A 46,222-nucleotide genomic window follows, 5' to 3' on the forward strand; every position below is an offset into this window, starting at 1 on the left:
CGAAAGCGTATACGTAGAATGACGTAGTAGATGGGGCGAAATGTGCAGTTTTGCGTTGCGCTGCACCTTAAGCCTTGCGGCGTTCCATGTTACGAACTGATGACAAGGGGAACGAAGGGGCCGATCACGGGTATGGCAGCGCGGCAACGCATTATTCCGGTCAGGCGCGAGTACAATCGCTGGGTCGCCAACCAGACGCTGGAAGACTATGCGCTTCGCTTTACCGCCAAGAGCGCGCGGCAATTCTCCTCGCAGCGTATCTCGCAGACCGCAATCGGCGCTATCTCCTTCCTAGCGCTGGAAGCGATCGGCGGCGCCATCACGCTCTCCTACGGCACCACCAACGCCTTCTACGCCATCATCGTCGCCTCGATCGCCATGCTCGCCATCGGCTTGCCGATCAGCCGCTACGCGATCCGCCATGGCGTCGATATCGACCTTCTGACCCGCGGCGCCAGCTTCGGCTATATCGGCTCGACCATCACCTCGCTGATCTACGCCAGCTTCACCTTCATGCTGTTTGCCATCGAGGCGTCGATCATGTCCGGCGCGCTGGAGCTGACGCTCGGCATACCGCTCTGGATCGGCTATATCATCAGCGCCGTCATGGTGATCCCGCTCGTCACCCACGGCGTCCGCCTCATCAGCCGTTTCCAGCTCCTGACGCAGCCCTTCTGGATCGTCCTCAACATCCTGCCCTTCCTCTTCATCGCCGTGATGGACTGGGAGAAGTTCGATCTCTGGCGCGCTTTCTCAGGCATCCGCCATGCCTCCGGCCCTCCGGGCACCATCGCCCCCTTCGATCTCGTCGAGTTTGGCGCAGCGTCCGCCGTCATCCTGGCGCTGATGTCGCAGATCGGCGAGCAGGCCGACTTCCTGCGCTTTCTACCTCCGGAAAAACAGACGAAATGGCGCCACCGCCTCGCCGTCTTCCTCGCCGGTCCCGGCTGGGTGATCATCGGCGCACCGAAGCTGCTCGCCGGTTCCTTCCTCGTCGTGCTCACCTTCGCGTCAGGCGTCCCCGCCGACCGCGCCGCCGATCCGGCGCAGATGTATCTGACCGCATTCGGCTACATGATCCCCTGGCACAATGCCGCCCTGCTCCTGATGGCCGCCTTCGTCATGGTCTCGCAGCTGAAGATCAACGTGATGAACGCCTATGCCGGGTCGCTGGCCTGGTCGAACTTCTTCTCCCGCCTCACCCATAGCCACCCCGGCCGCGTCATCTGGCTGGTATTCAACGTGGCGATCGCGCTGCTCCTGATGGAGCTCGGCATCTATAGGCTGCTTGAGGAAACGCTCGGCATCTTCTCGATCATCGCCATGGCCTGGCTCTGCACCATCTCGGCCGATCTCTTCATCAACAAGCCGCTCGGCCTTGCCCCTCCCGGCATCGAGTTCAAGCGCGCCCATCTCTACGACATCAACCCCGTGGGCCTCGGCGCCATGACGCTGTCGGCGACCATCGCGCTCATCGCCCACTTCGGCGTCTTCGGCGACATCGCCGCCTCGCTCGCCCCCTATATCACCCTGATCGTCGCCCTCATCGCCTCGCCCGCGATCGCATGGGCCACGAAGGGCAAGTTCTACCTCGCCCGCAAGCCGCGCCAGAGCTGGAAGAACCTCACCAACATCACCTGCTCGGTCTGCGAACACCCTTTCGAGCCGGAGGACATGGCCTGGTGTCCGGCCTATGCGGCGCCGATCTGCTCGCTCTGCTGTTCGCTCGACAGCCGCTGCCACGACATGTGCAAGCCCAATGCGCACCTGAACGCGCAGGTCGGCTATGTCGCCAGGGCCGTCCTGCCCGAGACCATCGTGCAGAAGCTCACCACCCGCCTCGGCCGCTACGGCATCGCCGTCGTGCTGGCGCTGACGGCCGTCGGCGCCATCCTGGCGATGATCGCGCATCAGGTTTCCTCGGCATCGCCAGCCACCGCCGAGGTCGTCAACGGCACGATCCTCATCGTCTTCTTCGTCTTCGCCGTCATCGCCGGCGTCGTCTGCTGGTTCTATGTGCTGGCCCATGACAGCCGCGTCGTGGCGGAAGAGGAATCCTCGCGCCAGAATACTTTGCTCCTCAAGGAAATCGCCGCCCACAAGAAGACCGACGCCGCCCTGCAGGCCGCCAAGGAAACCGCCGAGGCCGCGAACCGCGCGAAGAGCCGCTATGTCGTCGGCCTCAGCCACGAACTGCGCACACCGCTCAACGCCGTGCTCGGCTATGCCCAGATCCTCGAGCGCGACGAAACCATCCCGACGCCGCGCCAGTCCTCGATCAAGGTCATCCGCCGCTCGGCCGAGCATCTCTCCGGTCTGATCGATGGCCTCTTGGATATCTCGAAGATCGAGGCCGGCCGCCTGCAGGTCTATTCCAACGAGATCAACATCCAGGATTTCCTCGACCAGATCGTCGACATGTTCCGGCCGCAGGCGCTGGCCAAGGGATTGACCTTCCAGCACCAGCGCGCGCCTGCCCTACCCCAGTTCGTCCGCACCGACGAGAAACGCCTGCGCCAGATCCTGGTCAACCTCTTGTCCAATGCCATCAAGTTCACCGACGAGGGCACCGTCACCTTCGACGTCGGCTACCGCAGCCAGGTCGCCACCTTCACAGTAACGGACACCGGCCGCGGCATCGCCGAGAAGGATCTCAGCCGCATCTACGAGCCGTTCCAGCGCGGCGAGGCCGACAGCATCCGTCCCATGCCCGGCCTCGGCCTTGGCCTGACCATCACCCAGCTGCTCACCAACACGCTCGGCGGCGAAATCGCGGTATCAAGCGAGAAGGACAAGGGTTCGACCTTCAGGGTCCGCCTCATGCTCTCTGCCGTGCTGCGCGAGATGACCGTCCCGCCGCAGGAAAAGAAGATCGTCAGCTACGACGGCCCGCGCCGCACCATCGTCGTGGTCGACGACAACGAGGACCACCGCGAGATGATGCGCGAGATCCTCGTACCGCTCGATTTCGTGGTGCTGACGGCGGCTAGCGGCACCGATTGCCTGACGCTGATCGAGGGCATCCAGCCCGATCTCTTCCTTGTCGACATCCTGATGCCGGGGATGAACGGCTGGCAGCTCGTATCGAGGCTGCGCGAGGCCGGCCAGACCGCGCCGATCGTCATGCTGTCGGCCAACATCGGCGACGCCGCCGCCCATGGCGACAGCGACGACAGCCACAATGACGCGATCGGCAAGCCGGTCGACATCCGCCGCCTGCGCGACAAACTCGCGCTGCACCTCGGCCTGAAATGGCTCTACGCCGAAGCGGCTCCCGCGACGCCCAAGAAGACCGAGCAGATCCTGCAAAGCCCGGGCGATGCGCATGTGCAGGAACTGCTGCGTCTCGGCGAGATCGGCTATATCAGGGGCATCGAAGCCAAGCTCGCCGACCTTGCCAAGGTGGAGGCAAATCAGCCATTTACCGAGGAACTTCGATCCTATGTCGCCGCCTTCGATCTCAACGGCTTCATGACCTTCCTGAAGCGCTTCGACGAAAAGGTGGAACACATTGGCTGAACTCCCGCGCGACATCGTTCTCCTGGTCGACGACTCGCCTGAGGCGCTCGGCTTTCTCACCGACGCGCTGGAGCAATCCGGCTTCTCCGTGCTGATCGCCACTTCGGGCTCCGCCGCACTCAACATCGTCGAGCGCATCACCCCCGACCTGATCCTGCTCGACGCCGTCATGCCGACGATGGACGGCTTCGAGACCTGCCGACGGCTGAAGGCGAACCCGGCAATCAGCCAGATCCCGGTTATCTTCATGACCGGCCTGACCGAGACCGAACACGTTGTCCACGCGCTCGGCTCGGGCGGCGTCGACTATCTCACCAAGCCGATCAACATCGACGAACTCCGCGCCCGCATCGGCGTGCACCTGAGAAACGCCCGCTCCGCCCAGAGCGCCCGCGTGGCGCTCGACGCCGCCGGCCGTCATCTTCTGGCGGTCAAGGGCGATGGCAACGTCCACTGGTCCACCCCGCAGGCCACCCGCCTCGTCAACGCCGCCATGGGCAGCGACGACGGCATGGACACGGTGATCGCGACCATCGCCGCATGGATGGAAAACCGTGCCACGGCGACCCGCGACGCGACCATCCCGGTCGCCCATGGCGGCCAGGATGTCCTGCAACTCGCCTTCCTTGGCACCATCGGCCCGGACGAATATCTCTTCCGCCTAACCGCCAGCCAGCGCGCTGACGACCAGGTTCTGCGCCAGCGCTTCGCTCTGACGCATCGCGAATCCGAAGTGCTGCTGTGGATCGCGAAGGGCAAGGCCAACCGCGACATCGGCGAAATCCTCGGCCTGTCGGCGCGCACGGTGAACAAGCACCTGGAACAGATTTACGTGAAGCTCGGCGTCGAAAACCGCGCCTCCGCCGCCGTCAAGGCGGCGCATGTGCTGCACGAGACCTGAGCCAGTCAACAGGATTTCTTAAAGCCTGTTCGCTTAAAGCTGAGAAAACCCGAAAGGGATCGCGGCTGCAACGGATTGGTGGCGGGTCATGAAGGAACGGCTTTACTATGTGGATCGACTGCGGATTTCCGCTTTCGCGATCCTGATCCTCTACCATTCATCGGCGGCGTTCTTCACCGACATGGGCTGGCTGATCCATAGCGAGCGTACCAGCCCGGCACTGTCGCTGATCATGGAATTTCCCCGCGCCTGGCGGCTGGCGCTGCTGTTCTTCGTCTCCGGCATGGGTGCGGCCTTCTCCTTCCGCTCGGATTCCAGCCTCGCCTTCCTGCGCAAGCGCACCATCCGCCTGCTCGTGCCCCTCCTCTTCGCCATGGCCGTACTGGTCGTACCGCAGGTCTGGTACGAGCGGATGTACGAGAACGGCTATGACGGCTCGCTGCTGACATTCTGGCTGACGCGCTATTTCACCGAGGGGCGCTATCCCACCGGCAACTTCACCTGGGCCCATATGTGGTTCGTCGCCTATCTGCTTGTGATGTCGGTGATCTGCTACCCGATCTTTCTCTATCTCAGCCGGCCGGGCAACCCGATCATGGCCTGGTTCGAGCGCGTCGCGAAGACTGGAATGATCTACCTGTTCTTTCTGCTGCCGCTGCTGCTCAATCTCGCCTTGACGCCCTTCTATCCCAAGGAAACCAATGCGCTCTACAATGACGGCGCATGGTTCGCGGTCTGGTCAAGCTGGTTCGGCCTCGGCTTCCTCGTCGCCCGCAACCACCGAAGCCTGATCGAGCCGATCATCGCCAAGCGCTATCTGAGCGCCGCCATCGCCCTTGCGGTTACCGTGCTGCTCTACCTCTTCGCCTGGCTGGTGCCGGCCGAAGAGGCGTTCGGCAGCTACGCCAATGAAACGCCGCTCTTCAAGGCCGCGATCTTCCTGCTCGCCTGGTCGATGATCCTGACGCTGATCGGCTTCGCCGGCCGCCACTTCAACCAGCCGGACCCGCGCGTGGTGACTGTCAACCGACTGGTCTTCCCGCTCTACATCATCCACCAGACGGTGATCGTCGGCGCGCTCTATTACGTTCTGCCGCTCGGGCTGGAAGCAATGCCGAGCTTTATCATCGTCGCCGCCGCGACCTTCGTCCTCTCCGTGCTGTTCGCCGTCGCCGTGGACCGCATCCCTGGGCGCGCTCGGCTTCTCTTCGGTCTCGAGGCAAGGCCGCGCGGCGCATCGGACGAGCGCAAAGTCGTCGGCGCGCAACGATAGACGGGATCAGGCCACACGGTCCGGCGGCTCGCGCCCCTCGAAGAATGCGGTGATGTTGTCCACCACCTTCATGCCCATCGCGTTGCGCGTCTCTTCCGTCGCGCTTCCGAGATGCGGCAGCAGAACCACATTCTCCAATCCACTCAGCGCCTCCGGCACCTGCGGTTCGGCCTCGTAGACATCGAGGCCGGCTCCGCGGATCACGCCATCCGCGAGCGCGGAAATCAGCGCTGCCTCGTCCACCACGTCGCCCCGCGCGGTGTTGATCAGATAGGCGCCCGGCTTCATGGCCGCGAAACGGGAGGCGTTCATCAGATGCCGGTTCTCCGCCCCACCAGGGCAATGCAGCGACACGAAATCAGCAACCGCAAGCACCTCTTCGACGGTCGCGAGCTGCCGCGCGCCATATCGCGCCGCTTCCGCCGGATCGACCGTCGAGCGGTTGAAGAACACCACATCCATGCCGAAACCGAAATGGCAACGTTGCGCGAAGGCCTTGCCGATCCGCCCGAAGCCGATGATGCCGACCGTCTTTCCCGTGACCTTGGTGCCGATCATATGCGTCGGGCACCAGCCCTTCCATTCGCCCGCCCGCACCTGCCGCTCGCCCTCCCCGCCACGGCGCGCGACCGAAAGCAGGAGCAGCATGGCGATATCGGCGGTGCAATCGGTGAGCACGCCGGGCGTGTTGGTCACCGCGATGCCCTTGGCCTTCGCCGCCGCGATGTCGATGTGATTGTAGCCGACCCCGAAATTGCCGAGGACCTTGGCGCGAATATCGCCTTCGAAAACCGAAGCGGGAAGCTTGTCCGACACCGTCGGCAGCACGGCGTCGTGGGTGCCCAACGCCTCGGCGATCGCGTCTGGCAGCATCGGCAAATCGTCAGTGTTGAAGGTCGCTTCGAAGCGCTCGGCCAGCACCGCCTCGACGGCGGACGGCCAGCGGCGCGTGAGCAGGATCTTGGGGCGAGACATGGCCTATCCGTATCGTCTGCGGCTGCGCGTCGATCGGCGGCAACCTGTTGAATTCGCGGGCGATCCTAACCGGATCGTCCTCGATCGCAAGGCCGGCTATCCACCATATGGTTCACTGCCGCCCAAAACGAAAGAAGCCCGGTGCGAGACCGGGCTTCCAAAGTGAGAACGAAAGTTCTTACTTCGCGTCCTGCGGGAAGTAGGAGAACTTGCCGTCCGGGCCCTTCTTCCATTCGTACATGACGTAGCCAGGGATCTTCGGGTCGCCCTTTTCGTCGAACGAGATGTCGCCGAGAACGGTCTTGAACGGACCCTTTTCCTTCATCGCGGTGGCAACGGCTTCAGCGTCGGTCGAAGCGGCTGCCTTGGCAGCTTCAGCGATCGTCTGCATGGCAGCGTAGGAGTACAGCGTGTAAGCTTCCGGGTTGAAGCCGGCAGCCTTGAACTTCTCGACGAGCGCCTTGTTGTCGGGGTTCAGCGTTGCGTCCGGGCCGAACGTGTTCAGCGTACCGGCGACTGCGTCACCAGCGATCGATGCCAGTTCGTTCGAAACGATACCGTCACCCGATACGAGCGTTGCCTTCAGGCCTTGGTCGGCTGCCTGGCGGATGATCAGACCGGCTTCGGTATGGAGACCGCCCCAGTAGATGATCGAAACGCCGGCTTCCTTCATCTTGGCGATGAGGGCCGAGAAGTCCTTGTCGCCGACGTTGATGCCTTCGTACATGACTTCGGTGAGGCCAGCGGCATTCATGGCCTTCTTGGTTTCGTCAGCGAGGCCCTGGCCGTACGGGGTCTTGTCGTGAACGACGGCGACCTTGGCGTCCTTGAAGTGGTCGGCAAGATACTTGCCGGCGATGCCGCCCTGCTGGTCGTCGCGACCGCAAGTACGGAACGTGTTCCAGAGACCACGCTCGGTGAACTGCGGGTTGGTCGCAGCCGGCGTGATTTCGAGGATGCCGTTTTCAGCGTAAACTTCGGAAGCCGGGATCGAAACGCCCGAGTTGAAGTGGCCGATGACGAACTTTACGCCGTCAGCAGCGAACTTGTTGGCAACCGAAATACCCTGCTTCGGGTCGGACACGTCGTCGCCGAGGACGATCTTGATCTGCTCGCCGTTGATGCCGCCAGCAGCGTTGATGTCAGCAGCTGCCTGTTCGGCACCCTTCTGAAGCTGAGCACCGAAAGCTGCGTTCGGGCCGGTCAGCGGACCGGCAACGGCTACCGTGATGTCGGCCCATGCGTTGCCGCTGAAGGCGACCATCGCCGTCAGAGCCACTGCCGACAGAAGAGACTTCTTCATTATGTTACTCCCAGTTTTTTAGCGGGTTCCGTTCCATTACCCAGCGCATCACCCACTTTACTGCGCCGGGAAACCTGTTCCACTCGGAGAGGTAATTTGTCCCTAGATTCAACCGACTGTCAATGTTTTGCCTTCCAGGAGAAGGGCGACGTCTTTTCGTAGAGCCAGTAGTAATTGTTGACCATCTGATTGGTCCGGCGATAGCGGTATCCCGCCGTCGCGAAGATCAAAAGAAGGACGAAGTCGATGGCGTAATAGAACACGCTGATCACGGGGCCGTCGAACAGCGCATGATGCAGGAATTGCATCGCGGCCGCCAGAAGCACGGTGTAGCCGATGACTATAGGATAGTCGCTCCAGCCGTCGGCCGCGGCCTTGCCCGAACGCCATGCCGTCCAGAAGCCGATCAAAACAACGAGCAGTCGAATGACGCTGCGAACGCCGGTATCGCCTTCAAAGAAAAGTCCCTGCATATCAAAGTCTCCCCTTCGTCATGCTCAATGCCGTCCGCCTTCGAGATAGGCGGCGCGAACTTCAGGATTGGCCAGCAGTTCCTGGCCGGAGCCCGACATCGTCACCTTGCCGTTGACCATGACATAGGCCCGGTCGGACAGCTTCAGCGCCGCGAATGCGTTCTGCTCGACGAGGAACACGGTCAGCCCCTCATCCTTGTTCAGCTTCTTGATCGCCTCGAAGATGCCCTTGACGATCAGCGGCGCGAGGCCGAGCGACGGCTCGTCGAGGAGCAGCAGTTTTGGGCGCGCCATCAGCGCGCGGCCGATCGACAGCATCTGCTGCTCGCCGCCCGAAAGCGTGCCGCCGCGCTGCGTCTGGCGCTCCTTCAGGCGCGGGAACATCGTGAAAATCTTCTCGACGTCTTCCTTGAAGTATTTCAGGTTGTCGAGGCCGGCGCCCATCTGCAGGTTTTCCATCACGCTCATGCGCGGGAAAATGCGGCGTCCCTCAGGCGACTGCGCGATGCGCAGGCGGGCGATTTCGTGGGTGGGCATCCTGGTGATGTCGCGGCCTTCGAAGACGACGGAGCCGCTGCGCGCCTGCGGGCTGCCGCAAATCGTCATCATCAGCGTCGACTTGCCGGCGCCGTTGGCGCCGATCAGGCTGACGATTTCGCCCTGGTTGACCTCGACGTCGATGCCGGCGAGTGCACGGATGTTGCCGTAATAGGTTTCGACACCCTGGACCTTGAGAAGTGGCTGACCGGTCATCAGTGCGTACCTCCTTCGAGGTTCTCGACGTCTGCGATCACTTGTTCCACTTCCTCGTCCTCGACACCGAGATAGGCCGCGATGACCTTCGGATCGTTCTTCACATGGTCTGGCGTGCCGTCGGAAATCTTCTGGCCGTATTCGAGCACGACGACATGGTCGGAGATCTCCATGACCACGGACATGTCGTGTTCGATCAGGAGCAGCGACGTGCCCTCGTCTCGGATCCCACGCAGAAGCGCGTTCAGCGTCAGCGATTCCTTCGGGTTGAGACCGGCGGCGGGTTCGTCCAGGCAGAGCAGTTCCGGTCCCGTGCACATGGCGCGCGCGATTTCCAGGCGGCGCTGCGCGCCGTATGGCAGGTCGCCGGCGGGATCGTCGGCGCGATCGATCAGATCGGCCTTCTCCAGCCAGTAGCGGGCGACCTCGATCGCATTCTTCGCTTCCGCGCTGTAGCGGCCGATCCCGAGCAGGCCGAGAATGGTGTAGCCCGATGCCAGCATCAGCTTGTTGTGCTGCGCGACCAGAAGGTTTTCGAGAACCGTCAGGCCGGAGAACAATCGGATGTTCTGGAAGGTACGGGCAACCTTGGCTTCGCGGGTAATCCGGAAGTCGGGGAGACGCTCGAGTAGGTATTCCTTGCCGCTCTTCTGCTGCAGGGTGATCATGCCCATCGTCGGCTTGTAGAAACCGGTGATGCAGTTGAAGACGGTGGTCTTGCCTGCGCCGTTCGGTCCGATCAGCGCGGTAATGTCGCCGCGCTTGGCTTCGAACGAGAAGTCGTTGATCGCCATCAGGCCGCCGAACTTCATCGACAGATGCTCGACCTTGAGCAGGGTATCGCTGGACATGTTGGTTTCCTGAGGGCTCATCAGCCGTGGCCCTCCTTGGTGAAGCTTCCCGATACCGATTTCCGTTCCTTGAGGAAGGCGGTCGGTTCACGCGATCCGACGAAGCCGCGTGGCTTGATGAGCATGACGACGACCATGGCCAGACCGAAGAGCAGCATGCGGTAGAGTTCCGGCGTGAAATCCGGCCCGAAGATGAGCTTCAGAAACTCCATTTCGCGCAGCATTTCCGTGCCGCCGATCATGACGATCGCCGCTATCGCAATGCCGGTCAGCGAGCCCATGCCGCCGAGAACGACGATGGCGAGGATGACGGCTGATTCCAGGAACACGAAGGATTCAGGAGAAACGAAGCCCTGGCGGGCGGCGAAGAAGGAGCCGGCGAAGCCGCCGAACATCGCACCCGTGGCGAAAGCCGTGAGCTTCGTCGTTACCGTGTTGATACCTAGCGAGCGGCAGGCGATTTCGTCTTCGCGAAGCGCTTCCCATGCACGGCCGATCGGCATACGGCGCAGGCGGATGGTGACGTAAGCCGTCAGCAGGCAGAGCGCCAGGATCAGATAGAAGAGGAAGATCTTGTAGTAGGCCGACGAGATCGGCAGGTGGAACAGCTTGGCGAAGCCATGCGGGCTGGCATCGAAGGGAATACCGAACAGCGTCGCCTTCGGAATGCTGGAGATGCCGAACGTACCGCGGGTCAGATCCGTCCAGTTGATGATGACGAGGCGGATGATTTCACCGAAGGCCAGCGTCACGATCGCCAGATAGTCGCCGCGCAGACGCAGGACCGGAAAGCCAAGGATGATGCCCCAGAGGCCAGCGAGAATGCCCGACAGCGGCAAAAGAACCCAAAACGACAGGCCGAAATAGCTGGAGAGCAGCGCGTAGGAATAGGCGCCGACCGCGTAGAAGGCAACATAACCGAGATCGAGCAGACCGGCGAGACCGACGACGATGTTCAAGCCCCAGGCCAGCATCACGTAGATCAGGATCTGGATGCCGAAGTTATCGACCCACTTCAACGAGCCCTGCGCGCCGACCAATGCCACGATGACGACAGGATAGAGCAGCAGCGCCAGCAGCGCGATCTTCAGGAAGTGTGCGTGGAAAAAGCCCTTCTTCTCGGAAATGTCGAGTTCGCCGCTGCGCGCCTTGGCGAGCTTGCGGGCGTCGAGATGCGGACGCAGGAAAACCACGATCGCGAACCGGCCGACCGCCGCAATCGCGACGAAGATCGCCAGCAGACCCCAGCGCTGAACGACGACGAGTTCGTTGCTGATGTTCTGCTGCGTGCCGAGACCGACATAGAGAACGAACATGCCGAACGAGATGACGGCTGCGAAAATAGCTTCTTTAATACCCTTCTGGACAAGTCCGGATGCGGGCTTGCCAGGGGCGTTTTCAACATTTGCCATGACGTTAAACCTTCTCGACTTCCGGCCGGCCCAGGATACCTGTCGGCTTGAAGATCAGCACGAAAGCGAGGATGGCGAAGGTCGCCACATCCTTGTAGGCGATAGTGAAATAGGCCGACCACAGGCTTTCGATCAGGCCGATCATCAGACCGCCGAGAACAGCACCCGGAAGCGAGCCGATACCGCCGAGAACGGCGGCCGTGAACGCCTTCACACCAGGCACGAAGCCGTCGTTGAAGTTCACAACACCGTAATACATCAGGTACATCGTGCCGGCGACGGCGGCGAGTGCGGCACCCATGATGAAGGTCACCGAGATCGTCTGGTCGACGTTGACCCCGAGCAGCGCCGCCATCTTGCGGTCCTGCTCGGTGGCGCGCTGCGCGCGGCCAAGCGCCGTATGATTGACGAGATACCAGAAGACGGTCAGCAGCACGGCCGTGATGATGATGATCACGATCTGCTTCAGCGAGATGGTGATACCGCCGATATTATAGACGCTGCTGATCAGCGGCGGGATCGGCTTATTGCGCGGACCCTGCGTGACCTGAATGAAGTTCGACAGCGTGATCGACATGCCGATCGCGGTGATCAGCGGCGCCAAGCGGAACGAACCGCGCAGCGGGCGATACGCCACGCGCTCGATGGTCCAGTTCCACAAACTCGTCATCAGCATCGCGATAAGCAGCATCACCAGCAGCAGGACGGCGACTGGAAGACCGGCGAATATGGATGTGAGGACGAGAAAGACGATAAGGGCGGCGAAGCCACCGATCATGAAAATATCGCCATGGGCGAAATTAATCATGCCGATGATGCCGTAAACCATCGTATAGCCGATAGCCACGAGGCCATAGATGGATCCAAGAGTCAGCCCATTGATGAGCTGCTGGACAAAATATTCCATATGTCTTTCCCCTGGACACAGAACCCGAAAAGGCCTGCATCTCTTGTTATTCGAGCTCTTTGCGAGCCCCTTGATTAAGATTTCATACTGTTTTCAAGGCAAAAGGGAAGCGCAAAATCACGGCACTCCAAAGTTCTTTGCCCATTCGGTTAAAATGACTGTTTATCGGTCACAAAGTCGAATTTTTTAGCGCTGAAGGCTCAAAAAAGCTGATTTCAACTATAACATGCGCGACCTGAGGGTAAACTGAATGATGCGTGAAAGCTGAGAGATTCCGTCTTTGGCGTTTCCAAACACGCTTTGTCCCGATTATATATCTTCAAGACGGACCGGATTTAATTCACCACTCACAAGGAATGCAATGCTCGAGACATTTGAGGCCGCCGCGCTGGAAGCCGGCAAGGCAATCATGGAGGTCTATCGCAACGGCTGTCAGTCCTCTCAAAAGGCCGACAACAGTCCGGTGACGATCGCCGACGAGCAGGCCGAGCGAATTATTCTTGCGCATCTCCAGCGTGATTTTCCCGATATTCCCATCATTGCCGAGGAATCCTTTGCGGCCGGCACCATTCCAAGCATCGAAGCCACGTTTTTCCTTGTCGATCCGCTCGACGGCACGCGCGAATTCATCGACAGGCGCCGGGAGTTCACCGTGAATATCGCGTTGATCGAAAATGGCTGCCCCACTGTCGGTATCGTTTTTGCTCCGGCTCTCGGCATCGCCTTTTCCGGCGAGAAAGGAAAGGCCGAGAAACTGATCGTCGACGAAGCCTTTCAGGTAACACAGAGGATCGCGGTCGGTGTTCGACCGCAGCCGGCACGGCGCACGGCTCTGGCCAGCCGTTCGCACAACAGCCCGCAGACAGAGAGTTTCCTTGTAGATAACGCAATTTCCGACTGCACCAATATCGGTTCGTCGCTGAAGTTCTGCCTGCTCGCCGAGGGGCTCGCGGATGTCTATCCGCGCTTTAGTCGCACCATGGAGTGGGACACGGCAGCCGGCGATGCCGTGTTGCGCGCTGCGGGCGGCTCGACCGTGACTCTGGACGGACTGCCGCTGGCATACGGCAAGCGAAATCAGGAGCACGACACCGATTTCGCCAATCCGCACTTTATCTCCTGGGGCGGCGAGACAGCGGCTCCCGAGCGGGCATGATAATTCCGAAATAGAAAGCAAAATCAGCAACAGTCGGGATTCTCCATCCCCGCGCTCCTGAACGTGCTTAGGCTCTTCGCCAGCAGAAACGCCGGCGATCGCCCGGCCATGAAGGGAGCCAACATGTCCGATCAGACCGCCAACCTCGCCCTCCCCTACATATTGCCGTCGCAGGCGCAGAAGCATGTCACCCATAACGAGGGGCTGCAGCGCCTGGACGCCCTCGTCCAGCTTGTCATCGCCGCGGAACATACGGCACCTCCCGAGGCACCAGACGAAGGGCAATGCTTTCTGATCAAGGAGGGAGCTTCGGGGGATTGGGCCGGAATGACCGGACGCCTCGCCTTTCGCCAGGACGGCAGCTGGATCTATCTGCAGCCAAGGAGGGGCTGGCAAGCCCTCTTCCTGGAACTGGAACAGATAAGGTGCTTCGACGGCAATGCTTGGCGCGCCGTCTCGTTGACCATGGACGGTTCGATCGCGATGCTGGGCATCAACACCACGCCGGATGAAGTTAACCGTCTCGCAGCGGCATCGGACGCAAGCCTCTTCAGCCACGCCGGCAACGGCCACCAGATGAAGATCAACAAGGCTGCGGCCTCCGATACCGGCTCGCTGCTCTTTCAGACCGCATGGTCGGGTCGCGCCGAAATGGGCCTCGCCGGTAACGACGAATTCGCGGTCAAGGTCAGCGCCGATGGTGATACGTGGATGACAGCGCTCGCCATATCGCAACACGGTGTGGTCGAGACGCCGGCGCGGCCAGTGATCCGCACTTCGTTGGCGGCCGCAACATTGTCTCCCGCGGCAGGAACGCGGACCGGTTTCGACGAACTTCACCTGCAGCAGGGCAATGGTTTCGAGCTTGGGGCCGCCGTGCCATCAGGCAGCGGCCATCGCCTCACCGCGAAGCAAAGCGGTCTTTATCTTGTCACGCTGAACACGCGGGTGATCTCGTCGTCCGGTCATGCTGCGGCGATCGAGATCAACGGGACGACGCCTTTGGCATCGATCGAAGCCGCGGCCTCTACCTTTCCCTCGCGGCAATCGGTCTGCGCAGTCATCTCGCTTGTTGAGGGCGATTGGCTCGCCCTGCTCCATTCCGGTGCCGCGCAGTATGAATTCGGTGCAGGGAAAACCGAACTCACATTTGTCATGCTCTGACTTTTGGAGTTGGCGACCGATCAGATCAACCGATAGCGCAAAGCACGAGCCACGGCCTGCATACGGTTCACGGAATCGAGCTTGCGCATCGCGCTTTTGAGGTAACCGACAACAGTGTGCGAGGACAGTTCGAGAATGATCGCGATCTCTTCGCTGCTCTTGCCCGCGGCAGACCAGCGCAGGCATTCCACCTCGCGGCCGCTTAAATTCTCTGCAGGCTGCTCGACGGGATTGTTATGGCCGAACGTTTCCAGGAATTCGATTGCCCGGACGATCTGCGCCGACGCCTCTTCACGCGACGGCAATTTCCGTTCACCGGAGAAAGCAAAAATATACTGGCGGCGATCGGCGTCATGCAACGTGAAGGCGAGCGTGCTCTTCAGCCCATTGAGGCGCATGAACTCCGTCACCTTGGCTCCACGCCGGCTTGCCGACGTGCCCTCGAACGGGACACCGTCGCAGAACACAGGCATGATGGTGCTTTTCAGTTTGGTAACCATACCGGAACAATAAAACACGTCTGCCTGCTCATAAAAGGCGAGCAGTTTTCCTGGCCAGTTGCTGGCCAGGCGGTTCGCCAAGAATCCGGTGCGATCTCCACGCGGGAAGGACGATAGCAAATAATAGTCGAAACCGATCGACCGAGCCATTTCGCCAAGATATTCATCAGCATCATTCGCGAACGCGCTGTCTCCGGACGCCGCGAACGAAAGTATATTCTCGTCCGCCCCTTTTCGGGCAGATCCTGTCGATCTCGGCATTTTACTGTCCCTCGCGATAGCTCCGCGCTTCGCACCGTTTGCCGGCGAATTCCGGCTTACAGAGCAAAGCCGCACCGCGACGATGCGTGGTGACGGGTCCGACAACTTTGCACCTGCCAGACGGAGCCCGGACGAAACCCTCTCGCCCGCACCCTATTTTGGTGCGCTTATAAATTGAAAAAAAACTTATGAATATAATACATAACGCATGGCTCCCATGCGCCTGCCTCAAATTTACGCTGCGTGAGGCAACAATGCAGCCACACGGTGCAGGCGAAGCAGCAGAGTTAAACTTCTTATCAAAGTGTTACTATGAGCTTAGGCAATTTTTAAATGTGACAAGCTAGAGTGGCTGCCGTGGTCTTGAGTTGTGTAGAGAGTCCAATGACCGAAATGATACGTCCCCGAGTAAAATATGTCATCGGCCCCGATGGCAGCCCGCTGACGATTGCGGATTTGCCGCCGCCCAATACGCGGCGTTGGGTTATCCGCCGTAAAGCAGAGGTTGTCGCGGCCGTCCGCGGTGGCTTGTTGAGCTTGGAAGAAGCTTGCGAACGTTACACGCTGACCGTCGAGGAATTCCTCTCCTGGCAGTCGTCGATCAACAGCCATGGTCTCGCGGGCCTGCGCACGACGCGCATCCAGCAGTATCGCCATTAAAGGCAATTGCCGAATTCTTTGATTTCGGGCCGTCCGCATCTCCCCAAAGGGTATGCCGACGGCCCGAAACTGTCATGACGGGCGCCCGAGCCACTCGGATGCCGCAAGATGCCGATCGCTGGTTTCCATCCACCATAGACCACTCCGGATGCAGACCGTTTTGTGAAAAGCACGCGTTGAACTGCCGGCAGCGCCGGCAGTCAGACCACCCGGATACCCCTACCCCGCTTTCTTTATTGAACAGTGCGTGTTCGCCGACACTCTTGGCGCAGCGATCCTAGCGTGCGACTTTCCGCTTCTATTGTTGCGAATGGAGATCGGCTATGGACATCACCAATCAAGAAACTGCTTCGGGCGGCCGCTATGTTGCCGAACTCGAAGGCCACGAGGCGGAAATGACCTATTCCCGCACCTCCCCGAAACTGGTTATCATCGATCACACCGGCGTGCCGGACGCGTTGCGCGGCAAGGGCGTTGGGCAGGCTCTTGCACTTCATGCCGTGGAAGAGGCCCGCAAGGGCGGCTGGAAAATCTTTCCGCTCTGCCCGTTCTTCAAGGCCCAATCGCAACGCCATGAGGAGTGGCGCGACGTCATCAACGGCTGAGGCCGAAAAATTGCATGCCAAAAGCCATGTATGACGGACATCAGTCCATCATACATGGCTTCTCTAAAGGCGTCCCCCAGGCGCCTAGGCAGGCGCCCGCCTATCACTTCAGGCGCGCGCCCGAATTGCGCCGTCGCGCTCTTCCAGCGCGGCCGCACGTGCGTATTCCGCCTGCATCTCTTCGAGCGCCTGTTCCAGCGCTTCCTCCTGCATCCTCAGTTCCTTGATGGAAACCTGAAGATTATCCGCGCGCTGGCGAGCTGCCTTTGCGAAAGTCGGATAGGCGAAGTGATTCGGATCGGAAATCCCGGACTTCTTTTCCTCGACGACGATCTGGCTCTCCAGATCCTTCGTCATCCGGTCAAATTCAGACATCATCATCTGCAACTGCTGCAGCTGACGACGTTTTTCGTTCACCTGAAACTCCTTCAGGCGAACTAGGCTCTCACGCGACTTCATACGCATTACTCCAGTGATGCGAGATCCCGGCTCTACTCGTAACCGCCCCTTGCAAGCCGCTTTGACACGACCCACCCAAAAAAATTCCGGCGGCGTTAACAAAAACCTACCGCTGGTAACCTTTCGTTTACGGGCATCGTTAATGATAGTCCCGATGATTTAAGGGTCGGTAAACACAACTACGCGATTTCCGATACCGTTTCATTGGTGAGTCGAATGAATCGCTTACCAGCCGTTCTTAATGTAAAAGTTAAGGATCAGGCTTTGCGGATTCTTGTTGGAAAACAGCGGAATGGACAAAATATTTAATAAATTCTCTCCCTCTTGCCAGGGTGGATTAGAATTTGTTAACCATTCCGTGGCAGCTTCCAAATCACGCAGTGACATATTCGGTATCGCGTAGGGGGCCAGACCACCTTTCGGCGGCGGTAAAGGGGATAAGAATGCGGGTACTACTCATCGAAGACGACAGCGCGACAGCGCAGAGCATCGAATTGATGCTCAAGTCAGAAAGTTTCAACGTCTACACCACCGATCTGGGTGAAGAAGGCGTCGATCTCGGCAAGCTGTATGATTATGATATCATCCTGCTTGATCTCAACCTTCCCGACATGTCCGGATATGAAGTGCTCCGCACTCTCCGCCTGTCCAAGGTTAAAACACCGATCCTCATCCTCTCCGGCATGGCCGGCATCGAGGACAAGGTTCGCGGTCTCGGCTTCGGCGCCGACGACTACATGACAAAGCCGTTCCACAAGGACGAACTGGTTGCTCGCATCCATGCGATCGTCCGTCGTTCCAAGGGTCACGCCCAGTCCGTCATCATGACCGGCGAACTGATCGTCAACCTCGACGCCAAGACCGTCGAAGTCGGTGGCCAGCGCGTTCACCTGACGGGCAAGGAATACCAGATGCTGGAGCTGCTTTCGCTCCGCAAGGGCACCACGCTCACCAAGGAAATGTTCCTGAACCACCTTTACGGCGGCATGGACGAGCCGGAACTCAAGATCATCGACGTCTTCATCTGCAAACTCCGCAAGAAGCTTGCAAATGCTGCCGGTGGCGCGAACTACATCGAGACCGTATGGGGCCGCGGCTACGTGCTACGCGAACCAGATGGTGCCGAATACGCCGAAACTGCCTGATTTCAGGCCGCCCCCTTTACAGAGGCAGTCAAAATCCCGCCCAAAAGGCGGGATTTTTTCGTCGCGCGATATCGACAAACGGAAAAGCCGCCCAAAAGGAGCGGCTTCCATACGCGATGATTTGAAAAGACTTACGCGGCGATGGCGCGGTTGCCGAACACGGCCGTCAGGATCTTGCGGTCGAACGGCTTCAGCAGGAAGTCGGTCGCCCCTGCCCGCTTGCCCATCATCAGCTTCTTGAGATCCGCCTCGACGACGCAATAGTAGATCTTGACTTCCTTGCCGCCCTCCATGGCGCGGATGGCGACAATCAGCTCGATGGCGCCATCCATCGCCGAATCGACGATCAGGTAATCCGGCAGCTCGGTCTGGCAGCGGGTGAGCGCTTCGCTGGCATTGGAGGCTTCACTGACCAGGAAATCGAGTTCGGAGAGAATTCGCTTTCCGACTTTGCGAACGACGTCCGACGAGTCAGTGATCATAAACCTCTGCATGGCTGCTCCTTGGCCCAGCTTCTCTTCGGCGGGCGTATTATCCCTCGAAGATAAAAACATTAGGCTAAGGAATCATTACCTCGATTGCCGGAATCGAGCCGGCAACAATGCTTATTCCGCGACAATCTCGGCGGTGAAGATCAACTCTTCCGGCGTCACTTCATGCCCGAGCTTCATCCCGCATTCGTCCGCCAGCAGCACGGTGTAGTAAGGCTGGATCGAATGAGCATCGATCGCCTCTTCCACTTCGCGCGTGGAAATCTCCACGTACTTCGGTGGCATGCGCATCATCTTGCCCTTGGCGACGATCTTGAACTTCGCCTCAAGCTCCGGGTTTTCCAACGAAATTTCGAGAACGCCGCCGCGCGGGATCGAGGAGTATGCGACCAGGAACATATTCAGAAGCAGCTTCACGCGGTTCTTCGCAATGATGGCGCGCGGACCGGTCCAGACGACTTCCGTCTTCTTCTCGGCAGCCGCGAAATCCTTGGCCGCGCGCTCGGCTTCGCCGGTGTCGATCGACGCACCCACGGAGCCGGAGGCACCGAATGCGAGACGCGCGAACTTGAGGCGCACGGAGGCGTTCAGCGCACTTGTTCGAATAAGATCCATGGCGTCGGCATCGGCCCCGCCTTCATCAAGAAGTTCAAGACCATTATTAATGGCACCGACAGGCGAAATGACATCGTGGCAAACGCGGCTGCAAAGAAGCGCGGCGAGATCCGGGCCGGTCAGTATAAGATTTGGGTTCTTCGACATCATTGTCTCCAGGGCGGCAGGTTCATTCCGCCATATAGCTTTATTAAAATTGCGCGAAGTTTGCGACCGTACTCGGGCGCCATAATGACACCATATTTGGTAAACCGATTGTTAAGACCATGTGCGCAAAATGATGGAAACGCCGGAAACGGCTCATCGTACCGACCATGATGAACGGATGACAACCATGCGCCCCCATTTCCTCGGAAGATTGAATGCCTTCTGCCGGCTGCTCGTTGCGCTGACGCTTTCGCCTGTGCTCCTTGCCCCCGTGCAGGCGTCTGCCCAGCAGAACAACAATGGCCAGTATTCGATGCAGGAGATCATCGATACCGGCAACTCCTTCTTCGGCTCGACCAGTGGCGGCCTCGCCAAGGTCGTTGAAACCGCCTTTCAGAAGTATGGTTTGCCGAACGGCTACATCCTCGGCCAGGAAGGCTCTGGCGCCTTCATTGCCGGCCTGACCTATGGCGAAGGGCAGATGAACACCAAGAACGCCGGCGAACATCCGCTCTACTGGCAGGGTCCATCGCTCGGCATCGACTACGGCGGCCAGGGCACGCGCGTGATGATGCTGGTTTACGACCTGCCCTCGACCGACGCGATCTACGCCCGCTTCGGCGGCGTCAGCGGGCAGGCCTTCGTCATCGCCGGCTTTGGCATGACGCTTCTGAAGAACAACAACGTGCTGGTTGTGCCGATCCGCACCGGCGTCGGCGCCCGCCTCGGCCTCAATGTCGGCTACCTGAAGATCACCCCCAACCCGACCTGGAACCCCTTCTAATCGGCGAAATCTTCGACAGGGTGGCGGCGAACTTTGGTCACCGTCACCAATCGGCCACTTGCCCTGGGCGTCCGGTCCGCTTAATCATTGAACCTGACGCAAATCAACTTCTGGAAGCCGTGGCTACGCTGTGATCCAATATGCTCTACTGTTCGGATTGGGCTTCCTGACCGCGGCGTTTCTGGTCTTCCTGATATCGCCCGCCGTTCACCGCCGCATTGTCTGGTACACCGAAAACCGCATGCGAGCCACCATGCCGCTGAGCCCCCAGGAGGTTCGCGCGCAAAAGGACATGGTCCGCGCCCTCTACGCCGCCGAAAACGCCCGCACCACGCAAGATCTCGCCCGCGAGCGCGAAAAGTCGCTTTCGCTGCAGCTGAAGCATGATTCGATCGCGCTCGATGCCGGCCGCTTCGCCTCCGAGATCAGCGCCCTCCAGGGCCAGATCAGCGACATGAGCGTAGAGGCCGCCGAGCTCCGCTCGAGCCTGCGCAAAGACGAGAACTACATCAGCCAGCTGAAGACGAACCTGCATGTGTCGGAGCAGTCGAACGCATCCAAGGATGCCGAGTTGGAAGCGCAACGGGGGCGGCTGAACAAGCTTGCCGAACAGACCGACACGCTGAAGATCGATCTTGCCGCCCGCGTCACCGAGATCGAGAGCCTGAATTTCAAGTCGAACGCCGTCCGCGACGAGCGCGACAATCTCCGCCAGGACGTGGACCTCCTGCAGAAGCGTGCCCGCGAGGCCGAGCAGAAGCTCTCGCAGCAGGAACACATGGTCATCCGTCTCGAAGACAAGGCGGCGCGCGACACCGCATCGCTTGCCGACAAGGACACGCTGCTCGGCCGCAGCAAGCAGGAAATCACCAAGCTCAAGGAGCAGGTCAAGGCGGCCAATGCCGACCTGCGCAAGGCCAACCGCGCGCTTCGCAGCGCCGGCCTTCCACCGCTGTCCGATGAAACAGCCGCAGAGGAACTGGCAAACGCCGACACCATGCCGACCGAACTCGATACCGCGGCCGTTGCCGCCCGCCTGAGTGACGAAGTGCGCAAGCGTAGCGCCGTGGTGTCAGAACAGCTTCTGAAAGCCAAGTCCGACAGCTCCGGCGATGGCGCCATGCGCGAGGAGATCGCCGGGATTGCCGCCAGCATGGTGGCGTTGACCGCCATCAACGAAGGCCCGACCTCGCCGATCCGCGACCTGCTTCCCGAGACATCGGAAGAGAAGGAAGGCGAGCGGATCAATCTCGCGCAGCGCGCCGCGACGATCCTCTCCGAACCGGGCTGATCAGATCAGCCTGGCCGCCGACGACATCTGGAAGAGTGCGATCCCTGTCGCGGTCGCGACGTTGAGGCTGTCCAGCCCCTCGGATTGCGGAATGCGCGCGCTGCGGAAGCGCGACAGCACCGCTTCCGGCAATCCCTCGCCTTCCGTTCCCACCACGAGCGCCATGCGATAAGAAGGCGGTATTGCGCGGATATCGGTTTCGCCGCGCGGCGACAGCGTCCAGATGGCGAAATCCTGCTCCGCCAGCCGCGTCAGAATATCGAGCGCCGCCCCGCTCCGCTGGTAGGGCACGCTCAGCACCGAACCGACGGAAACGCGCATGGCCTTGCGGTACAGCGGATCGCAGGAGGTCTCGTCGAGCAGGATCGCATCGGCCTTGAACGCCGCCGCGTTGCGGAACATCGATCCCGCATTGTCGTGATTGGAGATGCCGCAGCCGACGAGCACCAGCGACTTGACCGGCAGGCGATCGATGAGGTCGCCGCTACCCGCGGAACGCCGCCCAAGCGCCAGCACGCCGCGATGCAGATGAAAGCCGACGATCTGGTCCAGCACCGCCGCTTCCGCGACATAGACAGGCACGTCGGCAGGCAAGCGCTCGAGGATATCGGAGACACCCTCGACACGGTTCTTCAACAGGAGCACCTTTTCGGCCGAAAAGCCCGTATCGCCATGGCTTGCCTCGGCAAGCATGCGAAGCACCACGGTGCCTTCCGCGATGAACCTGTTTTCCCTGCCCGTCAGATCGCGCTCGCGGATATTCCGAAACTCCGCGATCTCAGGATCATCGGCGCTTTCGATCGCGATCAGCCGGGCGGACATCGGCTCAGCCGCCGTTGATGGTGACGTCGGCGACGATCCGTCCGGAACGGATATCGACGACCAGCGACTTCATCACGCCCTCGGCCGTCGCGCCGAAATACATGATCTGGCCACCAGAAAGGGACGATGACTGGATGACGAAGCCCGGCGGCAGCGTGGCGGTCACGGAAACGGGCGCATCGGAGGGAACACCGGCCGAGGTTACGGCAACGGGTTCCTTGGCCGGAGCGCGCATCGTCTTGTAGACAACGGCACCGAAGACCGCCATAAGGCTCACGAACATGATGGCACCCGAGACGATCTGCAGGCGGATCATCTTGCGTCGGACACTTTCCATCGCCGGATCGAGGGGCTTTTCTTCCTGATCGTCTTCTGGCGGCAAATTCGTCATATGTGGCGTTCCAATCTATAAAATACTTCGGAGAAGAAGCGTCTTGAGCGACCCCTTTAAACAAGCATCCGGCAATATGAAAGTCCTGACCGCGGATGAGAATGCCGAAGGCCGCCTCGACGCCTGGATGACGGCGCAGTTGGGCGAGGAATTTTCCCGCAGCCGCGTGAAGGTTCTGATCAAGGAAGGCAACGTCTCCTCCAAGGGCAAGGTCGTCGCCGACCCGCAGAAGAAGGTGCGCCCGGGCGACATCTTCGAGATCAACCTGCCGGAGCCGGAAGATCCGACGCCCAAGGGCGAGGACATCCCGCTCGACATCCTCTACGAGGACGACGACCTGATCGTCATTTCCAAGCCCTCGGGCCTTGTCGTGCATCCGGCCGCCGGCAACTGGACCGGCACGCTGGTCAATGCGCTGATCCATCACTGCGGCGAGAGCCTCTCAGGCATCGGCGGCGTTCGCCGTCCCGGCATCGTTCACCGCCTCGACAAGGATACAACGGGTGTCATGGTCGTCGCCAAGAACGATGTCGCCCACCGCCACCTCTCGCAGCAGTTCGCCGACCACGGCCGCACCACACCGCTCGAGCGCGCCTACCAGGCGATCGTCTGGGGCCATCCCCGCTCGTTGAAAGGCATGATCGACGCCCCGCTCGGCCGCGACACCGGCGACCGCACCCGCCGCGCCGTCAAGCGCCCGGGCACCGCCGACGCCGACGAGGCGATCACCCACTACGAGGTTCTCGAGCGCTTCTGCGAGAAGCCGGACGCGACGAGCCTCGCATCCTTGGTCGAGTGCCATCTCGAGACCGGCCGCACGCACCAGATCCGCGTCCACATGGCCCATATCGGTCACCCCCTGCTCGGCGATACCGTCTACGGCGCCGGCTTCAAGACCAAGGCCAACCTGCTGCCCGAGGTCGCCAAGAAGGCTGTCAACGGCTTCGGCCGCCAGGCGTTGCATGCCTACATGCTGCAGTTCGAGCATCCCCGCACCGGCGAGGTCATGCGCTTCGAAGTGCCGCTGCCCGACGATCTGATCGCGCTTATTGAGGCACTGCGGACGGTCGACGTGTAACGCCTTCGTGAAGGCGGCAGCGGTCTTGAACCGCTGTCTCGCCATACTTATCTGTACATTGACCTAATGCGGGCTTGGATAAAGCCGCATGTCCCGGTCCGCCTCTAAGAGCGCAGGGACGCGTTCGAACGGGGATCGGAATTCAGATAGGAGGGTGCAATAAATGGCCCGAAATAATTTGCCATCCATTACCGCTGGTGAAGGCGGTCTCAACCGTTACCTCGATGAGATCCGCAAATTCCCGATGCTGGAGCCCCAGCAGGAATACATGCTTGCAAAGCGCTATGCCGAACATGGCGATCGCGAAGCCGCCCACAAGCTGGTCACGAGCCACCTGCGTCTTGTCGCGAAGATCGCGATGGGCTACCGCGGTTATGGCCTGCCGATCGGCGAAGTCGTGTCCGAGGGCAATGTCGGCCTCATGCAGGCCGTGAAGAAGTTCGACCCGGAACGTGGCTTCCGCCTGGCAACCTATGCCATGTGGTGGATCAAGGCCTCCATCCAGGAATACATCCTGCGTTCGTGGTCGCTCGTGAAGATGGGTACGACCGCCAATCAGAAGCGCCTGTTCTTCAACCTGCGCCGCCTGAAGGGCCGCATCCAGGCCATCGACGAAGGCGATCTGAAGCCCGAGCACGTGACCGAAATCGCGACGAAGCTGAAGGTGTCCGAGGAGGAGGTCATCTCGATGAATCGCCGCCTCTCCGGCGACGCTTCACTGAACGCCCCCATCAAGGCATCGGAAGGCGATTCCGGACAGTGGCAGGATTGGCTCGTGGATGACCACGACAGCCAGGAAGATGTACTGATCGAGCAGGACGAACTCGACACCCGTCGCCGCATGCTGGCGAAGGCGATGAGCGTTCTGAACGACCGCGAACGCCGTATCTTCGAGGCACGTCGCCTCGCCGAGGATCCGGTTACCCTCGAGGATCTCTCCTCGGAGTTCGACATCAGCCGTGAGCGCGTGCGCCAGATCGAAGTCCGCGCTTTCGAAAAGGTCCAGGACGCTGTCCGCAAGGATGCGCTCGATCGCGCAAAGGCGGTGCGGATGGTCGACGCGACCGCGTAACGGCCCTCAACATTCCAGAATAATAAAAGGCGGGTCCATCGGACCCGCCTTTTTCATTGTCATGAATGACTTCACCGTCTTACTGGCTCGTCGATACGTCGCCGAGCGCTGCCCAGTCCTTGATCGCGGTGGCGAACGCCTCGGTGCCCGTCGCTCCCTTCTGCATCGTCAGCAGCGCGCGGCGGCCGTTGCGGTAGGTGACAGGAATGTCGATCCAGTCGCGGGTAGCGAGCAGGTCGAGATTCGACTTGCGCGCATCCGGGTAGTCGTTGAGCGCGATCATGTGGAAGTCGTCGGTGATCTTGGCTGGTACGGCGATCAGCTGATCGCCACGATCCTGCTCCGTCCGCTTCATCGAGATGCGCTGGACGCTTTCGATCGCGCCACCTTCGAAATTGGCAGGCAGCGAGAAGACGATCTCCACGATATGGCTGGCCGGCAGCGACGGATCTCCGTTGCGCTTGAACGTCACCTGAGCGGAGAGATTACGTTCCGGCACGGTCACGATGCCCTGCACGGTCGATTCCTGCTTGCCGTTTTCGCCGGCCTCATGCTGGACGCTCCAGACCACCGAACCCTGGATCGCGGTCGGCGAGCTCTGGCCAATGCGTTCCTCGTACAGGAACATCTTTTCGCTGGCGCCGGTCGGCGTCGCGGCGGCCGGAACGGCTTCACCGGATACGGCAGGCGTGGTTGCCGGAGGAACGGCTTCGTTGGCAGGCGTGGACGCTGGCGCGGACGTGCTTGCGGCGACGTTCTGCTGCGCGACCGACTTGCCTTCCGCCGTCGGCGTTCCCGGAACGGCGGCAGGGCCGCTGTCGACCTCGGTACCATCGGCCATGAGCCGCTGGTTGAACTTGTTGCTGACGGAGGAGCCGTCGAGAGCCGCGACTTCCTTGTTTTCCTCGGCCGGCTTGGCGACATCAGCATCCGTGGATGCGGCTGGCGTCTGTGCCTGCGGCGTTGCCGGCGTCTGCTGACCGTTGGAGGCCGTGTGCGACGGCGCGGCGCTCACCAGGCCCTTGACCATCTCGGTCAAAGCATCCTGGTTGGTCCAGGCTGCATAGGCCCCGCCGCCGATGACGCCGAGCGCGACCAGCGAGCCGATGATGGCGCCGAGACCGAAGCGACGACGCTTCGGCTCCATGCGGAAGTTCTTGCCTTCGAACTTCGACGAAATGTCGTTTCCGAGGCTGGCCGGCGGAATGCCGTCATTATCGTCGTTGGCGGCAGCCGTGCGGTTGTCGTAGCCGCGCAGCGCGGTAACTTCGCGCCAATCGTCGCTGTCATCAGCCGCAACAGGCGCTGCTGCTTTGGGGGTGCCGTGAACCTCGGACATGAGGTCGCTGTCGTCGAAGACGGCTCTAGCCGGCACCTTCGCGGTATTGTCGATAGCGGGCAGATCGTCGAAGGCCGCGGCTTCCCATGAAAAGGCTTCGTTGGCAGCCGGCATCTTCGAAGTCGTCTGCGCCTGCTCGAGGCCGGCGATTGCGTCTTCGAAAGCGCGCGCCGCCTTGTCCGTCGGCGTTACCGGCGCAGCTTCGGAAAACTGCCGCAGCTCTTCGAGCGCCCAGTCGGTTTCCGGAGCGCGTTCGGCTGGAGCCGGCGCGTCGGCGGCAGGCTCGTTCCAGACGGGGTCGAAATGACCGGCGGCATCCGCATGCAGCGGCTCCGCCTGGCTGTGGTCAACGAATTCCGCCGGAGCCTCGACACTGAAGACGGGCTCGACCAGGCGGTTGTTAAGATCGTAATCCCTAGCCGCCGGCTCGGAAACGGGTTCGAAAGTGGGCTCCTCGAATGCCGGTTCCTGATGGATCGGCTCGTCGCGAACAGGCTCCTCATGAATAGGCTCTTCGTGGAAGCTTTGCACGGGCTCGACCGCCGGAGCTTCGGTCTCGAAAAGCGGCTCTTCGCGGCCATGCTGGTCGACGTGCACGATTTCTTCGGGATGTTCCGCCTGCCACTGCTCGGCAGGGTGAACTTCCTCTTCGGCGGCGGGTTCTTCCTCCGCCTTCCACGGCTCGTGCTGCTCTGCAGGCTGCTCGGGCTCTACAAATGCCGGCTCTTCATGATGATGGGAGACGGGCTCCTCGTAGTGAGGTGCGGCAGGCTCTTCCTGCGCGGCTACCGGCTCTTCGTGAACGGGCGCGGGCTCTTCAGCCTCGGTCGGCTGTTCCTCGGCGACCGTCTCTTCGGTCGGTGGCTCCTCGACCGCGGCCTCGGGCACCGGGATCGCAAGCGGCGGCGATACGCCGGCGGCGTCCGCCGTTTCCTCGGCCGGCCCCGCTTCCGCGTGTTCGGCCTCGACTTCACGAATGGCGGCTTCGAGCTTGTCCAGCTGCCGCAGCAGCATGGCTTCAGGCGGACGCGGCTTCATGTTCTCGAGCTGCCGCTGAACAGCACCGCGAGCACGCTCGTAGACCTTCACCCGCATCTCGGGAGTATTCTCGGTCAGGCCATCAACTGCCCGCCGGATAACTGCGATAAAATCCGCCATTCGTACTTTCTCAAAAAGCGTGATTCGGACTCATAATCCGAACCACGAATAATGACCGCAGACCTTAGTCCTCAAACGGATCGGTCACAAGTATGGTGTCGTCTCGCTCCGGACTTGTAGACAGGAGAGCGACGGGAGCGCCGATCAGTTCCTCGATCTGGCGCACATACTTGATGGCCTGGGCCGGCAGATCGGCCCAGCTGCGCGCGCCGACCGTCGATTCCTTCCAGCCGTCGAGCGTGATGTAGACAGGCTCCACGCGAGCCTGGGCAGCCTGGCTCGCCGGAAGATAATCGATTTCCTTGCCGTCGAGCTTGTAGGCCACGCAGATCTTCAGTTCGTCGAGGCCATCGAGCACATCGAGCTTGGTGAGCGCGATACCCGTGATGCCCGAGGTCTTTACCGTCTGGCGGACCAGAACGGAATCGAACCAGCCGCAGCGGCGCGGACGACCCGTGTTGACGCCGACTTCGCGGCCGACGGTCGAAAGATGCTTGCCGACTTCATCGTCCAGCTCGCACGGGAACGGACCTTCACCGACGCGGGTCGTGTAAGCCTTGGTGATGCCGAGGACGTAGCCAATCGCCGTCGGGCCGAGACCCGAACCGGCGGCGGCCTGACCCGCAACCGTGTTCGACGAGGTGACGAAGGGATAGGTGCCGTGGTCGTTGTCGAGCAGCGCGCCCTGCGCGCCTTCGAACAGGATGCGGGCGCCGGCCTTGCGCTGATCGTCGAGGATACGCCAGACCTGGTCGACATAGGGCAGAACCTGGTCGGCGACGTCGTTCAGTTCCTTCTCGAGCGATTCCACCGAAATCTCCGGCAGGTCGAGGCCGCGGCGCAGCGCATTGTGGTGCGTCAGAAGACGGTCGATCTTGGCCGGCAGCGCTTCCTTGTCTGCAAGGTCGATGGCGCGGATCGCGCGGCGGCCGACCTTGTCTTCATAGGCCGGGCCGATGCCGCGGCGGGTGGTGCCGATCTTGGTGCCGCTGTTGGAGGCGGCATCTTCACGGAAGCCATCGAGATCGCGATGCAGGGACAGGATCAAAGGCGCGTTGTCGGCGATGCGCAGAACCTCGGGCGATACGTTGACGCCCTGGGCACGCAGCTTCTCGACTTCAGCAACGAAATGGTGCGGATCGACGACGACGCCATTGCCGATGACGCTGAGCTTGCCGCGCACCAGACCCGAAGGCAGCAGGGCGAGCTTGTAGCTGACACCATCGATAACCAGCGTATGGCCGGCATTGTGCCCGCCCTGATAGCGTACGATCACATCTGCGCGTTCCGAAAGCCAATCGACAATCTTGCCCTTGCCTTCGTCACCCCATTGCGAACCGACTACGACTACGTTCGTCATTCAACGTCTTCCTGTTAAAGGCGGATTTAACCGCACCTTGCTCAAACCCGCGCATCTATAAAACTTTGTTTTCGGGAAAGCGACCCTGTATTGCCCGCCAAATAGGCTTTTTACGTGACAAAACAGCCCCCCGCACGCTATTGCCCGATCACATAGAGCCTTGAGACCGCGACTGCGGACGTCTGAAAGAATCGCCAGTGCAAGCCATCGCCTACATCTGCCTGACGATTGCTGCGCTCTGCTGGGGCGGCAACACGGTGGCGGGCAAGCTGGCGCTGGGGCATGTGAGCCCGATGACGCTCACCCTTCTGCGCTGGTTCCTGGCAACGGCGCTGATCGCCGCGATTTCCGTACCGCAGCTGAAACGCGACTGGCCGGTCGTGCGCAAGAATCTGCCGCTGCTCTTCTTCTATGGCGTCGTCGGCTACACCTTGTTCAACGCTATCCTCTATTCCGCCGTCCAATACACCACGGCGATCAACGTGGCGATCGAGCAGGCCGGCATTCCGATGCTGATCTTCCTCTTGAACTTCGTCTTCTTCCGGACCGGCGTTTCCGTCGCCCAGATCGCCGGCTTCGCCATGACGCTCGCCGGCGTGGCGCTGACAGCCGCGCACGGCGATCTCGCCACCCTGCTCCAGCTCGATCTCAACCGCGGCGACGCGTTGATGCTGATCGCCGTCGTCGCCTATTCCGTATACACCATCTTCCTACGCTGGCGGCCGCCACTCGACTGGCGCACCCTGATGGCAATCCCCGCACTTGGCGCCATGCTGAGTGCGATCCCGCTGATGATCTGGGAAGTCTCGCGCGGCAACGCGCAGCTTCCCGACGGCGAAGGCTGGATCATCGCCTTCTACACGGCGATCTTCGCGTCGCTGCTGGCACAGGTCTTCTATATCAAGGGTGTGATCACGATCGGCGCCAACCGGGCCGGGCTTTTCATCAACCTGGTGCCGGTCTTCGGGACCCTGTTGTCCGTGGCGCTGCTCGGCGAGCAATTGCAGCTTTTCCACATCATCGCGCTCGCCCTGGCGCTCGGCGGCATCGCCATCGCCGAAAAGGGCCGGCCGAAAACGCCCGCCCCGGCGGCGAACTAACCCAATTCCAGCGTCGTCACGCCAAAGACGTTTTTCAGCGGCACCGACGGCGCGTCACCCCGATACATGCGGGCGGTCTCGAACACCGGCTCCAGCCCCATCTCCTCGGCCAGACTCATCGCCGCCTTGTTCTCGACCGGAATGTCGATGAACACGGGCGCGCCTTTGGCTTCCGGCGCCAATGTCGACAACACGGCGGCGGCGCTATCGGCGTCCTGCGCGAAGAGCGGGCCGATCTTGTAACCCTCGTAGCAGCGGCGGATTGTGCCATAGCCGCGGATCTTGCCGCTCTTGCGGACCAGCGCCGTGCGGCGATCCTTGCGCGTCGCGCACCAGGAAGCCACGAAAGCCGGGCGCGGGGCCGGAAAGATCGTGGCATCATACCGCTGCAGCCCGTCCAGCTTGTCGGTCACCACTTGCGCGGCCAGCGTCGACGACGGCACCGACGAGATCACACCGCCGTAGCGAACCGTCCTGTAAGCCTCTTCGAAGCCCGCCTTGCGATAATTGTCCTGCTGGGCGGTGACGCCATCGAGGCCGATGCTGCGGCCTTCCGCGGAGGAGAGCCCCTTCTCCCAAATCGCCTTGCCGTAGCCTTTCCCGCGAAAATCCGGGTGGACGATGTAGAGGCCGAGAAAGGCGAAGTCGTCGCCATATTTGACGACGGAGATCGAACCGACAGGCACTTCGCCGACCGCGCCGACGAAAAAGCCCGACGGGTCGGCGTCGTGAAAGGCAAGCGAATCGTCGAGCCCGGGATTCCACCCTTCCTGACGTGCCCATTCGAGCACTAGCTCCAACTCACCGGGTCGCATCGGGCGAACGGCAAAATCCGAATTCATACAGATTTCCTAATCAAGAACCGCCGCGAGTATACGCCGACGAAAAAAAGAAAGTCTATCGGTCACGACAGCGCAACCGAAGCCGAAAGACATGTTCTTGGCGGGCAATGATCTGCATCGATCATCACGATACAAGACCTGGCGACGTCAGGGCCGGAATCGCGGAACTATAGTGCTTCAATTTCGAGAAAATTACTTAACACACCATGAAGAATCGCGGTTCGATGACGGCGTCGTGACCGCCCTTGCGTCACAACTTTCCCCGCCGTGCATCCCCGTGCCTTCAGGTCGAATTAGGATCAAGCTCCCAATTCACTGGAGACACCGTCATGCTTCTTGGCTTCAGCCTCGCCATCACGCAGCCAGCTCGACACCGGCCATCCCTACCAAGACCGATCGCCGCCTTCGGAGACAGCCTGACGGCCGGCACCGGCGCGTCCGGCCCCGCGCATGTTTACCCCGCCCTCGCCGCGACCCTCTTTCCCATGCCGAGAATGATCGCCAATCGCGGCATCGGCGGCCAGACATCCACGCAGATCGCCGTTCGCCAAGGTGGCCTGCCGCTCAAGCTCGCGATCCTTGGAGAAGCGCCCCGCAATTTGTTCCCGCGCACGCGCGACTGGCAGACCACCTTCGAAACAGACACCGTCAACGGCCTCACCCATGAGCTTGTCGGAACCGGCATCGCCGACGACGGCCTCCCATACGGCGATGTCCGCATCCACGGCGTGGCGACGGCATCCTTCACCGACATAGCGCGGCAACCCTATGGCGCGCTTGCAGCCAATTACGAAGTCACGTCGGGAACAAGCTGGACGATCACCGGCGACATCCAGAAGATCGCCGGCTCCCTGACCGGCGTGATCGGCTTCAACCTGCCGCTCATCCAGTCGAACGAACTCGGCGCTTATCTCGACGAAATCGCCTCGCCGAGCCTGCCGCTGGACGGCGCACGCCACCGGGTCAGCGCCACCGGCATCGCAAGCCATCCTTTCATCCGCTCGACCTTCGTGCTGAATGTCGCCACGGGCGCGGCAATCGATATCACGTTACGCATCTTCCCCGGCCAGCTCGAGGCCGGAGAGACAACGACCGCCCTGCAACTGACACCACCCGATAGCTTCATTCCCGCCTATCATCCAGAACAGTCTCAAACGTTCGAATTTGCCGATGACAGCGACGGCTGGTCGGCGCGCGTCCAGGACGGGCACATGACGCCTGTTCACCTGCACGACGGCATGCTCATCGTGGAGAACGACGACGGTGGCGTTCTGCGGGGTTGCGAATATGCGATGACCGCCATCCCCAACGGCAAGATCATCCACCTCGCCTTCGATCTCCAATTTTTGTCCGGGACCGGCCAGGTTCACGTCGGCGGACTGCAAGCCCCGGGCGGCAGCTGGGCAACGACGGCGACCGACGGCAACCCGACCTGGGTCCTCGATCATGGCGGCCACCACGAACTGGTGCTGAAAAGCGGCAACGACGAATTCGCCAACCTCACCTGCAGCGCCATCACCTTCGTGACGAGCGGCTCGCCGCTGACGTTTTCGCTCGACAACATCGTCATCCAATGGGGCGACGATAGCCCTCAGGTACCGGTAACATACCGATCGGTCGACATCCTCACGGTCTCGGGCGCACATAGCGGCAACGCCGAGGGCAGCCTGTCCGGCATCGCGGGCATGATCGCCACCGATGCTGTCGGCCAATGGACCTTCACCAGACACGCTACCGGCGACGCCGTCCCGGTCCCCTACGCGAGTGAGTTCGCTCTCGACGACGCCCTCTCGCTTCGCCGCGCCATCCACTGGATATGGGCGGGCCGCAACAATGCGGAGGACAAAGCCACCGTTCTCGCCGATATCGCCGCCATGGCCGCCTACGCGGCCGGCGGCCGCTATCTCATCGGCTCTGTCCTGCCCGCCGCCACCGATACGCCTGCCGCCCTGCAATCCATCACCGCGCTGAACACGGAACTCGCAGCATCACACGCCGGTCGATACGTCGATCTCCTCTCCGTGCTCCACGCCGCCGGCGACGGCACAACGGAAGACAGCGCCGACATCGCCACCGGTCTCGTTCCGAGATCGCTGCGCGCCGATGCCGTCCACCTCAACGACCGGGGTTATGCCATCGTCGCGGCGGCATGGGCCGAGGCAACGCTGGCTAGGGGATGGTGAAGCGCGCTCTTTTGCGGAGCAATCGCGCGGGATTGCCGGCATGGACACTCCAGGCCGGCAGCGTCGTAAAGGCAACGCCACGCGCGCCGAGCACCGCACCCTCCTCGATTACCACGCCCGGGCCGACGAAAGCGTCCGCCGCAACCCAGGCATTCGCGCCGATGGTGATCGGCGCCGCCTCAAGCTGGAAGCTCGGCTCGTCGATCCGGTGCGTTCCTGTGCACAGATGCGCGCCTTGCGAGATGATCGCATTCCTGCGGATGCGGATCGGCGCGACGCAGTAACAGATGACGCGCGGCCCGATCAGCGTGTTCTGCTCCATCACAAGGTTCGGCGGATACCAGATCTTCGCCGAGCCGTGCACGCGGGCATTGCGCGCAAGCCGCGCCCCGAAGAGCCGCAGCAGTAGTGCCCGCCAGCGATGGAACGGCGGCGGCGTCCAGGCGGCGAACAATGTCCATGCGACCGCCCATACCGCCCGCAACGCCCGATGCCGCAGCGAAAAGCTTGGGCCGCCCGTCAGCGACCCGCTCTCGGCTGCGTCGAGTATGCCGAATTCGCCTGGCTCCATTACGCCCCCGCCCCCTCGGCCGGCAAATATGCCCGTCGGTCCTCCTGCCTGCGCATCCGCCCCAACGCCATCGCCACGAAGACCTGGCAGACGAACAGCGGCAGCACTGCACCAACAGGGCCGCGCAGCAGAATAGGCAGCGACGAGCCGATGACGAAATGCAGGACGGGCAGACCAAAGAAGGTGCCCGCATCGGATTTCAGCGCTAACCGAAGCAGTAGAGACGTAAGAACGCCACCGAGAGCGACCCCAACGAAACCGAAATCCATGTAGAAATCGCAGCCGAGAAAGAAGGACAGGTTCGGCGTCCCGTACATACCCGCCGCAAACAGCTGGTTGCCGATGTCGAGCCCGCCAACAATGGGTTTTCCGGGCCAGAGCGCGCGCGGCACGAAGAACAGCAGCACGGCCGCCAGCTTCTCGCCCCACAGGAAATCCTGCCCCTCCATGAAGCGGACCGCATGCACCGCCGTATCGAAAACATCGATCGAGGGAATGTCGAACAGGTTGTCGACGAAGGAGATGCCGGACAGGTCCTGCAATCCCTCGATACCCGATCGCGTGGTAATGTTGAGGATGGGAAACAGGATCGTCAGCGCCAGCAGGCAAGCGACGTGAAACTTGGCCGCCGACAGCCGGTCGCACGCCAGCGCCAGGAGAGCCGGTGCCCAGACCGCCAGCAGCACGAAGCGCGGCGCATTGAAGGGATTTCTTGCCACACCGAGTAAGACCAATGCGACAAACAACGCGCCGAAACAGGCAAGCTTGTGGCGCGACGCCGCAAAGGAAGCCGCGATCAGACACGCGGTCACCGATTGCGCGGCAAGGAACAGCATGCTCGCAATGAAGCTTTGGGCTGGATCCTGCTCCAGCCGCGGCGACAGCAGCCGCTCCAGCCCACCCTCGGATGCCGAAAACAACGCGAATGCAACGACATTGCCGATCAGCAGAAGCAGACCGGGTCCGGCACTTCCCGCGAGACCGTCCTCCTTGCGTTGCATTGGCACGAACAGGAACGGCAGGGTGAATATCAGTACGATCAGCATCGCGATGACAAACTCCCACCGCTCATAGGCATAGGCGGTAATAGCCGTCACGCCGCCGATCCTGTCTCCGTGCAATCGCTGCAGCGGCGAGAGTACGAAGTATATAAACAGGCAGAACCAGAACATGTCCCCGACCTGGAACCGGGGAGACGTCAATCGTGACAGTCCGATTAGCACGAGGATCAGCATCGGCAGTGTCAGGAGCACCACGAACGCTCCATCCGCAAACGGCAGGTTGAGAAGATAGAGCCCGAGCACCGTGCCGAGTCTGATCATGAACTCACCGCCAAGACCGGGAAACGCGCAGATCGTCGAAAGACGATAGCCCACACCATCACGACAACCACGCCATGCGTTACGACTTCAGCCAGTGCCAGGCCAGCGAGGCCCCAAGCCCACCCGAACAGCGAACTCGCCGCAAACCCCGCCAACATGGCGGCGCCGGCAGCCCAGGCAACCACCCGATAGCGCCCCAATGCCTGCCCGGCCTGCGACAGCGTCTGCGAGATGGCCCCGGTGAAGACACCGACGGAAAACAGCGCCACGACCAAGGCCGCCTCGGCAGCCGGACCATCCAGCAAAACCGCCATCAGGTAACCGGCTCCAAGCATCGCGAGAGACAGGAGAAAAGCCAGCCAACTCGCCAGCCGCTGCGTCCGAAACAATCGGCCTACCTCGCGTTCACCACCGCGCAACTCCCGGACCAACTGCGGAAAATGCGCCCGCCGAATGAACTCGAGCACCTGTGAAAAGGCGACCGTGATCTGCCGGCCATAAAGAAAGATGGCTGTGGTCAGTTCGCCTAGAAACAATGAGCAGACCAATATCTGGAAGCGAAAGGAAACTTGCCCGGGCACGACGGCTAGAAGTACGCCCATTCCCTCCCGCGCGAAAAATGCCGCCTCGCTCAACTTGATCCGCGCAGGCACTGGCGCATGTCCGAGCCTTCGCAGGATCGCGATTTGCAAGGCAATGGTGAGCATCGCCCCGAGAGACAGGGCCGCACCGAGCACCGTGCCTGCCATGCCGCGCGGCTGATCTGCGACAAACAGCAAGGCGAGCGCCGGAACGGCGTAGATCGGCACGCCCGTCAGCCCGCTCAATCCACCGAGCGCCAGACCATCAAGTACCCCAGCCGCGTTGAACGCCCAGATGAAGAGCGCGGGCAGCACCGACAGCAGGTAGGCGCAGTCAAACACATCATTGCTCAGCGCGACATAGCTCAGCGCCGCCAGAGAAACTCCGGCCGCCACGCAGAACCGGAACAGACTGGCGTGCCAGTAGCACTGCCCGATCACGGCGGCTCGCTGGTCGGCATCGGCCAACGCAATCCGCCTCGCGATCGTCGTTACGGCCCCGCAGTCGACGAGCATCAGAGCCAGAATGGTGAAGGAAAATGACACTCCAAAATGCGTGAGGAGCACAAATGCTCCTTGCCCGACCAGCCATGTCTGCGCGAGAAACAGAGACCCTTGTCCGATGCCGAAGCTGGCGACCAGCAGCGCGGCATTCCCGGTCGCCGGGATCCCGCCGCGAACCCTTGCGTTCCATCGCCCGGATCCGACGAACCTCATGCGGCCTTCCGCAGCAATTGACCCTCGACCCACGCATAGGTCTTCTCCAGCCCTTCGACGAGGCCCCGCGATGGCCGCCAGCCTAGCACCTGTTCCACCAGGCGGTTATCGGAATTGCGCCCGCGCACACCCAGCGGCCCGGTGACATGACGCTTGTGCAGCCGCTTGCCGGCGATGACGCAGACCATGTCGACCAGTTGGTTGATCGTCACCATCTCGTCGGAACCGATATTCACTGGCCCTTCGAAATCGGATCGCATCAACAGCAACGTCCCCTCGATGCATTCGTCGATGTAGAGAAACGACCGCGTCTGCTCGCCATCGCCCCAAATCTCGATCTCGCCGCCATTCGGTGTCATCGCGACCTTCCGGCAGATGGCCGCCGGCGCCTTCTCCCGTCCGCCATCCCAGGTTCCGGAAGGGCCAAAGACATTGTGGTACCGCGCGATGCGGTTCCGCATGCCGTAATTACGATTATAGGAGAGGAAGAGCCGTTCGGAAAACAGCTTCTCCCAGCCATATTCGCTATCCGGCGCGGCGGGATAGGCGGAGGCTTCCGCGCAGTTGGGATTATCGGGATCGATTTGGTTGTGGGCCGGATAGATGCAGGCCGATGACGAATAGAACAGCCGCCCCACCTGCCGCTCACGGCACAGATCGGCAAGATTGAGATTGATCATCGCCGAGTTGTGCACGATATCGGCATCGTGTTCGCCGCTGAAGATGTAGCCGGCGCCGCCCATGTCGGCGGCCAACTGATAGACCTCGTCGAAGGCGCCATCGACCGCCTGCTCGCAGACGTCGCGCCTCCTGAGATCGCCGACGATGAATTCGTCCGCCTCGCTCGGCTCGTACTCAGGCAGCTTCAGATCGACGCCACGGACGCGAAAACCTTCACGCTTCAGATGTCGAACGAGGTGGCTGCCGATGAAGCCTCCGGCACCACAGACAAGAGCAGTCTTCCCCAGCACGTCACGCCCCCCAGCGTTAGATTGCTTGCAACTCCAATGATCGCAGATTTCCGAATATGCCCTCGAAACGGTCGGTGATCCGGTCGATGTCGAAATTCCGCTCCGCATAGGCGCGCCCGTTTGCGCCAAGACGATTCCGTAACGCCTCATCACCCACGAGCTGTCTAAGATCGGCGAGGAACTGCTCCCCGTCTCCAGGCTCCGAGACCAACCCCGCCCGTTCCCGCTCCAGAATCCGCCGCGCAAGATTACCGGCAGGAATTGATCCGAGCACGGGTTTGCCATGGCTAAGATAAGTCAGCACCTTCGACGGCACGGAATAGACACCGGCGTCCTTCTCGATCATCGCGACCATTATGTCCGCGCCACCGAGCACACGCGGCAAATCCGAAAACGGAACCCAAGGCTTCACATGCAGATTCGAAAGCCCTTCGGCAGCCGCACGTCGTGCCAACTCCTCCGCGACGCGCCCCTCCGAGAGCACATCGACCTCGACCGGCAGGCTCGCCGCTGCCGCCAGCAAGATGCCCGGATCGTGCTTGTAGCCCAGCGTGCCGGCATAGACCGCCCGAACGGGACGTGCATCGATCTTGCGGGCAATCGCAGGCATCGATGGGCCAAGGGGCGCCCAGTTCTCGACAACGCTTACGCGCTGGCGCCGGACACCGTTGCGCCTGAGGATCGGCAGGAAATCCTCGGTAATCGCGACGACGTGATCACTGCTTCGCAAGAGCTCGAATTCCAGTCGCTGATAGCGTGCCGCGATAACGGCCCCAACGACGGGAAGCTTGCGAGCCAGGATGCGGCTGATGGCTTCGCTGTATATGTCCTGAAGCCAGAAAACGAACAGCGATCCGCACGCCCGCGCGGCCTTGACTATCTCTGCCTGCGCGTCGAGCGGCGCATTGGCGGAGAGAACGATGGCCGGATGAAACTTGGCAACCATCGCCGCGACACGGCGACCAATCTCGACCTCCTGCGATCGGCGCTTGAGAAAGCCATTCTTCTCGAATGCCTCGTCCAGCCTGATGCCAACGATCTCAAGTCCAATTGGATCATCGGCTCGCCTGCTCAGTTCACCCTTTGGCGTCTGGAAGCTGGCGGAATGGACATGCAGGACCTCATAGCCCCTACCGGCGAGCGAGCGGGAGAGCTGGACCTGAAACGGATGACCGGAATAGTCATGAACAAGTATGCGCTTCCCAATGACCATGCCTTATCTCAGACAGATGGAGGAAAACCAGTATCGTGACTCATAATAATTAGCTTCGGCAGACAGGCGCGGCCGGCGTCAGCAATAAAATACTTAGGTTGTATTTATGAATTAACTAAACCTTTATAAAAATATCAACTTTGTCAAGGCCTATTCTATTCTGATCGCGGAGATTGCAACCAAGCGCGCCGATCCGATATGGGAACACGCTCGCACTCTGGGGTGTCATCCGGCCTTTGTAGGTTCCAGGCTGAAGTCGAACCACGCTCGACGATCTTGCCGGTTGAGCACGGCGACCACGGGCGCTCCGTTCTTCAGACTTCCTCTCAGGCCCGATAGAGCCTTGCGCGCGGCGCTTTGCGGCGTGCTTGCCCAACGAACCACGAACAGAACGGCATCGCAGAGCCGCGCGAGATAGAGCGCATCGACAGCGGTCTCGATCGGCGGCGTGTCGATAATGATATAGTCGAAATGCTGCCGCGCGCGTTCGAGCAGCGTATTGACCTTGGGGTTCATGAGCAGATCATCTGTCGGAAATTCCGCCGGACGGGCACCGAGTATGACGGAAAGGCTCGTCGCGCTGTCGGTCACCACCATGTTGGCGAGCCCGGGGTCCGGCTGGCCGCGCAGCAGGTTGACGAAGGCGGGCATCGGTTCACGGTCGACATGGCGATGAATGCTCGGTTTGCGGAGATCGCAATCGATAAGCAGCGTACGCCGCCCGGCAAGCGCATATGTGCGGGCTAGGGCCGTAGCCAGCGTCGATTTCCCCTCACCCGGCAACGCGGACGATACCATGATCACGATACCTTCCCCACTGTCGGAGGCCGTCCGCATAAGCGCTTGATCGATCGATGCACGAATCCTGCGGATGGATTCCGAAAATACCGAAAGCGGCGCCGATACGATCGCGTCGGAGAGCCCGCGTCCGTGCGGCTTTCCAAGTTCGCTGCCGCTCTGTTCCGGCGCGACCGAGGCCAGCGGAGCGCCAAGGACCGCCCCCACCTGATCCTCGCTCGTAAACCCGCCGACGAAGAACTCGCGCAGGAGTGCTGCGCCCATGCCTGCAAACAGAGCCAGCAATGCAAGGACAAAGAGCATAAGCCCCTTGCGGGGATAGGACGGATCGATCGGAGCGAGCGCTTGGGAGATGATCCTGCTGTCCGCCATCTGGAGACTGGCCTGCGCCTCGAAATCCTGCAATCGGGCAAGCATGGTCTGGTATTGCGTGCGCGCGATTTGCGCGGCCTGCTGCAGGCTGTAGAACTGTGTCAGCGTCTCCGACGCCACGTCGCCACCGCCGTTTGCATCGGTCACAAAGCGACCGAACCGTGCGTCTGCGAGACGGAGTTCCGTCCCCCGGTCAACGTTCGCGGCCGCCGTCAGATCGCCGTGCTTCGCAAGAAAAAGATCGAGCCCCTTTTCGTTGTCGAGCAAGATACCTTTTGCCGCCTCGACCTGAAGCTGCAGACTGTTGCGCGCGGCAACCGTACTGGCGACCTTGGCATCGACCTGTTTTCTGATGTAGACGTCAGTGACAAGGTTTGCGAGCCGCGCCGCCTTGCTGGGATCCTCGGATGTCACGCCTATGGTGATCAGGTAGGTCAGCCCTTCGCGACGAACCCGCAGCGCATCCCTGAAAGTCGCAAGCACCTTGCCTTGCGCCACATCGGCGCTCCGCATCGTCACCTCGCCCCAGCTGAACACGCTGATCAGTCGGGACAGGAAAGCTTCGCGCGGCCCGAATTCGGGATCCGCGACCAGATCGCTGGCGCGGATCGCATCAATCAGGACGGCGTCGGATTGGACGATCCGGACTTCTCCCTCCACCCGCGAATTGTCCGTGATCCCGCTTGCCGAGGCGGCCTCGGGATCAAGAAGGTTTTTGTTGCTGGTATCGACGAGAACAAGCGCTTGCGCGGTAAAACGCGGCGTCAGCAGGAAGACGACTGTAACGCCCGAGAGAAAAACGATCAGCGCGGTCGCGACAATGATCCGTAGTTGCCGGCGGACGAGCCCGAGAAGCATTCGAAGATCGGTAACCTCGTTCATACGAATGCGAACCCCGAATATCTAAAACCAATACCCGCTCAGCCCTGTTAACGAAACACTTACCATAAAATGCTCCAGCTACAACCAGTGATCATTCCCCTGGTTAATTTCGCTCCGGTCGCACATTTGGCGGACCGCCATCAAGCGATGGAGGTCCGCCACTGTTGGATCAACGGTAGGCTGCGAACAGGCTCTGGATCGCATCGACCTCGTTCGGCCGGATTTCATGGCCGCCCGAATGCCACTCGGTCGATACCGACGATTTCTCCGTCGTGAAGTAATCGGCCAGGGCCTGCGTCAGGGCCGGCGGGCAGATCGGGTCGCGCTCGCCCGCCGTGATCAGGATCCTGCGCCCGGCAAGAGCGGGATTTGCCTGCGGCTTGAACGGGATCAACGGATGCAGCAGCGCCGACGCGTCGAACAGTCCCTTCTCGATCAGCACATTGGCGAGAATATTCGCACCATTGGAAAATCCGAGGCCGAGGATACTGGACGCCTCATATTCGGCCGCCATGGCCTGGACGAAGCCCGCCATCTTCTCGGTCGCACGCGCCAGGTCCGCCATGTCGTAGACACCCTCGCCCGTGCGCTTGAAGAAGCGTGCCGCACCATATTCCGACACATCGCCGCGCGGCGATACGATCGTGGCTTCGGGCAAGAGGCGGCGCGCGAAGTCGAAGAACTGGTTCTCGTCGCCGCCCGTTCCATGCAGGGTAAAGACGATAGGCTTGCCGGGTGCACCGGCCTGCAGCCGGTGCACATATTGATTGTCGATCATGTCAATTCTCCTGACTTACCCTTCCAGCGGCAGCAGATGCTGTTCGAGCAGCCCGCGCAGATGCTGGTGTTGTTCCGGCAGCTTCAGTGCTTCGCCGAGATGCGCCGTATCCTCGTCGCGGTCGAAGCCGGGCTCGTTGGTCGCGATCTCGAACAGCACGCCGCCCGGCGTGCGGAAATAGATCGCCCAGAAGTAGTCGCGGTCGATAACGGGCGTCACCTGGTAGCCGGTGTCCATCAGCGCCTTGCGAACCTCGATCTGCTTGGCACGGTTCTCGACGGCGAATGCGACGTGGTGCACGGAGCCGGCGCCCGGCAGCGCGCGAGAAATGTTCGGCATCGTCTCGAGGTCGATCAGATGCGCGCCATTGCCGCCAGGAATTGTCATCCGCTTCACGCCGTCGCGTTCTTCCTGCACTTCGTAGCCCATGAACTTCAGGAGTTCCGACGTCGCGCCGTCGTCGCGCAGCCGCATGGCGACCGAGTGGAAGCCACGGATCGCGTGATCCTCGCTGATGCCACCCTGCGTCCACGGAAGACGGGCGTCGTCCTTGACCTCGACAAGCGCGAAGCCGTCGCCATCCGGACCGGCGAAATTCAGGCGCCTCTCGCCGAACGTCTCCTCGGCCTTGATGCCGGTGACGCCGAGCTTGCCGAGACGATCGCTCCAGAAGCCGCTCGAACCCTGCGGGATCGAGAACACCGTGGTGCCCACCTCGCCGGTACCCGGGCGGCCCTGCGCCATCTTCGGGAACGGGAAGTAGGTCATGATGGTGCCGGGCGCGCCGGTCTCGTCACCATAATAGAGGTGGTAGACATCGGGCGCGTCGAAGTTGACGGTCTTCTTGACGCGGCGCAGACCAAGCGTGTTGGTGAAGAAGTGGTTGTTGGTGCGGGCATCCTCCGCCATCGACGTGACGTGATGCAGACCCTTGATTTGATCGATCATTTCAGACCCCTTTCTTGGCCGTCTTGCGGGCTTCGGATGGGTGATAGATGATCCCTTCGATGCCTCGGGAATAGCCCCGACGACCGGAACGCATTGTCTCCCTTTAGTGAACGACATGGAATGCTCGTTCACACGGAAGGGCTTAGGTCGCCGATGGATCGGTCGGCAACTGCCAGTCTATCGGCGCCCGGCCATGTTCGGCCAGAAACGCATTGGCCTTGGAAAAATGCTTCGAGCCGAAGAAGCCGTTATGCGCCGAAAGCGGCGACGGATGCGGCGCCTTGAGCACGAGGTGGCGCGATGTATCGACAAAGGCGGCCTTGCGCTGCGCATAGGCACCCCAGAGCATGAAGACGACGGCGTCGCACTCGTCATTGACCTTGCGGATGACGGCGTCGGTGAACCGCTCCCAGCCCTTGCCCTGATGCGAGGCGGCCTGCGCCTCCTCCACCGTCAGCACGCTATTCAGCAACAGCACGCCCTGCCGCGCCCAGTGCTCCAGAAATCCGTGCCGTGCCGGCGCGATTCCGAGATCGCTCTGCATTTCCTTGTAGATGTTGACGAGCGAGGGCGGAATGCGGACGCCTGGTCGAACGCTGAAGCACAGGCCATGCGCCTGGCCAAGACCGTGATAGGGATCCTGGCCGAGGATCACGACCTTCACATCCTCGAGCGGCGTCAGATCCAGCGCCCGGAAATACTCCGAGCCCTTGGGAAAGATGCGCTTGCCGCTTTCCTTCTGCGCCACCAGAAAGGCTTTCAGCTGCTGCATGTAAGAGTTTTCGAACTCCCCGGCGAGAGCGGCCTTCCAGCTCTCCTCGATCGATATCGTCTGCTCGGTCATCTTTACTTCCCGGGTTGCCGACAAAACAGCGGCCTACCTAAAAAGGCGAATTCGCGGACATTTTAGTCGTCGCTGCCTGTCAAAATTTACGTTCCTCTCGTAAATTGCGTTTAAATCGCTGGCGAATTCAAGCGTATCGGGGGACTTATCCGGAATGAAGTTTGGCACGAGCGGGCTGCGCGGCCTCTCCGAGGACCTGAAAGGCAGGGCGTCCGCGCTCTATGCCACCGCCTTCGGCCGCCACCTTCTTGAGAGCGGCTTGGCGAAACGCGGCGACCACATCCTTGTCGGCCGTGACTTTCGCGATTCCAGCCCGGATATCGCGGCCAACTGCACCGATGCCCTCACACGCCTCGGTTTCCGTTTGATCGACTGCGGCACGCTCCCGACGCCGGCGCTCGCCTTGTACGGCCTGGAGCAGAAAGCCGCCTGCCTGATGGTCACCGGCTCCCATATCCCGGCCGACCGCAACGGCATCAAATTCTACCGGCCCGACGGCGAAATCGACAAGGCGGACGAAGCCGCGATCACGGGCACGGCTGCCGAGATCGATCATGCCGGCTTCGCCTTCACGCCGTCGCACACAAAGGCCGATGACAAATCCGCCGAATGCCGGGCGCTGTTCTTCGATCGCAACGCCGGTGTGCTGCATGCGGATGCGCTGAGCGGTCTGACGATCGGCGTCTACCAGCACAGCACCGTCGCCCGCGACCTGCTCGTCGATCTGTTGGAGCACTACGGCGCCGACGTCGTGCCCTTCGAGCGCTCGGAAACTTTCATCCCCGTTGACACCGAAGCGGTCTCCGACGAAACGATCGCCAAGCTCCGGAAACACGCCAGGCAGTCAAAGCTGGATGCGATCGTCTCCGCCGACGGCGATGGCGACCGTCCGCTGGTCAGCGACGAAACCGGCACGCCCCTGCGCGGCGACCTGCTCGGGCTGATCACCTCAAGCTTCCTCGGCGCCAAGACGGTCGTCACCCCTGTCACCTCGAACTCAGGCATCGAGGCTGCAGGCCACTTCGGCGTGATCCGTACGCGCGTGGGCTCGCCCTTCGTGATCTCGGGCATGGAAGAGGCGCTCGCATCGGGTGAAGAGCGCGTCGCTGGCTTCGAGGCCAATGGCGGCCTGCTGACGGCCAGCGATTTCGTCATCGAGGGACACACGCTCCGCGCGCTGCCGACGCGCGATTGCTTCCTGCCGATACTGGCCGTTCTGTCGCTCGCCGCGTCGAGAAAGCAGCCGCTGTCCGCAATCGCTGCATCCTACCATCTGCCCGTGGCGGCCGCCGACCGGCTGGAGAACTTTCCGGTGGAAACCAGCACCCGACTAATGGCCTATTTGCGCGAGAGCGCCGACAATCTCGCAGCGTTCCTGCAGCCGATCGGCGAGGTTGCCGACACCAGCGACATCGACGGCCTCAGGATAACTTTGAGCGACAACAGCGTCATCCACTTCCGCCCCTCCGGCAACGCCCCCGAAATGCGATGCTACGTCGAGGCCGAAACCGAAACCGCCGCGGCAAATCTGCTGCAGGCCGGCCTCGAGCGTATCCGCGCCTGGGCTGGAACCCATTGATATTAAAAAGACCATCCAAGGACACCCGATGACACAGAAGATCGTTCCCGTGATCATGGCAGGCGGCAAGGGCACCCGCCTCTGGCCGCTGTCGCGTTCCGCCGCGCCCAAGCAGTTCATCCGCTTCATCGGCGACACGACGCTGTTCCAGGAAACCTTGCTGCGCGTGTCCGACAAGGCACTCTACGAACCTGCGATCGTCATCACCAACGAGGAGTTCCGCTTCCTCGTCGCCGAGCAGGCCCGCGAACTCGACATCGGACTGGCCTCCATCCTGCTGGAGCCGATGGCCCGCAACACAGCGGCCGCCGTTGCCGCTGCCGGCGCGTTGGTGCGCGACCGCTTCGGCGAAAACACGATCATGCACGTTCTCGCCTCCGACCACGAGATCGACGCCGACGAGGTCTATTTCGACGCGGTGCGCACCGCCATCGCGGCCGCCTCCGAGGGCAAGCTCGTCACCTTCGGCATCAAGCCGACAGAGCCGGCCACCGGCTACGGCTACATCGAGGGCGGAGAAGCGCTGCCGAGCGGCGCGCTGTCGGTCAAGCGCTTCATCGAGAAGCCGCCGCTGACCGAGGCGGAAAAGATGCTGGCATCGGGTGGCTTCTACTGGAACTCCGGCATGTTCATGTTCCCGGTCGCCAAGCTGCTCAGCGAAATGACGACCTATGCGCCCGCCGTGCTGAAAGCCGCCGGCGATGCCATCGCCCGTGGCGTCAAGGATCTTGATTTCATCCGGCTAGACAAGGCAGCCTTCGCGGAAAGCCCCGACATTTCTATCGACTACGCGATCATGGAAAAGACCCGCAACGCCGCGGTCGTCCCCTCGCCGTTCAAGTGGTCCGACCTCGGTAGCTGGGATGCGATCTGGAAGAGCGGCGCCAGTGACGCCGAGGGCAATGTGGCGGCTGCCAACACCACGCTGGTCAACACCCGAAACTCGCTCGTCATGACGCATGGCGTGCATCTTGCCGTGCACGGCATGGACGATGTGGCCGTCGTCGCCAGCGAGGACGCCGTCTATGTCGGCCGCCTGCAGGACAGCCAGGAAGTCGGCGCCATCGTCAAGATGCTCGCCGCCAAATCCGCCACCGCGAAGCTGACGGAAACCCACCCGACCTCCTACCGCCCATGGGGCGGCTACACCTCGATCTTCAACGGCGACCGCTTCCAGGTGAAGCGCATCTTCGTAACCCCGGGCAAGAAGCTGTCGCTGCAGAAGCATCACCACCGCTCCGAGCACTGGATCGTCGTCAAGGGAACCGCCGAGGTGACGATCGGCGAGAACGTCCAGATGCTGCGCGAAAACGAATCCGTCTACATCCCGCTCGGCGAAGTCCACCGCCTCGCCAATCCAGGAAAGATCCTGCTGGAGCTGATCGAGGTACAGACCGGTTCCTATCTCGGCGAGGACGACATCATCCGCATCGTCGACGAATTCGGGCGTAACTGATCCGCCTCTCCTGTCTTGAACTTGTAGACCTTGGGCTTTAACACGGGTCGCAGCATGGCCGTCCGGCGGTGCTGCGATTGTCGTTTCAGGGAATGGATCCATGCGTATTGTGATGATTGGCTCGGGCTATGTCGGTCTGGTCTCGGGGGCCTGCCTTGCCGATTTCGGCCATCACGTCACCTGCGTCGACAAGTCGGCAG

Annotated in this window: 43 protein-coding genes; 18 read left to right on the top strand and 25 right to left on the bottom strand. The window is 61.4% G+C overall.

The annotated features are described in order from the left end of the window. Positions 1 to 132: 132 nt before the first annotated feature. From QTL95_RS09065 to QTL95_RS09075, 3 genes are all read left to right on the top strand, one after another. On the top strand, positions 133 to 3,519 hold the full coding sequence (locus QTL95_RS09065; protein ID WP_289719658.1) for a hybrid sensor histidine kinase/response regulator: 3,387 nt from the start codon (positions 133 to 135) through the stop codon (positions 3,517 to 3,519). Further along, a complete protein-coding gene (locus QTL95_RS09070; RefSeq protein ID WP_289719659.1) occupies positions 3,512 to 4,420 on the top strand; it encodes a response regulator transcription factor in 909 nt (302 codons plus the stop codon). Before QTL95_RS09065 ends, QTL95_RS09070 begins: the two co-directional genes overlap by 8 nt. Before the next feature lie 88 nt (positions 4,421 to 4,508). Next, entirely contained in the window at positions 4,509 to 5,693 is a 1,185-nt protein-coding gene (locus QTL95_RS09075; RefSeq protein ID WP_289719660.1) for an acyltransferase family protein, read from the top strand. 6 nt (positions 5,694 to 5,699) lie between these two features. Here the strand turns inward: QTL95_RS09075 and QTL95_RS09080 are convergent, their stop codons facing one another. After that, a complete protein-coding gene (locus QTL95_RS09080) occupies positions 5,700 to 6,668 on the bottom strand; it encodes a 2-hydroxyacid dehydrogenase (RefSeq protein ID WP_289719661.1) in 969 nt (322 codons plus the stop codon). Here QTL95_RS09080 and QTL95_RS09085 point away from each other — a divergent pair. Then, positions 6,667 to 6,834: a hypothetical protein gene (locus tag QTL95_RS09085; RefSeq protein ID WP_289719662.1), complete on the top strand. Its 168-nt coding sequence runs from the start codon at positions 6,667 to 6,669 to the stop codon at positions 6,832 to 6,834. The two genes, QTL95_RS09080 and QTL95_RS09085, sit on opposite strands and share 2 nt — an antisense overlap. Positions 6,835 to 6,846: 12 nt before the next feature. On the opposite strand, the gene QTL95_RS09090 is transcribed toward QTL95_RS09085, so the two are convergent. The 6 genes from QTL95_RS09090 to QTL95_RS09115 all read right to left on the bottom strand — a co-directional run bounded on the left by QTL95_RS09090 (position 6,847) and on the right by QTL95_RS09115 (position 12,367). Then, a complete protein-coding gene (locus QTL95_RS09090; protein ID WP_289719663.1) occupies positions 6,847 to 7,971 on the bottom strand; it encodes a branched-chain amino acid ABC transporter substrate-binding protein in 1,125 nt (374 codons plus the stop codon). A 119-nt stretch (positions 7,972 to 8,090) separates the two neighbouring features. Next, positions 8,091 to 8,444 carry a DUF6867 family protein gene (locus tag QTL95_RS09095; RefSeq protein WP_289719664.1) on the bottom strand — a complete coding sequence of 118 codons (354 nt, stop codon included), beginning with the start codon at positions 8,442 to 8,444 and terminating at the stop codon, positions 8,091 to 8,093. Positions 8,445 to 8,468: 24 nt separating this feature from the next. Then, positions 8,469 to 9,197, bottom strand: a complete 729-nt coding sequence (locus QTL95_RS09100) for an ABC transporter ATP-binding protein (RefSeq protein WP_289719665.1) — start codon at positions 9,195 to 9,197, stop codon at positions 8,469 to 8,471. Beyond that, positions 9,197 to 10,069 (bottom strand): ABC transporter ATP-binding protein, encoded by an 873-nt coding sequence (locus QTL95_RS09105; protein ID WP_112536729.1) that lies wholly within the window; start codon positions 10,067 to 10,069, stop codon positions 9,197 to 9,199. The genes QTL95_RS09100 and QTL95_RS09105 overlap by 1 nt, the downstream gene beginning before the upstream one ends. Next, positions 10,069 to 11,460: a high-affinity branched-chain amino acid ABC transporter permease LivM gene (gene livM, locus QTL95_RS09110; RefSeq protein WP_289719667.1), complete on the bottom strand. Its 1,392-nt coding sequence runs from the start codon at positions 11,458 to 11,460 to the stop codon at positions 10,069 to 10,071. The genes QTL95_RS09105 and livM overlap by 1 nt, the downstream gene beginning before the upstream one ends. Positions 11,461 to 11,464: 4 nt before the next feature. Then, positions 11,465 to 12,367, bottom strand: coding sequence for a branched-chain amino acid ABC transporter permease (locus QTL95_RS09115; RefSeq protein ID WP_289719668.1), 903 nt, complete (start codon positions 12,365 to 12,367; stop codon positions 11,465 to 11,467). Between the two features lie 361 nt (positions 12,368 to 12,728). Between QTL95_RS09115 and cysQ the strand changes: the two genes are divergently transcribed. Together cysQ and QTL95_RS09125 are read left to right on the top strand one after the other, a co-directional pair. Beyond that, positions 12,729 to 13,523 carry a 3'(2'),5'-bisphosphate nucleotidase CysQ gene (cysQ, locus tag QTL95_RS09120; protein WP_289719669.1) on the top strand — a complete coding sequence of 265 codons (795 nt, stop codon included), beginning with the start codon at positions 12,729 to 12,731 and terminating at the stop codon, positions 13,521 to 13,523. Between the two features lie 123 nt (positions 13,524 to 13,646). Then, positions 13,647 to 14,687, top strand: coding sequence for a DUF2793 domain-containing protein (locus tag QTL95_RS09125; RefSeq protein ID WP_289719670.1), 1,041 nt, complete (start codon positions 13,647 to 13,649; stop codon positions 14,685 to 14,687). A gap of 20 nt (positions 14,688 to 14,707) precedes the next feature. Here the strand turns inward: QTL95_RS09125 and QTL95_RS09130 are convergent, their stop codons facing one another. Further along, on the bottom strand, positions 14,708 to 15,448 hold the full coding sequence (locus QTL95_RS09130) for a helix-turn-helix transcriptional regulator (RefSeq protein WP_289719671.1): 741 nt from the start codon (positions 15,446 to 15,448) through the stop codon (positions 14,708 to 14,710). Positions 15,449 to 15,832: 384 nt separating this feature from the next. Here QTL95_RS09130 and sciP point away from each other — a divergent pair, with 384 nt between their 5' ends. Together sciP and QTL95_RS09140 are read left to right on the top strand one after the other, a co-directional pair. Next, positions 15,833 to 16,108 (top strand): CtrA inhibitor SciP, encoded by a 276-nt coding sequence (gene sciP, locus QTL95_RS09135; protein ID WP_007533628.1) that lies wholly within the window; start codon positions 15,833 to 15,835, stop codon positions 16,106 to 16,108. A gap of 323 nt (positions 16,109 to 16,431) precedes the next feature. Beyond that, positions 16,432 to 16,713: a GNAT family N-acetyltransferase gene (locus QTL95_RS09140; RefSeq protein WP_289719679.1), complete on the top strand. Its 282-nt coding sequence runs from the start codon at positions 16,432 to 16,434 to the stop codon at positions 16,711 to 16,713. A 108-nt stretch (positions 16,714 to 16,821) separates the two neighbouring features. Here the strand turns inward: QTL95_RS09140 and QTL95_RS09145 are convergent, their stop codons facing one another. Further along, complete coding sequence (locus QTL95_RS09145) at positions 16,822 to 17,172, bottom strand: hypothetical protein (protein WP_037186105.1); 351 nt, start codon at positions 17,170 to 17,172, stop codon at positions 16,822 to 16,824. A gap of 443 nt (positions 17,173 to 17,615) precedes the next feature. On the opposite strand from QTL95_RS09145, the gene ctrA reads away from it, so the two are divergent. After that, the gene (ctrA, locus tag QTL95_RS09150; RefSeq protein ID WP_003542362.1) at positions 17,616 to 18,317 is read left to right on the top strand and encodes a response regulator transcription factor CtrA; all 702 of its coding nucleotides are present in this window, start codon (positions 17,616 to 17,618) and stop codon (positions 18,315 to 18,317) included. 131 nt (positions 18,318 to 18,448) lie between these two features. Here ctrA and QTL95_RS09155 read toward each other — a convergent pair whose 3' ends face one another. Next, positions 18,449 to 18,811, bottom strand: a complete 363-nt coding sequence (locus QTL95_RS09155) for a response regulator (RefSeq protein ID WP_289719680.1) — start codon at positions 18,809 to 18,811, stop codon at positions 18,449 to 18,451. Positions 18,812 to 18,922: 111 nt separating this feature from the next. After that, complete coding sequence (gene chpT, locus QTL95_RS09160) at positions 18,923 to 19,570, bottom strand: histidine phosphotransferase ChpT (protein WP_289719681.1); 648 nt, start codon at positions 19,568 to 19,570, stop codon at positions 18,923 to 18,925. A gap of 187 nt (positions 19,571 to 19,757) precedes the next feature. Between chpT and QTL95_RS09165 the strand changes: the two genes are divergently transcribed. Further along, the gene (locus QTL95_RS09165) at positions 19,758 to 20,354 is read left to right on the top strand and encodes a DUF1134 domain-containing protein (protein WP_289719682.1); all 597 of its coding nucleotides are present in this window, start codon (positions 19,758 to 19,760) and stop codon (positions 20,352 to 20,354) included. A gap of 130 nt (positions 20,355 to 20,484) precedes the next feature. After that, a complete protein-coding gene (locus QTL95_RS09170) occupies positions 20,485 to 21,645 on the top strand; it encodes a hypothetical protein (protein WP_289719683.1) in 1,161 nt (386 codons plus the stop codon). Here the strand turns inward: QTL95_RS09170 and QTL95_RS09175 are convergent, their stop codons facing one another. Continuing rightward, a complete protein-coding gene (locus QTL95_RS09175; protein WP_289719684.1) occupies positions 21,646 to 22,467 on the bottom strand; it encodes a TrmH family RNA methyltransferase in 822 nt (273 codons plus the stop codon). A gap of 4 nt (positions 22,468 to 22,471) precedes the next feature. After that, complete coding sequence (locus tag QTL95_RS09180) at positions 22,472 to 22,858, bottom strand: hypothetical protein (RefSeq protein WP_289719685.1); 387 nt, start codon at positions 22,856 to 22,858, stop codon at positions 22,472 to 22,474. A 43-nt stretch (positions 22,859 to 22,901) separates the two neighbouring features. Between QTL95_RS09180 and QTL95_RS09185 the strand changes: the two genes are divergently transcribed. Both QTL95_RS09185 and rpoH read left to right on the top strand, forming a co-directional pair. Further along, complete coding sequence (locus QTL95_RS09185) at positions 22,902 to 23,936, top strand: RluA family pseudouridine synthase (protein ID WP_289719686.1); 1,035 nt, start codon at positions 22,902 to 22,904, stop codon at positions 23,934 to 23,936. Positions 23,937 to 24,099: 163 nt separating this feature from the next. Beyond that, positions 24,100 to 25,008: an RNA polymerase sigma factor RpoH gene (gene rpoH, locus QTL95_RS09190; protein ID WP_037186117.1), complete on the top strand. Its 909-nt coding sequence runs from the start codon at positions 24,100 to 24,102 to the stop codon at positions 25,006 to 25,008. A 79-nt stretch (positions 25,009 to 25,087) separates the two neighbouring features. Here rpoH and QTL95_RS09195 read toward each other — a convergent pair whose 3' ends face one another. Further along, positions 25,088 to 27,505, bottom strand: a complete 2,418-nt coding sequence (locus QTL95_RS09195) for a hypothetical protein (RefSeq protein WP_289719687.1) — start codon at positions 27,503 to 27,505, stop codon at positions 25,088 to 25,090. A gap of 64 nt (positions 27,506 to 27,569) precedes the next feature. Beyond that, positions 27,570 to 28,865, bottom strand: coding sequence for an adenylosuccinate synthase (locus tag QTL95_RS09200; RefSeq protein WP_289719688.1), 1,296 nt, complete (start codon positions 28,863 to 28,865; stop codon positions 27,570 to 27,572). 197 nt (positions 28,866 to 29,062) lie between these two features. Here QTL95_RS09200 and QTL95_RS09205 point away from each other — a divergent pair, with 197 nt between their 5' ends. Next, positions 29,063 to 29,965, top strand: a complete 903-nt coding sequence (locus QTL95_RS09205) for a DMT family transporter (RefSeq protein WP_289719689.1) — start codon at positions 29,063 to 29,065, stop codon at positions 29,963 to 29,965. Here QTL95_RS09205 and QTL95_RS09210 read toward each other — a convergent pair. Then, on the bottom strand, positions 29,962 to 30,807 hold the full coding sequence (locus QTL95_RS09210) for a GNAT family N-acetyltransferase (protein ID WP_289719690.1): 846 nt from the start codon (positions 30,805 to 30,807) through the stop codon (positions 29,962 to 29,964). The two genes, QTL95_RS09205 and QTL95_RS09210, sit on opposite strands and share 4 nt — an antisense overlap. A 329-nt stretch (positions 30,808 to 31,136) precedes the next feature. Between QTL95_RS09210 and QTL95_RS09215 the strand changes: the two genes are divergently transcribed. Further along, on the top strand, positions 31,137 to 32,990 hold the full coding sequence (locus tag QTL95_RS09215; protein ID WP_289719691.1) for an SGNH/GDSL hydrolase family protein: 1,854 nt from the start codon (positions 31,137 to 31,139) through the stop codon (positions 32,988 to 32,990). On the opposite strand, the gene QTL95_RS09220 is transcribed toward QTL95_RS09215, so the two are convergent. The 9 genes from QTL95_RS09220 to ung all read right to left on the bottom strand — a co-directional run bounded on the left by QTL95_RS09220 (position 32,977) and on the right by ung (position 42,987). After that, the gene (locus QTL95_RS09220; protein WP_289719692.1) at positions 32,977 to 33,561 is read right to left on the bottom strand and encodes a DapH/DapD/GlmU-related protein; all 585 of its coding nucleotides are present in this window, start codon (positions 33,559 to 33,561) and stop codon (positions 32,977 to 32,979) included. The two genes, QTL95_RS09215 and QTL95_RS09220, sit on opposite strands and share 14 nt — an antisense overlap. Next, entirely contained in the window at positions 33,561 to 34,883 is a 1,323-nt protein-coding gene (locus tag QTL95_RS09225) for a hypothetical protein (RefSeq protein WP_289719693.1), read from the bottom strand. Before QTL95_RS09225 ends, QTL95_RS09220 begins: the two co-directional genes overlap by 1 nt. Then, positions 34,880 to 36,181, bottom strand: coding sequence for a hypothetical protein (locus QTL95_RS09230; RefSeq protein ID WP_289719694.1), 1,302 nt, complete (start codon positions 36,179 to 36,181; stop codon positions 34,880 to 34,882). Before QTL95_RS09230 ends, QTL95_RS09225 begins: the two co-directional genes overlap by 4 nt. Continuing rightward, positions 36,178 to 37,152, bottom strand: coding sequence for an NAD-dependent epimerase/dehydratase family protein (locus QTL95_RS09235; RefSeq protein ID WP_289719695.1), 975 nt, complete (start codon positions 37,150 to 37,152; stop codon positions 36,178 to 36,180). Before QTL95_RS09235 ends, QTL95_RS09230 begins: the two co-directional genes overlap by 4 nt. Before the next feature lie 16 nt (positions 37,153 to 37,168). Continuing rightward, complete coding sequence (locus tag QTL95_RS09240) at positions 37,169 to 38,365, bottom strand: glycosyltransferase family 4 protein (protein ID WP_289719696.1); 1,197 nt, start codon at positions 38,363 to 38,365, stop codon at positions 37,169 to 37,171. Between the two features lie 225 nt (positions 38,366 to 38,590). Beyond that, positions 38,591 to 40,417, bottom strand: a complete 1,827-nt coding sequence (locus QTL95_RS09245; RefSeq protein WP_289719697.1) for a Wzz/FepE/Etk N-terminal domain-containing protein — start codon at positions 40,415 to 40,417, stop codon at positions 38,591 to 38,593. Positions 40,418 to 40,586: 169 nt separating this feature from the next. After that, positions 40,587 to 41,195: an alpha/beta hydrolase gene (locus tag QTL95_RS09250; RefSeq protein ID WP_289719698.1), complete on the bottom strand. Its 609-nt coding sequence runs from the start codon at positions 41,193 to 41,195 to the stop codon at positions 40,587 to 40,589. A 15-nt stretch (positions 41,196 to 41,210) separates the two neighbouring features. Beyond that, on the bottom strand, positions 41,211 to 42,143 hold the full coding sequence (locus tag QTL95_RS09255; protein ID WP_289719699.1) for a VOC family protein: 933 nt from the start codon (positions 42,141 to 42,143) through the stop codon (positions 41,211 to 41,213). Positions 42,144 to 42,285: 142 nt separating this feature from the next. Further along, on the bottom strand, positions 42,286 to 42,987 hold the full coding sequence (ung, locus tag QTL95_RS09260; RefSeq protein WP_289719700.1) for a uracil-DNA glycosylase: 702 nt from the start codon (positions 42,985 to 42,987) through the stop codon (positions 42,286 to 42,288). A 154-nt stretch (positions 42,988 to 43,141) separates the two neighbouring features. Between ung and QTL95_RS09265 the strand changes: the two genes are divergently transcribed. The 3 genes from QTL95_RS09265 to QTL95_RS09275 form a co-directional block, all read left to right on the top strand. After that, positions 43,142 to 44,566 carry a phosphomannomutase gene (locus QTL95_RS09265; RefSeq protein WP_289719701.1) on the top strand — a complete coding sequence of 475 codons (1,425 nt, stop codon included), beginning with the start codon at positions 43,142 to 43,144 and terminating at the stop codon, positions 44,564 to 44,566. Between the two features lie 28 nt (positions 44,567 to 44,594). After that, a complete protein-coding gene (locus QTL95_RS09270) occupies positions 44,595 to 46,022 on the top strand; it encodes a mannose-1-phosphate guanylyltransferase/mannose-6-phosphate isomerase (protein ID WP_289719702.1) in 1,428 nt (475 codons plus the stop codon). A gap of 100 nt (positions 46,023 to 46,122) precedes the next feature. Beyond that, positions 46,123 to 46,222 (top strand): NAD-binding protein (locus QTL95_RS09275; protein WP_289718816.1); only part of this gene is annotated, 100 nt, incomplete at its 3' end.

The sequence above is a fragment of the Rhizobium sp. S152 genome (assembly GCF_030380735.1).
In the GTDB taxonomy this organism is placed as follows: Bacteria; Pseudomonadota; Alphaproteobacteria; order Rhizobiales; family Rhizobiaceae; genus Rhizobium.

Bases quoted from the DNA above. Each gene is read 5' to 3' on its own strand.
- QTL95_RS09270 (WP_289719702.1), top strand. From the start codon at position 44,595: ATGACACAGAAGATCGTTCCCGTGATCATGGCAGGCGGCAAGGGCACC.
- QTL95_RS09200 (WP_289719688.1), bottom strand. From the start codon at position 28,865: ATGACGAACGTAGTCGTAGTCGGTTCGCAATGGGGTGACGAAGGCAAG.
- QTL95_RS09125 (WP_289719670.1), top strand. From the start codon at position 13,647: ATGTCCGATCAGACCGCCAACCTCGCCCTCCCCTACATATTGCCGTCG.
- QTL95_RS09165 (WP_289719682.1), top strand. From the start codon at position 19,758: ATGCGCCCCCATTTCCTCGGAAGATTGAATGCCTTCTGCCGGCTGCTC.
- QTL95_RS09175 (WP_289719684.1), bottom strand. From the start codon at position 22,467: ATGTCCGCCCGGCTGATCGCGATCGAAAGCGCCGATGATCCTGAGATC.
- QTL95_RS09140 (WP_289719679.1), top strand. From the start codon at position 16,432: ATGGACATCACCAATCAAGAAACTGCTTCGGGCGGCCGCTATGTTGCC.
- QTL95_RS09265 (WP_289719701.1), top strand. From the start codon at position 43,142: ATGAAGTTTGGCACGAGCGGGCTGCGCGGCCTCTCCGAGGACCTGAAA.
- sciP (WP_007533628.1), top strand. From the start codon at position 15,833: ATGACCGAAATGATACGTCCCCGAGTAAAATATGTCATCGGCCCCGAT.
- QTL95_RS09245 (WP_289719697.1), bottom strand. From the start codon at position 40,417: ATGAACGAGGTTACCGATCTTCGAATGCTTCTCGGGCTCGTCCGCCGG.
- QTL95_RS09215 (WP_289719691.1), top strand. From the start codon at position 31,137: ATGCTTCTTGGCTTCAGCCTCGCCATCACGCAGCCAGCTCGACACCGG.
- QTL95_RS09155 (WP_289719680.1), bottom strand. From the start codon at position 18,811: ATGCAGAGGTTTATGATCACTGACTCGTCGGACGTCGTTCGCAAAGTC.
- QTL95_RS09220 (WP_289719692.1), bottom strand. From the start codon at position 33,561: ATGGAGCCAGGCGAATTCGGCATACTCGACGCAGCCGAGAGCGGGTCG.
- QTL95_RS09065 (WP_289719658.1), top strand. From the start codon at position 133: ATGGCAGCGCGGCAACGCATTATTCCGGTCAGGCGCGAGTACAATCGC.
- rpoH (WP_037186117.1), top strand. From the start codon at position 24,100: ATGGCCCGAAATAATTTGCCATCCATTACCGCTGGTGAAGGCGGTCTC.
- QTL95_RS09195 (WP_289719687.1), bottom strand. From the start codon at position 27,505: ATGGCGGATTTTATCGCAGTTATCCGGCGGGCAGTTGATGGCCTGACC.
- QTL95_RS09210 (WP_289719690.1), bottom strand. From the start codon at position 30,807: ATGAATTCGGATTTTGCCGTTCGCCCGATGCGACCCGGTGAGTTGGAG.
- QTL95_RS09180 (WP_289719685.1), bottom strand. From the start codon at position 22,858: ATGACGAATTTGCCGCCAGAAGACGATCAGGAAGAAAAGCCCCTCGAT.
- QTL95_RS09080 (WP_289719661.1), bottom strand. From the start codon at position 6,668: ATGTCTCGCCCCAAGATCCTGCTCACGCGCCGCTGGCCGTCCGCCGTC.
- QTL95_RS09085 (WP_289719662.1), top strand. From the start codon at position 6,667: ATGGCCTATCCGTATCGTCTGCGGCTGCGCGTCGATCGGCGGCAACCT.
- QTL95_RS09250 (WP_289719698.1), bottom strand. From the start codon at position 41,195: ATGATCGACAATCAATATGTGCACCGGCTGCAGGCCGGTGCACCCGGC.
- QTL95_RS09115 (WP_289719668.1), bottom strand. From the start codon at position 12,367: ATGGAATATTTTGTCCAGCAGCTCATCAATGGGCTGACTCTTGGATCC.
- ung (WP_289719700.1), bottom strand. From the start codon at position 42,987: ATGACCGAGCAGACGATATCGATCGAGGAGAGCTGGAAGGCCGCTCTC.
- cysQ (WP_289719669.1), top strand. From the start codon at position 12,729: ATGCTCGAGACATTTGAGGCCGCCGCGCTGGAAGCCGGCAAGGCAATC.
- QTL95_RS09105 (WP_112536729.1), bottom strand. From the start codon at position 10,069: ATGAGCCCTCAGGAAACCAACATGTCCAGCGATACCCTGCTCAAGGTC.
- ctrA (WP_003542362.1), top strand. From the start codon at position 17,616: ATGCGGGTACTACTCATCGAAGACGACAGCGCGACAGCGCAGAGCATC.
- QTL95_RS09255 (WP_289719699.1), bottom strand. From the start codon at position 42,143: ATGATCGATCAAATCAAGGGTCTGCATCACGTCACGTCGATGGCGGAG.
- QTL95_RS09075 (WP_289719660.1), top strand. From the start codon at position 4,509: ATGAAGGAACGGCTTTACTATGTGGATCGACTGCGGATTTCCGCTTTC.
- QTL95_RS09100 (WP_289719665.1), bottom strand. From the start codon at position 9,197: ATGACCGGTCAGCCACTTCTCAAGGTCCAGGGTGTCGAAACCTATTAC.
- QTL95_RS09230 (WP_289719694.1), bottom strand. From the start codon at position 36,181: ATGAGGTTCGTCGGATCCGGGCGATGGAACGCAAGGGTTCGCGGCGGG.
- QTL95_RS09145 (WP_037186105.1), bottom strand. From the start codon at position 17,172: ATGAAGTCGCGTGAGAGCCTAGTTCGCCTGAAGGAGTTTCAGGTGAAC.
- QTL95_RS09225 (WP_289719693.1), bottom strand. From the start codon at position 34,883: ATGATCAGACTCGGCACGGTGCTCGGGCTCTATCTTCTCAACCTGCCG.
- QTL95_RS09240 (WP_289719696.1), bottom strand. From the start codon at position 38,365: ATGGTCATTGGGAAGCGCATACTTGTTCATGACTATTCCGGTCATCCG.
- QTL95_RS09130 (WP_289719671.1), bottom strand. From the start codon at position 15,448: ATGCCGAGATCGACAGGATCTGCCCGAAAAGGGGCGGACGAGAATATA.
- QTL95_RS09090 (WP_289719663.1), bottom strand. From the start codon at position 7,971: ATGAAGAAGTCTCTTCTGTCGGCAGTGGCTCTGACGGCGATGGTCGCC.
- QTL95_RS09095 (WP_289719664.1), bottom strand. From the start codon at position 8,444: ATGCAGGGACTTTTCTTTGAAGGCGATACCGGCGTTCGCAGCGTCATT.
- chpT (WP_289719681.1), bottom strand. From the start codon at position 19,570: ATGTCGAAGAACCCAAATCTTATACTGACCGGCCCGGATCTCGCCGCG.
- livM (WP_289719667.1), bottom strand. From the start codon at position 11,460: ATGGCAAATGTTGAAAACGCCCCTGGCAAGCCCGCATCCGGACTTGTC.